The sequence below is a fragment of the Metabacillus malikii genome (assembly GCF_030813355.1).
GTDB lineage: Bacteria > Bacillota > Bacilli > Bacillales > Bacillaceae > Metabacillus > Metabacillus malikii.
Window position 1 is genome coordinate 57672 of sequence record NZ_JAUSUD010000004.1, and the last position, 57671, is coordinate 115342.

Genomic DNA, 57671 nt, shown 5'->3' on the forward strand with positions numbered 1-57671 from the left:
TCAGGAAGTTCATCACCATTTACTATTGACTCAAGTTTTTGACGCCACTGTTCTCGTAATGAAGATTCATTTGATGAAAAAGGTAGATGTAAAAAGTGATATAAATCTGAAACAGACAGCTTGGCTTCAATAATTGTATCCTCCACCATTTCATATAACAGCATTTCTTCTGATAATGATGCCTTTTTCGTACCTTTTGGGCTCCGGAATTTGTCCCATAAATAAAAGAAATACCCAAGTTTATGTGAATATTTTTGGAACTTCTCAAGGACAGTTGGTGTCGGTGCAATTGCAAAACCGTGTAACGGTTCATCCTCTTGTTGTAATAATTTTGCCATATGTTTTAGATGATTTGTAAACGCAACCTTCCCTACGTTATATATCCCCTTTCGACCGGCACGCCCAGCTATTTGTTTCACCTCTTGAGATGTAAGAAATCTTCTTCTAGTTCCGTCGAATTTATCATTTTCTAAAAAAACGATTCTTTGGATCGGTAGATTTAGCCCCATACCAATTGCATCAGTTGAAACAATAATATTTGTTTCTCCATTTATAAATTGCTGCATTTGCTTTTTTCTTGTTTCTGGAGGCATGCTACCATAAATCATACTTACTTTCCGGCCATTACGTTGTATCTCAGACGCGATTTCCAGCACCTTTTTTCGAGAAAAGCAAACGAGAGCATCACCTTTTCTAATATGATTCATGTTAAAAGCTTGAGTTTCAACTTTTAAAGGGATTTCTCTTTCGTATTCATGTATGGATACTTGGGTATCCCCAAGTAATTGTAAAATCATATCTCTTGCATTAATACTGCAAATGATATGGACCTCTTTTGCGTTTGCTTTGGTTATCGCCTTATACCATGAAAAGCCTCTGTCCTTATCAGCTAACATTTGAGCTTCATCAATGACAATCACATCATAATAATCCTTCTCACGAAACATTTCGACAGTACATGAATAATGTGAAGCACCTTGAATAAGCTTCTCTTCTTCCCCTGTTTTCAATGAACAAGGAATGCCGTCCTCATTTAAAGTCTCATAAATTTCTAACGCTAGTAACCGTAAAGGTGCAAAATAAATACCGCTGCTAGCCTTTTTCATTTGTTGAATCGCATGATATGTTTTACCTGTATTTGTCTCCCCTACATGTAAGATATAGCGCATATTTCGACCAGGTGGAGGGTTATACTCCCTTCCAAATATGTCGTCAATTATTTTATTTTCTAGTTCGTGCTGGCGTTTCCGTGCTTCTTTTTCCTCTCTCGCTACTTGTTCTCTCTTCATAATATCGTTATGGTAAATCTCCCGATGCTCGTCGAAATGATATGGAATATCAATTAACTTAATTAAGTCGAAAATAATTTCGTCAAGCAGTTCTTCAAAAATTGACAAAGCAATTTCTATGAATACATTGTAATAGCCTTGTTTAATGAATGAATCAGTAAGTTGATATTTATTTTGTAGTTGAACAGGTATATTCTCTTTTATTAAATTTGGCGCAAAATCATAAACATTATTAATCACTTCGGTTTCATATTTCTCGAATAAATTCTGTTGTTTATGATAATGTCGAGATGAAATCATTTGATTTTCTAAGAACGTTTCTAGTGTTAGATTCTCTCCTTCTAATATGTATCCATATCTGTCTATATCAATTGCAAGACGACTTCCAAGAAGGAAACGAGCATATAAAAACATTTCTTCATATTTTAAATCGATGATATCATCTAGTAGTTTTTCAAATTCTAACTTGAGATTACGTTGTTCCTCTCTTTGTTTATTTAACAATTGTTGTGCATGATATGCTTCTTTGGCATCATTATATTTCTCCTTCCATTCATTTGGATGATGAGCGAATTTTGTCCTAAGCCATTCAAATAAGTCATAAGGTTCTAACTCCCTAAGTTCATTACGAAACATTTGATTAATTAATTTCTTACTAATACCTTCGACCTCATAGCCTTTCTTAATTAAAAATTGCTTCTTATCTGAGTAGGAAACATGACTTACTGTCGAATTTAACCAGCTGTTAAGCCATATTTGTTCTATGTAATGTTTCCTGTCTGTTATATATTGTTGATAGGTTGGAAGAGATTCCGTTGTGATAAAGTATTGATACATATCTTTATAAACCATTTCTTTAGCTCGTTGAACAGCTTTTTCATAAAATAGGGTTAGTTGTTCGTCCATCATTACATCCCTCATCAATTTGTCATCATTTTTTTATAGTATAAAGTTATAATGTGCTAAAGAATGTACGAATCTTCTTTATCACGGTTAGCTTTTGTTTAGTTTCCTTTGATAATAGTCTATTCATACCATTATTAGCGAAAAAAGAAAAGGAACCATAAGGCTCCTTTAATGCTTGCTTTCTTCTGAAATTAATTGAACTGTTCCGATTCCAACTTACCAGCGCCGTATAAACGGTAAGCTCCATGCATAGTTGGGCCAACATATTCGTTAAGCTTCCAACCGTGTCTAATAGCTTCCGTGATAAAGCTTTTTGCAACATCAATGGACTCTATGACTTTTTTACCTTTAGCTAATTCGGCTGTAATCGCTGCAGAGAAAGTACAACCAGCACCATGTATATAGGTCGTATCAATTCTGTCATTCTCATACAATGTAAATTCATGACCATCAAATAATAAATCTACTGCTTTACTATGTTGTAATTTGCTTCCACCTTTAATTAGAACATATTTCGCACCAAGTTCATTTATTTTAACAGCAGCTTCCTTCATTTCATCAATTGTTTTAATAGGAGCTGTTTTAGCGAGTTGACTAGCTTCAAATAAGTTAGGTGTCACTACTGTAGCAATTGGAACAATAACATCTCGTAATGCCTCAGCTGTATCAGGATTTAATACTTCATCCTCGCCTTTACAAACCATAACAGGGTCTATAACAACATTTTTAATTCCCGATTCCTTTATTCGTCTAGCAGCTACTTCAATGATATCAACAGTACCTAGCATACCAGTTTTTACCGCATCTATTCCAACAGAAAGAGCCGTATCTAATTGAGCCTCGAGTGCATCGATAGCAATGGGAAATACATTATGATGCCAGTTGTTTTTAGGGTCCATTGTTGCGATAACAGTTAGTGAGCTCAATCCATATACGCCTAACTCTTGAAATGTTTTAAGATCTGCTTGAATACCAGCACCACCGCTGCTATCGGAACCTGCAATTGTTAAAGCCTTTTTCATAGTCATTTATGCTTCCTCCTTGTTGTTAACACTACTATTATAGCGGTTACTAGATTATTTACATATAATACAGCTTTTTGTTTATATTGTCACTATATCAAGTTTGATTTATTATGTAATCGAGTTAGTAGACGGGATTTGTAATATGGTGTAATTGGGGAATACCACTTCTATCCTATGACGAGTATTATTGTGGTTTTTGTGCTAATTCGACAATTTATTGTAACAAAAAACTCTATCTCAGAATATTTCCGAAGTTAGAGTTTTTAATAACTATTTTAAATACTGTTGCGATTATCTATTTGATGAGTAAAAAAACTCATAAGAAGCGACATATATGGTTTAGCTTTCCAATACGAAGCCATATTTTTTATTGATACGTTTTGCAATTAGTTCAAGGAATTTTGCGACAGTCATTTTTTCAATATCACTTGTATACCAAGCTAACCGTGCACCTTTCTTTTTACCATCAAAATGAACTTCTAGTGGCCAAAATGTCTTTGTTTTAATTGTATAATCAAAGTGAATATAGAGTTGTTTTCCATCAGGAGATTCTAGAACAACACGGTAATTTGGATTTTTCCCTTCCGTATCTAACTTTACTTTTTTAATTCGAGTTAACATTTACAGACCCCCAATGTATTTGATGTAAAATGATACCATCTATTCATTGTACTATAAATATCAGAAAACACCTAATTTTTAATTTTTGAAGGTTTTGGTTGATTCCTCTTTGCCATAATAAATCTCCTCGTAAAACCTACTTACCACTCTTATTTTAGTAGGAATGGTATCACCTCTCACTTTCACTTAGCAAACACAAGGTAATTGTTGTTTACTTACATATTTAAATTAAGTTGATTTATAATTTCACAGGCACTTGAATGATTTGTTGACCCCAAAAATGGTATAGGTTCAAAAATGATATCAATAAAATTCCAACCCGCTAATTGACTAGTCTACTAATAGTTTGGGATTATATTAGTATTATCACTAGAGAGGCGATGTATAAATGGATTTAAGGCAGTTAGCATATTTCTTAGAAGTTGCAAAATTTAAAAGTTTGACAAAAGCAGCAGAATCTTTACATATTTCACAGCCAGCCTTAAGTAAAATGTTAAAAAGTCTTGAAGATGAATTAGATATGAAATTAATCTTGCGGACAAATAAGACAAGTGATTTAACAGATGGTGGGAGAATTGTTATGCAATATGCCCAGAAGATTTTTTCTCAAATTGAAGAAATGGAAACAACTTTAAACGATTTAAAAAGTTTAAAAAGAGGCTCAATTCGCATAGGTTTACCACCGATTATCGGAAGTCTGTATTTCCCTTCAGTGATGGCGGAGTTTCATAAAAAGTATCCAAACATCTCAATTACGATTACAGAATATGGTGCTGCCAAAGTTGTGAAAAGTGTTGAAGAAGGAGAATTCGAACTTGGTGTTGCTGTATTGCCAGTCAATGAAGAAGATTTTCATATCTATCCGATCGTTGAAGATGAGATGAAATTATTAATACATCACGAACATCCTTTGGCAAGTCAATCATCAGTTCAATTAAAAGATTTGCGAAATGAAGAATTTATTTTTTACCATGAGGACTTTGCTCTCCATGATATAATGTGGAAAAAGTTTATTGAAGTAGGTTTTGAACCAAAAATCTTATTTAAGAGTTCACAATGGGACTTTATGGTAGAAATGGTTGGCGCAAATTTAGGTGTGACGATTTTACCAGAATCAATATGTAACCGTGTTGAAAACAAGTATGTAAAAGTATTGAGTATCAAGCCTGTTATTCCATGGAATTTAGCAGTTATTTCAAGAAAGAATAAATATCTTTCTTATGCGGCTAGAACTTTTATTGATTTCTTTTTATAAGGGTTCATTATAACTAATAGTAATAATGAAGATAAATAATATATATTTTACGAATAACCATAACGCGTAGTACGATGAACAATGTTAAATAGGAAGTATGACTATGCTTCTTCCGAAAAGGAAGGTGGTTATGATGAAAAAGGTTTGGATGATAAGCCTGCAATTCGTATTCATTCATTTATTCTTATTATGTGGATATGGAATAAAACAGATTATTGCGCTCCCACTGCCAGCCCCGATGATTGGTTTAGTTTTGCTATTCATTTGTTTACTAATAGGAATTGTTAAATTAGAGTGGGTTGAAAATGTGGGTAACTGGTTATTAGCAGAATTACTATTGTTTTTTATCCCCTCAGCTGTAGGGATTATAAATTATCAAGATATTTTTAGCTTAATGGGCTTGGAATCAATATTTTTAATCGGACTAAGTACGTTTATTGTTATCGCTACGACAGCACTAACAGCTGAGTTCATTGATAAGAAAAAAGGAAGTGTGTAAAATGATTTTTGTATTTTATACATTTGTGACATATATCATTTATAAAGTAGTGAAACTCGGTTATAAAAAATGGTCTCTACCATTATTCAATCCATTACTTATTTGTCCAATTTTGATTATTTCATTAATACAACTATTTCATATTCCGGCAGATCATTATTTAAATGGATCGAAAGCTATTACTCATATGCTAGGTCCAGCAACAGTAGCATTTGCAATCCCGATTTATAAACATTTTCATTTAATAAAAAAATACCTTGGAACTATTATCGTTAGTATAACAACAGGTTCACTAGTAGCTATTGTTTCAACATTTATTTTATCGGTATTATTTAAATTAAATCCAGAGTTTATTACGAGTTTGTTACCTAGGTCGATTACAACCCCAATCGCAATTGAAGTATCCAAAGAAATTGGAGGTTTACCAACGTTAACGACAATATTTGTCATATTGACTGGTGTAATTGGAGGCATTCTAGGTCCATTTGAAATCAAGTGGTTTAAAGTTAAATCTCCTATCGCTAAAGGTTTAGCTCTAGGAATGAGTGCTCATGGTGTCGGAACGTCAAAAGCAATGGAGTACGGAGATAGGGAAGGAACCTTTTCTACGATAGCAATGATTTTTGCTGCTTGGATTACAATGGCTTGGGGTAGTTTGCTTATACCTTCCTTAATTCATTTGGTAGAAATATAATACAATGTAGCCAATTATCAAAATGATTTGATAATTGGACTACCACTTAGAATAAGTAATGGTATTTACAGTTTCTTTTTGTCAACAATTTTTATCGCAAAATGGTTTAATAAAAAACTCAATGACTTCCAAAATAATATTTTTGATTTTGATAAATGATGAATATATATAGCTGTATACTCTGGATAGCCTCTTGCACCTCTATCATATTTAAAGCGACCGACCCCAGCACTTTGATGGTATTTTCGATCGTGCTTAATGGATTCATTAACTGCCAAATAACGGAGCATCCGATAAAGACCTTTTTCCTTAGGTAAGTCTGTATTGTAACCAAGTACTGGATTTGCCATTTTGTTTTGGTATATTTTGGACCCGAATACACCCTCTAAGATACCATTTCTTTTAAGTCCCATATAAATAAGAGCACGTTCTCTATGTGTAGATAAAATGTACTGTTCTGAGAATTGCGGATTGTTATAAGAGTATTTTTCTAAATATAATTTATCATAAAGCTGTTTAGCACGAGACAAGTCTTCTCTAGTGAATTCATCGTGATAGATAATTTCGAATTCTTGATTACAAAAAAGTTTTTTATCACGTTTTAGTGTATTACGTACCTTTTTACGAGCATGCATAATATCAGCTGGTTCAGAAATATATACAAAGCGACTTGGAAGGAACACATATTTCAGTTTCTTCAAGTCTCTTATCATTTCTGGATAAAGGCCATCATTTAAAGAACGATATCCAATTAAATAACTTGGATATTTGTTCAACATTGCATGATGGAGTGCCGATAATTGCTTTTCAGTTAATAGCGGCGATAAGTTAGTTGAAATTAACCAATTATTTATATAGACAACTTTGTTTATTTTTATGAACTTAACAAAGATATCCATTACTGCTAACAGCATACGTAATGGTGCTTCTAAAACCTTATTGTTTAACATGGTGAGTTCTTCTTTTGAATACGTTATGTAATGGTTATAAGGTGAACAAACATATGAATTCTCGTATTCAGATTCATTTACCGTATACGGTAACAGAACATTATCAATAGCGACAAACCTTATCGTCGTATTAACATTATGAATAAGCTCTTTTGTTTCCCCTTTTAATAAAGGAGTAAAGTATTTCTTTATTTTCTCCCCTTCTATATAGCAATCCCAACAAATCTCTTCCCAGTTATTTTTATCAAAAAATATAACATTTTCAGCCATGTTGGACTCCTTCACTTATTTAATTTTCTAGTTACTATTTTCTCGATTAATCTCCAAGGAAGAATCCTTTTTAGTATTGATAATGTTTTTGCACCTTTGCCGATAGTGTATCGGAATTTCGGTTTTCTTTGTTTACTAATCTTGACGATTAGTTTTGCTACTTCGACTGGGTCCGAACCATGATTCGCTGATGCTTGTGCATATTTATATAAATTTTGTTTAAATTGATTCGTTTGATTATTTATTATTTTGACCTTCTCTAGGCCCTTTTCCCAAATTTTTGTTTTGTATGAAGCAGGCTCAACGACAGAGACAAATATACCTTTTGGAAGCAATTCTAACCTTAGACTTTCACTTAGTCCCTCAATTGCAAATTTTGACGTTGTATATGCTGACATACCTGGAAATCCAAAGAATCCGCTCACACTGCTCATATTAATAATTTTTGTGCCCTTAACCTTTTCTAATAAAGGTAAAAATGTTTTCGTAACTTGATAAGTACCAAAAATATTTGTCTCTTGTTGTATGGTCCACTCGTTAATCGTTATATCTTCTAAGAAGCCGCCTTCGCAATATCCGGCATTGTTAATCAGTATATGTAATTGACCAAACTGTTCTTGAACATAAGATTTTATGTATTCAATCTCAGCAAGTTTTGTTACGTCCATCTGTTGTACAGTTAAATAATTAGATAAATCTAATTGCTCTACTTTTTGTATTAATTCTAATTGTTTATTTAGATTACGCATAGTAGCGATGACGGTATATCCACTTTTTAATAGCTCTATTGTCATACTTAAACCGAGACCACTATTAGCACCAGTTATTAATGCAACCTTCATTATAGACTTCCTTTCCTTGTTGCTGGGCTTTCATATTATTATATACGATTTAATTATATTTGCATGAAATACTCATAAAGAGAAATACTAAACGATGAACTATTCATCATGAGTGAAAAGTAGGTGAAAACAATGACTAAAAAAGGTATTCAAAATTCAAGCATTGAACAAATTCAACATGACCATGAGACAGAATCAGCATTTAAAGAAGATAATGTAAAAAAACAAAACAAAAATGCTAAACGTAATAAGTAGTCGATGATTCAAAGGGCAGACGCCTCCAACATCCATTGATATATAGTCACTTTCACTTCATTCTATATATTTTGAGTTGGTGGGTTTGTCCTTATTTATAAGGTTTAATACACGGAATCTATAAACAATTTGTGTCTCAACGATGATTACTTTATAAGAAGTATTTTTTCATTAAAAACTCTACTAGTAGCTATTTGAAGGTGTCTCATCTGAAATGATAATCAAGCAATAGTAATAAGGATAGATAAAATGAAGAAAGGGTTGATATGAAAATGAATCATTTAAAGGCAATCATGATTAAAATGGCTGCAACCTTTTTACTCCTAGCCTTTATTCTTGGATTTGTGTTTAATTATACTTTTGGTAATATATTAACAGTTACCCTCTTACTAGGGGTCATTTCATATGTTCTTGGGGACTTATTATTACTACCACGTACTCGAAATATCACTGCCACAATCTCAGATTTTGCTCTGGCCTTATTATTTACTTGGTTCTACCTATCAAATATTACCCCTAATGGTTATCGACTATTTCTAGTTTCATTATTAGTCGGAATTGGTGTGTCTTTATTTGAAGTTTTTTTTCATCGATATATGAAACGAGATGTCATTACGGAAGGCAAGTCTAATTTTAACGTGAACCACAATCTCCAGTATCAAACTGAAGCATCAGAAGAACTTAATCCAAATGTTCAGAAAAAAAATAACAAGGACTAAATATTAATATACTGTTATTTAGGATTGAAAAAGGGCTGTCATATATGTGGCAGCCCTTTTTTATATGATTATATATCAGTAAATTAGGTAGCACTAGTAAGTTTGTATGAAAAGAGGGTGACTTGGAGACCATTCTGCATAGCAAACATCTTTTGAATTTGATATTCCTTCAGAATTTAATTGGTGTAATAGCCAGTCTTTATCTACACCAGCCTTTTTTAAATTTATCTCTAAAATTTCACCATCACTAATTAGTGTGATTGGGAGATGTCTGGTGCCATTTTTTAAATTTAAATCACTAGTAGTTGGTTTGTCTGCCTCAAACTGTCGGATAACACTAATACTACCATTTGTTTCTAAAATAGCGTATTTTACTTCTTTTAGTGAAAATACATCCTTTGACCTTAATAATTGTTGAAGCTGGTCCACATCTAATTGATTTTTTTTCAATTCCCGCCAATCGAGCTTCCCATCATTAATTATCATTGAAGGCCTTCCTTCAAAGAGATAGCGGAATTTTCTCGATTTTTGAGTAATAAACTCTGTTAAAAAGATTAGTAATCCCCAAATCGCAATCGCAAATATGATTTTTGGTAATCCGATTTTGTCATCAAAAATGGCACTTCCAACAAATTCTCCTACGACAAGAGCGGAAATAAAGTCAAAAGGAGTAATTTGACTAATTTGTGTCTTCCCTAAACACTTAACAAGAATTAATAACACAAAATATCCACCGATTATTTCAACTAATATTTGTAGAAACATACTTTTTGCATCCTCCATACAATTGATAAGTAATTTTTATAAAGTGGCATAAGTATTACCCCTCTCTCCATCCAACGAGTTTCAAAATCTGATCCAATCATCACTGATAAAATTCGAGTAAAAAACACAATCATTTTAATAAGAACCTTTGAAAAAAACACGCGCGAATCTTCACACGTGTTTTTTGAAGTTAATCCATTAATATAGTTTGCTTTATTAGGTAATTTATACAATCGTACATGTTTTCATCTAGTTTTTAGGGACATCAAACTAATTAAAATTCAGGCAATTCATTAAGGTTATTTTCTTTTATTCCGTCTGGTTCACTTCGAAGAATATCTCGACCGTACTTATGAAATACATCTACATGTGCTAATTGGCCTGATTTTGCTTCATGAAGAGCTTGTACATAATCAAGCTCTCGACCGGATTCCGTTTTAAAAGCAATTAAATCTCCACTTTCATTCTTTCTCACTGCTACAATTTGTTCTTTTGTGGAACTCTCGTTTAGTGAGTGATTATCCTGCGTATTTGCTTGTTTATATTGATTGTATATTTGTTCAAAGCGGTCCATGTATTTCACCTCTATTTTTTTGTCTGTGCAATCTGTGGTAAGAAATTATTTCATTTGCACTAGGAAAGATAATATAAAAATTGAACAGCCGACAATTGACATGCCAAATGCTCCTAGCTTATTTTTATCTTTCATTAAAACATATGCATGACCAAAGCTATATAGTGTGCCGATTAAGACAATAGCCCATAAAAGTAATTTCACTAATCCTTCACCTTTTCCATTTCGGATTCTTTTATTTGTTTACCAAACCCAAATACTTCAGCTTTTACCTTAATGTCAATATCTGCATAGGGATAATTTTTTTTTGTCCAATCCCACTCCTCATACTCTTTAACCGTTTTGAACAATGGTCTCACGTACAAAGACCAGTAAAACGGGTCAGATTTAAATTCCTTTTGTGACCTTTCAACAAGCTCTTCAAGGTTTTTCTTTATTTCTCTGCTGATGGTAGCTCTTAGTTTATTTAAATGTTTTTCATTTGATGAGTAATCGACCATACTTGGTGCTGATAAAATTTCTGCAGATATGGGTACTACCACATTAATCTTAGGAGGACCTTTTCTTAATTTGACTTTTACATCAGTTTGATCCTTCTTCTTTAGCCTAACAACGATTTTATATTGGTCATCGATTGGGTCTGTGTAGCTTACATACATATCTTCCATATCTAAGCTATTATCAAGGATCATTGCACTTCTCGTTTCTTCACCAGTGAGCTTACCAATCATTTTTCCTTCCTTAAATACAGCTGACCCGATAAGTTGTGCTTGGTTTCCGCCATCTTTTGGTACATGTCCGGCTATATATTGATCCTCTTCATTAAACTTACTTTCATCTTTTGCTTCTTTAACAGAACCGAACATAGATAGAAAAAGGTCAGCATCACCATCTGTAATCGCTAAAAACCTGTTTAAGCTAGATTCTGGCACTAAGCCAGTTTCGATTGAACGATCAATAACAAATTGGTAATAACGGTGTGGTCTAATTTGCATTTCTGGTTTATTCTTTTTAAGAAAATCAGAAGCTTTTCCATCTGTGACAATTAATTGGGTCTCTCTCCTTATTTCTCTCTCTTTCAAAGCTGTTCCAATAATTCTAAAGAAATAATCAGAGCGAGCTAATTCTTCTGAAACAACAATGACTTTCGATTGAATTAATGAAATTTGCCTTGTTACAAAGGAGTTTGCAGTATTTTTCGCTGTTACAAAGTCAGGAGCGGTTAAGGTGATAATTTCCTTTTCACCTGTTTCACTTGTGGCTCCTTGCATATTCTGTTTTGGATTAGAAAATTGAAATGTTACATCAAAGGCTTGATCCTTTTCAAGGTCAATTCCTTCTGGTATATCTAAACCAATTGCAATCGCATATGATATCTCTTCTAACTCCTTACGATCCCAACAACCTGTAAGGAATGTTAAAACAAAAAAAAGTAAAAGAGGGATTTTAAGACGATTCATTTGTTTTTACCCCCTTAAATTTCGAAAAAATCCAAAGGATAAAAGGCAAAGTTAAAAAGATATATTTGAACTGGTAAACAATATCAGACTTAATGAAAAATATGTTTAGTATATCATTTTCAGGAATCATCCCTAATATTAGGATAAGTATCGTAATTGGGAGTAACGTGTGTTCAAACTCTTCAATATGAAAGACAAATCCGAAAATTTTACTTGTAATATATATATAGACAGTAAATTTGACGAATACAGCTAGTAACCAAAAGGTAATAAAGAATGTTTCAATATTTGTAATCGCCTTTCCGATTGAAACAAAACGAATTGCTTCATTAAAAGGATAAGTGATTTTGTCCAAACTGCGATAATCAAAAATTAACGCATATAGCAGCAATAATAATGACATGAGTATTACGGTAAAAATCGCAGAGCTTACGATACCCTTCGCGTAAGTTTTATGTTTCTTTACAAATGGGTACATGATTGCAAGAAGAAATATATCAGAAAAAACAGAGGTGAATTTAAAGCTAGCCTTTGCCAACTCGGGATAACCTAGTCCGAATAGCGGAAACATTCGATTTATTTGTATTTCCTTAAAAAGCAACAAGTAAAGTAATGATAATGCTAAAAGTATATATGGTACGACCATAAACGCTACGGAACCTATTGTCTCCCAACCTCTTTTTGCGCCCCACAAACAAACAACTAATAACAAGATATATAAAATAAACATAGGTGTTTTCGGTAAGTTAATAGTGATTAATTGGTCTGAATAACTTCTAGTATCAATTGCTGTTTTCGTTACGGCATATAATAGGAAAGCTAAACCAATAACAAAGGCAATTTTTCTCCCTAATAGAAGTTGTGTTATCTCAAAAAGGTTTTTAGATTTGTATTTCTCTAATAGTTGATTCAAAACTAGTAAAGAAGGTAGGATGATTAAGAAAGAAAAGATCACTACCATCCATGCAGCGTTAAGACTATGCTCAAAAAGAAGTGTTGATGTCATATCACTTGCTTTAGTTCCAACAATTATAACAATGATTGAGAACAATTCTTTAAAGCCTATTACATCTTTTTCTTGAGTAACCATTGTCACACCTAATTTCACTAAATTATTATTTTACACCCTTTTTTAAATCCTTCGTTTTTAAATAACCAGGTCTTATTGCTTCACTTTTTAAAACTTTTCTAAACAATGTATCATTAGAAGATTTATACGTTGGTGTTAATGGTGCAAAGTAAGGGACACCAAACGATTTAAAAACAGTTACATAATATAACCCAATTAAAAAACATCCAACCATTCCAAAAATGCCCATAAAGCTTGCAGCAAAGAAAAAGCCAAATCTAGAAATTCGGATAGCGTAATTTAGATTTACATCACTTATCGCAAAGGAAGATAACCCCGTCATTGCAACGACGATAACGACAATGGGACTAACAACATTTGCTTCAACTGCAGCCTGTCCTAATATTAAAGCACCAACGATGCCGATTGTTGGTCCTATCGGTGCAGGTACACGGATACCGGCTTCACGGATTAATTCAAAGGCTAACTCCATTAGGAGTAATTCTAAAATAGCTGGGAAAGGTACCATCTCACGAGCACCGGCTATTGCTAGCAATAGGTCCGCAGGTAACATTTCACGATGATAGTTCGTTATTGATATGTAAATAGATGGCAAAAATAATGTGATAAAAACTGCAATTAATCGTAAAAACCTAGTAAAGTTACCAAAGATAAATCGTAAATAATGGTCATCAGCAGAATGAAGGAAAGTCCAAAAAGTTGCAGGAGTAACTAAAGCAAAGGGTGAGTTATTCATGATTAAAATAATATGGCCATCTTCAATATATGAAACAGCACGGTCAGGTCGCTCTGTTTGCAAGATTGTCGGAAATAGGCTGGTTTTACGGTCTTCAATAAGTTGAACAAGCAATCCTAAGTTTTGGACTGCATCTTTATTTACTTCCGATAATCTCGACTTTACTGTTTTAAGAACTTCTTTATTTGCAAGCTGCTTATTGTACACTAGGAATACATCATTATTTGAGCGTTTCCCAACAGTCATTTTCTCAACTTTGAAATCTTCACTTTTGATTTTTTTACGAATGAGCGAAATGTTTACATCAACTTTCTCGATGAATGATTCTTTAGGACCTAGCAATGTTGTTTCATTTTGCGGCTTTTCAACACTTCTTCCTGCTACTTTACCTGATTTTATTATGTGGACTTTCTTTTCTCCCTCTACTAATAGTACTGTTTCACCTGAATTTAGTTCCTTTAAAATATTCTTTAAACTAGTCTCTTCCTTTAGTGAACTTATACTAATACTTGATGGTATTTCGGTTTCCGTTTCATGTAAAATAAGAGGTTTTATTAATTGCTCCTCTATTAATTTGACATCAGTTAGAGAAGGGATAAAGAAGATTGCTGCCTTCTTGCTATTCATTTTTAATGTGAATTCTCTAACGACAAAGTCTATGTTTTCGGGGACAGAATAAATCTCTTTTATAAGTTCTACATCTTTTTGGATGTCCCAGGATAAATGCTTTTCATCTTGGTTAGTTTTATCAGAAGATTTATTTGTATCATCTTTCTTATGCTCTTTATTATTCTTAAAAAAAGGAAGCTTCTTCATCAATTATTCACTCCTAGAAACGATAGCTATGATGTAAAATCGATCTACCTTTTCATTAGAGTGCATGTAACTTACAATTTTATTCGTAAAATTTTACTTGATAGCTATTAATTATTAAGAGTGAATCGTCGATGAAAAGCACCCTATTAACAAATTGCTAAGACTTGAAACATAGTTACTCACTTCTCGGATTTAAATTATGTTGAATGGTATTTTGTACTTCCTCAATTTCTGCTTGGCTAGCGTCGATCGTTTTATACCAGCCATTTTCAGATAAAATATTGTAAAGGGCGTTATGGTTGCTCAAGGCTCTCTCATAACAGGCCATATAAATTTTTTGTAACTTAACATGACTTGTTTCCATGATTGTAGTTGCTAAACTTCGACATCGCCCTTTTTCTAACTCTAGGCATAATTGCAACATTTCACGGTTTGTTAACCCTCGTCCTTCTATATTATTAGGCATAGACACCATCTCCTTTTTGTTATTGGATATCTTGTGAACGATTAAAATATTTGGACAAATCAAGAATGTTTTCTTGGTGAAATTGTGCTAATTGTTCTAAAGTGTTTTTGAGTTGTTCATCATCACACAAAGTTGCGCACCAATTTATTGTTTTTGCAATAATCTCTTCCGCTCGTAATTCGTCCTCAATAAATGTCAATTCTTTAGTTGTTAGTGAAGCCAAATTTTATCACCTCATATTGTTGATTTAGGATTTAAAATGCGAATATTGTTATACATATCTGTGAAAGCATGCACCTATTCAAGCTAATTAAGTACGATAGGTTCATAATGTATTAATCCTTGGACATCGAAAAAAAACAACTACCTCAAAATTTACGGAAATGCCCTTTAAGCGTTAGTATTCATATTAGTATTTAATTTTATCCCAGATTGCAAGGCAAATCTAAATCCATCTTTTCGAGACAAGTATAAATGTAAAAAAAAGGGTGACTTATAAGTGTCCACCCCTCTAGCAAACATGACTATAAGCTAGTTACGTTTGAGGGGGCCGACCACAATAGAGTCACCCTTTATTATTTAATTATCTATTATTGGAATTAATTGGATTAATAGTATAAATAATGAATCATACTTAGCTTAAATACTTAGAGTAAAGCATCTGCTGAAATTATTTCTAATGTAAGATGCTTTGAATGAGATAAATCAATTTCATATGGTTGCACTTTCTGATTATCTTGATCCTTAATGATACGGATTAAAGGTCTACCTACAGAATGAAAATTATAATGCACGACAATGCCTGTTCTTCCATCATTTAATTTTACAGTTAGTCCAGGTGGATAAATAGCGATACAGTTTCTAAATAGTTCAATTTGTTTTTTCTCAAATTGTGTCCCACTTCCAGAATAAAGTACTTCTAGTCCTTTGTGAGGGAGCATTGCTGGGCGATAAACTCTTTGGGAAGTTACTGCATCAAAAACATCAGCAACACTCAAAATCTTTGCATATGGATGAATGTTGTTGGAAGTTATACCTCGGGGATACCCTTTTCCATCGATTCTTTCATGATGTTGGAGTGCACAATGTGAGATGACTAGAGGTAAACCATGGACCTTCCTAAGAATTTCAAAACCAAGTTTGGTATGCAATTTAATTAAGTTAAATTCTTCATTTGTCAACTTATCTGGTTTGTTTAATACCTCAGGTGGTATAAACATCTTACCTAAATCATGCAATAATGCTCCTAGGCCAATTTCTTCAATCTCTTTACGTGGAAGCCCATTTTCAATTGCAAGCTGGCATGAATAGATGGCGACATTTAAGGAGTGCGTATATAAGTGATTATCAACAATTTTAGTAGTTGCAAGAAGGTTTAGTGCCGTGCGATTTTCTACTAAGCTTGTCGTGATATTTTTAAAGGTTTTTTGTAATTGGTCAATAGACTTACTAGATTGCATCATACCTTGTATGTTTGATGTGTTAGACGTATATTCAGCGATTGTTGTTAATCCACTCGTTACAGCCTCAATAGATTCAACCCTTAGTTCCTCAGGTATAGATTCCACTACTTCTATTCCCTCTGAATCATCGTCTTCTATATAGATTGTAAATACATTGAATTGAGTAAGTCTTTTTATGAGGCTATCAGATAAAATCGTTCCTTTAGCTAACAGAATTTTGCCATTCTCATAATAAATCGATTTTCCTAATCGATAACCAGACTCGCTACGATTTAATGTTATTAAGCGCATCTTTTTAATCTCCTGACGAAAGTAGTCCTTACAAGTTCGTTCTTAATATTTATAAAATAGAATATAATTTAATTTTTTGGTGTGATATATTGTCGATTATAGTAGAAATGATACATTAATTCAATTATTTACATTGGTACATAAGAATTGTTATGTTCATTTTGTTGTTGAATATTAGTGCGAATGGGGGTGAATGCAGAGCTATATACTAGGTATTTAGGTGGTTTTTATTTTAGGTATATCAATTTATAATGAAATATAGTAATAAAGTTTGGATGTTTTCAGATTACTAGTCAAATTTTACTGTCAGGTTGTCAGCTATACTGATGTAATATGAAAAGGCTAGCTGTTTTAATATCGGATAAAATTGCTAGCCATTTTAACTATTGTTTATTTCATTAAATTATCAACTTGCTTAATTTTTGTACCAGGATAATAATAGTCAATAATTTGCTGATAACTATTACCACTTACGCCCATGTAATGTGCACCCCATTGGCTCATCCCTACACCGTGGCCAAAACCTCTACCTTTCATTACATATGCATCATTTTCTACGGTAAGCGAATCAATAAAATAACTCTTAAATAAATTACCTCCAATTAATGGTCTGATTTTATTTAAATTGACTTGATTAAAACTGATTTCATCATAGAGGATAGTACCATCAATTAATCTTTGTAAAAACTCGACTTTTATTGAACCAGTAGTAGAACGTTTTGATTTAAGAGTCTTTGATGAGACTTCAAACATAGGTATTGATAAAATTTTAATTTCACCAGGATATCCATTTGCTTGTAAATATTTCTTCATTGAGTTTGTAATCTCTGTGTCCTTTTCCTTTGCATTCTCCCACCAGTTATCATCTAATTCATCTTGATCATTAAGATTAATCTGTGTTTTGTGAAGTTTGAATTTCCATGGATTTACAGGGTCGTATTGATCTTCTTTAATAGGAAAATACGATTTTGGCTGTGCTCCCCAAACATGAGCATTATTTTCAGTTATTCCTCCATTACTTGCTGAATAAAAAGCATCAATTAGACGGTCGTTATAAGTGATAACTTCCCCTTTTGTATCATTTACTGCCTTAGTTGTACTTTCACTCCACGTAAATCCACCATATACTTGAAATTTAATCGTATCGTCCAGATCATCATTTATGTGGGAAATTGCATACGTTCTAGCCGCTAATGTTTGCGCTTTTAATGTTTCAATGCCCCAAGATGGATAGACTTCAAATGGAACAACACCTTTTAGATAATCTTCGACAGGTAATTGATTTACTGGTCTAATCGTATTGTTTTTTTCTTTAATAAATTCCATTGCGCCTAAGTAGGGGCGGTCATTAATGGAAACTTGATGGGTATAATCATAACGCTTCGGAAGTAATACAAGTGTATCAGACATTAATGCTTCACCTTTACGATTTCCCTCTTTTAGAACAAATTTCCCGCCTTTCATTGTGAGTTTGTAAGTAATATTTTCTTTTAATGGAACTGTTTCACCTAGGATTTGATACTGTCCAGAAACCCGAAAAGTCAGCTGGCTCGATTCGCCTATATGTTGGACTAGTTTTACTCTAACTAAATCTTCTGCACGAGCTTGAAAAGGATAGAGAAACAACAAAGATAAACTTAGTAATATTATTTTTTTCATAAGTTTATCTTTCCAGAAAGTATTCATTTTCATTCAAAAAGGTAAACTTATCTTTATATAGGAAAACTTTTCACTGTTTTTGTTGCTTATAATGAAAGTGCTTTGTAAGCTAGGTTTACGTCATTCTTTAGCATTGCATGTAAGTCATAGGAAGGATAATAACCTCTCTCGTACATATAGTTAAAGATTGTTGCGTTTAAGATAACGTTATTATGTAAACTTATAATAAAAAGTACTGCCCTTAAGTTGTTCTTAAAGACAGTACCGTCTATGTGAGATTATTAATTTTGAAAATATGTCGTCGTATTGAACGGTTATTTCATTTTCAACCATTTAAAAAAGCTTACCTTTCCATTGCCTTCACATGAGGAACATGAAATGATTCCCTCTCCATCACAAGAATCACATTTTAGATTACCATAACTAAAACCTTCTCCTGAACAATTTTGACAGTTCTCAAATCTAGTTCCATTACAGCTTTTACATTTCATGAAGTTCCCTCCTGCTAAAATTATGGAGCGAGCAGCAAGTGAGAGTAACGAAAGTGAATTAGCTTCAATTGATTATTCGATTGCTCCTAATTCATTTTATTTAATTGGTAACACACTTATGAATGAATAATATTACATTTTAATAATAAAATCATTACAATTATAGAGAAAGACAAGTAGAATCTTGCACTTTTAACATATGTAAAAGTTTTGTTTATCGATAACAAACTTATTTTAGCTCACCACGTACTATATTCTTATATGTACAAATTTATGAGGGAAGTTTGTATAAGTTAGGGATATTGTCTATGGTAGTATTGAGAAATGTCAGTTTGTAGAATAATAACGGTATTAAGAAGTTTTTATAGTAATTTTTTAAGCAATCTTTTCAGACCACTTTCCGCTTTCTTTCCCTCTATTTGTGAATTGTTTCCTTTAGAAATTGTAATATTATCTGTATTAATTGCTTCCTGTTCAGCTAACACCAGTCCATATTTTGAATTATATTCTTTATTGGTAGAAATCGTGTATTTTATGTTTAATTTATTCGCTAATTTTATATAATCAGATAAATATTGGTAATTCATATTACCATTTAAATATAATGTCGCATCCTTACTTTCTTTCATTCGCTTTTCTATTTCTATGTATGTACCCTTTTCACGCACTTGTTCTTTTGTTAGGACAACGATAACCCTTTCTCTTAAGGTTCCTAAATATAAACGTCTTTCATCAGGATTAATTTCACGTACACCGTGTATTCCTTGTTGTACATATTCATCTAGTTTGTCGCTCATTTAAGTAGCCTCCATTTCGTAATAGAATAAATAACCAGATTTTTTATACCGATAAAAAATTGCTAGGTCAGACCATTTTCATCTGACCTTGACTAGCATTATCGTTGACCTGCTGCTTTTTCTACCTGTGTTTGATGAGAGGAATCTGCTTTACCATCAACATGTCTTGTACTATTAGCAAAATATACATCAAAATGACCGGTTATTCCGTTATCTTTAATATACTCTCGTTCATGTGGCATAAAGCTCATGCTTGCGGCAATTTTTCGTCCATCAATTTCTAGAATAACTGCTCTAGGTGTCCAGGAAAAGCCGCCCCAAATTGATTTTGCTATCTCCGTATCTTTTGACGTTAGTGTTTCAGAATCTGCATGATTTGCTCCAACCGTTCGCTGGATGTAAAAACTTTTTCCTGTTGAAAAGTCTGTCACTTTTGCTGTTTTACCAATTGTGAAAATATACTGTGCTTCTGTCCACCAATCTAAATATTCACCGTGTTTAGCGCTAACGACTTCTTTTGTTGCGATATTATGAACGGGTATTTGTAGCTTTTGTCCGATTGTTAATCGACTATTTAGTGATAAATTATTTGTTCTCAGTAATTCAGTTTGTGGAATACCGTATTTTATGCTTAAATCCCAAATTGTATCACCCGATGCAACGGTATGTGTAATAAATGTAACCGTGTTAGTACCTAATGTAGAGGGTTTGTTTAGTCCGTCTGGTATAGTCAGTGCTTGACCAACAAATAATTGATCAGATGATAAACGGTTAGCCATACGAATACTATCAATGGTTACATCAAATCGCTTCGCTAATCCACTCAAACTATCACCTGGTTGTATTGAATAAACAAATGTTTCTCTTTCTATTTGTTTATTTTCTATCTTTTGTTCTCCTGATGGAATGATTAATTTTTGTCCTATCTGTAGAGAAGTAGATGTTAGATTATTTACAGTACGTATTTGATCTACAGTTGTACCGTTGTTTTGTGCAATTGACCATAAACTGTCACCAGCAACAACGGTGTAAGTAGAAACATTAGTTTCAGTTTCTTCTTCTCTTATTGGTTCAGTAGTAGGTGAATGAGCTTCAGGTATAGTAAGTACTTGTCCTATTTTAAGAATGTCGCTTGTTAGTTGATTTACTGCCCGTAGCTGGTCAACAGAAACACTATAGCGCTTTGCGATAACGGATAAACTATCACCAGCGACAACGGTGTAAGTAGCAACGGAAACATTAGGTTCAGTCTCTTCTTTTATTGGTTCAGTAGTAGGTGCATGAGCTACAGGTATAGTGAGTACTTGCCCAATTCGCAGAGTGTCACTAGTTAGTTGATTCAAGGTCCGTAGTTGGTCAACAGAGATATTAAAGCGCTTTGCAATAACTGATAAGCTGTCACCGGCAGCTACAGTATATTGATTATCCAATGTATTGCTAGTCGCATTTGTATTTTCATTTGTTATTAGTAGCGGGATAATTAATTGCTGCCCCAAATATGTTTGGTCGTTAGTTAGCTTATTAGCTTGCTTAATGGCGTCTACAGTTGTACTATATTTTTTTGCAAGCACTGTTAAGTAATCGCCTGCTACGACCGTATGGATCGCTTTTGGAATAATAAGTTCTTGATTTACTTTTAAAGTGTCTGAAGATAGATGATTTGCTCTTTTAATATTATCGACGGTTGTATTGAATTTTTGTGAAATCTTCCATAAAGTATCACCACTTGTAACTTCATAATAAATCATTGCAGATTGAATTTCGCTCTTTGGTAGCTCTGCTGCTTTAGCACTATCAGTATGCCCAACTAATGAAAAGGTTGATATAACTATCCCACCAAGGAGAACTTTCGCAAAATTTACTTTTAAATGTGGATATTGTCTATTTATTACATGCTTGGCTGTTTGCAGCAAGTCCATTTTTCGTTCAGGTGATTCGCCTAATTCTGCTGCAAATTCAGTATATAATTCATCAAGATGGATCTCTAGAAAGTATTGATTCGGGTCGGATGTATCTTTTTTTAATACAATCTTTTTAAAATACTCCAATGTTCATTCTCCTTTTTACCTGTCATACACTACATATAGCATTTAACAAAATAATAAAAACAATGCTAGTTATTTTCTAGGTAAAGTCTAAATCAAACTACGGTTTACCAATATTATAAGATTATGTAAAGGAGAAGGAAAAAAGCTGCAATACCCGTCTTTTTGGGTGTTGCAGCTAAAAATATTATTTGTTTGCAAGTCGCTCGATTAGAGTTGCTAGTAGGAGTGTACGTTCGACAAGACTAGGTACTTCTAAATATTCTTTTTCACTGTGAGCATTTCCGCCAATAGGACCTAACCCGTCGATAGTCGCTATTCCTAATGAAGATGTAAAAGACGCGTCAGAACCACCACCTGTTTCTGTGTCTTCAATGATAATGCCAATTTCATCCCCTACATCTTGGATAATACGTAAAAGTGCACGAGTTTGTTTGTTTTTTACCATAGGTGGACGATTAATTTCACCTTCTATAGAAACTTTTGTACCGATTACATCGGAAGTTGAACATATTTCTTCTAATTTACCCTCTACAATGTTAATTTGCTCTTCTTTTTTTATGCGTACATCGATGTGAGCTTCTGCATGATCTGATATCGTATTAATACTAGAACCGCCTTCAATTAGTCCTACATTTACACTTATTCCAGTTTTATAATCATTTAATTCATGTAGCTGTATAATTTTATGAGCAAGTTCTTCGATTGCACTACGTCCTTTTTCAGGCTCAATACCTGAATGTGCCGCTTTGCCTTCGACAATTAATGTGTAATTTCCTTTACCTCTTCTTGCGGTTACAACTGAACCATCTTTTCTAGCTGGCTCCATAACAAGAGCGAATTTGCATCCCTGCGCTTCTCTTTCTATAATCTTTCTTGATGAAGGTGAGCCGATTTCTTCATCACTATTTAGAATGATTTTTAGATGTTTGTAACTATCAAAGTTCTCATAAATTAAAGCTTTTATCGCATATAAAACTGAAACAAGGCTTGATTTCATATCAATGACGCCAGGCCCGTATGCACGGTTACCTTCAATTCGGAAGGGTCTTTCTTTTGCTGTTCCTATTGGAAAAACCGTATCGAGATGGGCAAGTATTATAATTTCAGGTTTCTCTATATCTTTGTGCTGTATAATCAGATGATTACCAAGTTCCATTTCTTTTGCCACAGAAACAGTAAAACCTAAATCTTGAAAACATGTTTCTAGAAAAGTACCAATCTTATCAACACCATGCTTATTAGTTGAACCACTGTCGATATTAACGAGTTTTTCAACTAATTGTAGCATTTCCCCTTGATGCTTGTGTAAAAAGGTTTCCATGTAGCTTGTTCCTACTTTCTATCTTCATTCAAACAGGGTTTGCATCCTTGTCATAACAAAGGATTTGAAAGCCATAGATAACCTTAATTGTTTTCTTCCTCGATTATTACGGCTAAATTAAATAAAAATTCGTAAATGAATAAGTAAGCTTCACCTATTGTAAAGTCTGATTTAAAATTGTAAATATCATTTAAAGTAAGGTTTATTTCCCAAATACCTTCATTTTGATTAAAGAGCAAATCGAAGGTCGTAGGTGATACTGACATTTGTTCATTTAAATATTGTTTTATTTGCTTTTCCTTTTTCTTTGGTTGTTTTAATCCTAACATGACATCATATGTTTTAAACACATCATCTAACTCAAGTGAAATTGCGTCAATACCTAGATTTTTAAACCATATTGTTTCTATATAGATAAACTCTTCAATATTGATTATTAAAAACTCTAACGGTTTATCTAAAAACTCAATTGTTTCTTGTCCGATTTCCTCTTCTGTTTCTTTATGTCCACGTTCAATATAAGCATCCATAAAGCGATGCTGAACGCTATTCTCAATCGTAATATTATCTATTGGTATGATTTCATACTTTTGAATATAATCTATTTCACTTTGTGAAAGTGGAAGCTTAATATTTACGGTAGCTGATTTTTGTTGATTAAAAGTGGTTTTAATATAGGTCTCAAATTCCTTTAATGACAATGTCTATGTCCTCCAATAGTAACTTTTATTAATTAGTATACCAATTTATCGAATGAACACACAAAATAGTGTCTTCTTATTCGAAGGTGTAAGTCAAACTTATACTTTACTGTTATTGATACTGTTGCTATTTTCAATACTCACTTTCATCGGGAAATTAATACTTTTAAAACTTAACACTTCTTATTTAATCTATTCCGTTTCAAGCTCTAATTCTAATATTACAGGACAATGGTCACTACCCATGATTTTTGTGTGTATAGAAGCTTCTGATATTCTTGGTGCTAATTCTTCTGAAACTAGAAAATAGTCTATACGCCACCCTATATTTCTTTCCCTTACTTTACTCATGTAACTCCACCAAGTGAACATATCCTCTTTTTCAGGATAAAGGTAACGGAAACTATCAACAAACCCTGACTTTAATAGAGTTGTCATTTTCTCACGCTCTTCGTCTGTAAAACCCGAATTCCCTCTATTTGATCGTGCATTTTTCAAGTCGATTTCTTGATGGGCAACATTTAAATCACCACAATAAATGACAGATTTTTTAGCCTTTAAATCTAGCAAATATTTTTGGATAGTATCTTCCCATTGAAGTCTTTCAGATAATCTTGTTAAATCCCTTTTCGAGTTAGGAGTATATACTGTCACAACATAATAATTTTTATATTCTAATGTAATGATTCGCCCTTCCTCTTCACTGTCATTGTCACCGATACCATAGGAGACTGTTAAAGGTTTATGTTTAGTGAAAATCGCCGTACCTGAATAACCTTTACGCAAAGCATAATTCCAATATTGGTCATAACCATCTAAATCTAATTCAATTTGGCCTTCTTGCAGTTTTGACTCTTGAATACAGAAGAAATCTGCATCGACCTCATAAAAATAATCTAAAAAACCCTTTTTTACACATGCTCTAATCCCATTCACATTCCACGAAACGAACTTCATTTTTGTATCTCCTTGCTATGAAAAAATCTATTAATCTAAAAATCTATTTTAGTCATACTAATTAGAATACCATAAATAAAAAATCGAAGTGATAAAACTCCTCAATTATTGTTCTTTGTTATCATAAAATGGTTATACATGATAATATATATAATCTTTGGTAAACTATGAATGAATATATACGTTAGGAGTTAAAACATCATGTTACTGCAACCAAATACATTTATTTTTAATCTCGGAATGGCAACTATACTATCCATCATTATCGGGATTGAAAGACAATTAAAGAAAAAACCGTTAGGCTTAAAAACGTGTTTAGTCATTGGGATTGTAAGTTGCTTACTGACAACTGTTTCGATTGAAGCATCTGAAAAATTTGCAGAAGCATACATCCGACCTATGGATCCGCTTAGACTGGCAGCCCAAATTGTATCAGGGATCGGCTTCCTTGGGGCAGGCGTTATCCTCAGAAGAAATAATGACATGATATCTGGCCTCACAACCGCAGCTATGGTCTGGGGGGCAGGTGGAATAGGCATAGCTTGTGGGGCTGGATTTTGGTTTGAAGCAACGGTTGCTACTTTCCTCCTTATATTCAGTGTTGAATTAATTCCATTTATATTTAAATATATTGGACCAAAGTCATTACGTGAACGGGAATTAAAGGTGAAAGTTATCGTAAATGCAGAGGATAAACTAACTAATATTTTAAAGGAATTAAAAAATCATAAGATGAAAGCGAGAAAAGTTAGAGTTAAAGACATTAAAAATGGAGAATTACAGCAATTAGATTTAATTTTATTAGTTAATGAAAATATTTATGTTACAGATGTTTACTATACGTTAAAACAAATTGACCATGTTATTAATGTTGAAATGGAATCTTTATAATGAGATTCCATTTATGCCTATTTCTTTGATTTTGTTGACCTCATGAAATTGACTATTTATATGTGCTTTAGTTAAATTAACTGATAAGGATCCCCTATCAATAAAGTGAATAAGAGTCGCACCGCGAGGCCTTATATTTCTGAAGATTATCTAATTTGAAAAACATTTCTTTAGAAGATTGTACGAAAGCATATGTTAGAAATCTGCATTCCATAATGATGAGCCAATATGATATAATGAATGAGTATTCATTCATGTTTGTAACTTTTGGGGTGGTAAAATGAAGAAAATTGGTCCATTGACTATTATTGAAGGTAAACATAATAGCAAAGTACCTTATTCAAGGAGTATATTTATTGAGACTGACCACTTGTTAATTGATGCTGGGGCAGAACGAGAACTACTAATCGATGTAGATAGGCAATATGGCATTAATACCATTTGTAACACTCATTATCACCCGGATCATACGAGATATAATTTTCTTTTTCCAAATGCTAAGAAATTAATGAATCCAGTAGAGTACGAGTTTTGTCAAACGGTTGAGGGCATAGCAAAACAAAATGGTGTATATGAAGAATGGGGAGAAAAAGGTATCGAGCGTTGGAAAAAGAGTATACCTTTAGATTGGTTACATGGCCTACAAGAGATCAATGGTACGTACGAATACAACAATGTTCATTCTTATGGAAATGTACAAATTACATTTATCCATACGCCAGGACATACGAAAGGTTTTTGTTGCCCATTTTTCCCTGATTTAGGGGTTGTCTATACAGGTGATTATGATATGACGTCATTTGGACCTTGGTATAATGGGTCGGACGGTAATATTAATGACTTTATAAAATCTGGTGAGCAATTATTATTGCTTGATGCTGAAATGTATATTACAGGACATCAGAAAGGGATTTTTAAAAGAGATGAATTTGCAAAGGAAATGAAAAAGTTCTTATCAATTATTTATGAACGTGACGAACGAATACGTGCTTATATAAAACAAGGTCTAACTTTTGATGAAATCGCAGAAATTGGTATCTTTTACCCTAAAAAGGCACTTGAGAATCATATATATCAGACATGGGAAAGAATTGGTATACGTAAACATGTTGAACGATTAAAGTGCTGATAAAACTAAAAGAGGCTGAGACAAAAGGTTTTAAAGACAAGAAAAATACGAACTATTAGATGAGATTTCAATACAACCTTCGTGTTGTTTTTGCAGGGTTGACGTTCTGGTTGATTGCAGCATGAGTACTCGCTTTCCGCTTAGTGGGTGGTGAGCCTGTCTAGCTTCGGCGGCTACCTGTTAACAAACTTCAGGTCACCTCCCTACGATAAGTCATCATCGATTCGTCTAAGGACTCACCGTGATTCCTAAATCTTTAGTCGATGCCCCTCCAGTTTGTACGTCGATGGGCAAGCCGCCTACACTTTTCGAACTCCTCGGAGTAAACTCATGTGGGGTCTCGCCTCTCCCACGCATCCCGCAGGAGTCTCTCAGGTCAGCTCCAATCAACCTTTACAGAATTTGAACATTGAACCCCTAAAAACTATGTTCGTATTTAACTAGGTTATTTTTGTTATGTCCCAGCCTTCATTTCAAAATGATAACTATATAACCATTCCTCGTAAATAGTCTTACGACATATATACGATTTAATCTTCTTCTGCTTCCATTATATCTTCAAAAGCATTTGATACTTTTTCGAATTCTTCGTCACTCTCGATTGGAGAGAAATCTCCGTCATCGTCAACTTTTAGAAAGAATACATCTATTTCTTCTTCAGATTCTTCGAGTATGTCATCTACAAAGCCGACAGCAACATAATCATTTGCTTCTAATGTTATAACAGCTAAAACCTCAACATCATTTTCTTCATTATCTTCTCCGGTAATTGTGAATACTTCACCGACTTCAATCTTTTCCATGTAAAAACACTCCTTCCGTTATGTATCGGACAAACATAATTAGTTTGTCAATAATTGCATAAATCATACAGCATGAACAAATAGATGATAACTTTATCTTAAAGGTGCAAATCCTTTTACGCTGTCAAGAATTTGTTCAATTTCTTCAATTACTTCCTGAGATAACACAACATCAACTGCACGAATGTTTTCTTCAATTTGTTCTGGTTTACTTGCACCGATGAGGGCAGAACTAACATTTGGTAATCGTAATACCCATGCTAACGAAAGTTGAGCCAATGATAAGTCGAGTTTATTCGCTAAATCATTTAATTGTTGTACACATTTTAATACATCCTCTTTGAGATAGCTATTTATTATACCATTTACTTCTTGATTGGCTGCACGACTCCCTTGTGGTAACTGTGCACCTGGCTTATATTTACCTGTTAAGATACCTTGAGCAAGTGGAGAAAAGACAATTTGTCCAATCCCTGCTTGTTCACTAACCGGCACGACTTCATCTTCAATATATCGTTCAAACATATTATAGATTGGTTGATTTGAGATTATCTTATGTAAGTTATATTTTTCTTGAGTTGCTGCAGCTTCATTGATTTGCGCTGCGCTCCATTCGCTAATACCTCCATATAAAATTTTCCCTTGCGTTATTAAATCATCAAATGCTCTTAATGTTTCTTCTGTTGGTGTTTCTTCATCATAGCGATGGCAATAATAAAGGTCGATATAATCTACACCTAATCTTCTTAAGCTTGCCTCACATTGTTCCATAATATGTTTCCTCGATAGTCCGCGGTCATTTGGACCATCTCCCATCGGAAAAAACACTTTAGTAGAAAGTACATAACTTGTTCGATCATATGGCTTTAATGCGAGCCCGATTGCTTCTTCTCCAGCACCTCTGTTATAGGCATTTGCTGTATCGAAAAAATTAATACCGCTTTCAAAAGCTTTCTGTATACATGCATTTGCTGCCTTTTGTTCTTGTGCTGTACCATATGTCAACCAACTACCTAATCCAATAGCACTAACCTTTAATCCGCTGCTCCCAACTCGACGGTATTGCATCTTTATCACCTAACCTTTTTATATTGTGGCTATACATCTTTCTATTCTATACTAATAATCAATATGTAGCACGTAAGAAGTTAGAAAAGTGACTGGTCATTAAAAAGCCTGCCAGTCACTCTTCTTTTCTCCTTTATTTTACAAGATCCTCTATTTCTTGAATAATTAATTGTTGAATTTCTTCCACCTTTGAAAAATCCATTGCATCGATATAATATGCCTCCAACTGGTCTCTTAACTCTTTCGCTTCTGCTAAATAGGATATCGCTTCTTTCATTTTATCCTTATATGCTTTTGTGGTTCGCTTAATTTCATCTTGATATTTTTCATCAGTGTTTGGGGCGATACATCTTTCATACATATCAACTATTTCATCTGACTCCCGATCTGGAAAATACTCATGTGGAGCTGTACTATCGAAAATTGCTATACCTAGCTCACGAATAATGACCATATCTAAACTATTTGGGTCGAAACCACAATGGTAAACCTCCACATCAAATCCTCTGGATTCACCATCTGAAACGATTTTTTTTAGCATTGTTGATTTACCAGAACCGGCTCTTCCTTTAATGAAGTATCTTTTAGGGACATCAGCTGTTAAGTTTTGGATAAAGTCAACTGCTCCATTAGGTGTAGCTGCACCCAGGAAACGATGTTTAATTGTTGGTTGTTTATTTTGATAACCGTTTTTAAAAATCTTATCTATTAACTCATCAGTAAGTTTATTAGCCTCAGTAAAGTTCATGTTTGATATATAAATTTCTTCAATTTCGTCGTGTGCACGTAATGCACTTGCAAACGTATCGTAAGCTTTATTAAAAGTAGCAGAAATTTTTTCGTTTAATAAAAGAATTTCTTGCTTATACTCACGTAATTTAGCTGAATTCCATGCAACACCTAAATTAATATACTCTTCGATGACACCAGGAGCCTTTGGTTCTATTACATGCGGTGCAGTACCGTCAACAATTCCTATTTTATATGAAGGCAAAATGATTCCATCGATTGAATTATTGTCAGAAGAACAATGTAAATATTCAAGGTCAATCCCTTTTGACTCCATGATTTGACCTATTTTATTCATTAAGGATGATTTTCCTGTACCTGGACCACCCTTTAATATATAAACACGCTCTAAACCTTCTAACGCACAATCATATAAACTATAAAACCCTTTTGCTGTGTTCCCACCTGCATAATAGTGGCGGATTGTTGTTGACATCTTTTTCACCCTTTCAGAGCTTTTCTCTTTCATATAATATGTTTCGACCTATTTAAGGGTGAATGCCTATTCAAGCTCAATTTAGAAATTGATACTTTTTTATCTTAATAGTTGTAGGAGGAGATTGAGTACCAAATCAATTAATAAAAAAGGAGGCATTTGAGCCTCCGAAAATCTTATGTATATTTTTTGAAAATGAGCGTTGCATTATGGCCACCAAATCCTAACGAGTTTGATAACACAACTTGGACTTCCGCAGGTCTTGCCACATTTGGTACATAATCTAAATCTAGTTCTTCGTCTGGAGATTCATAATTGGTTGTTGGAGGTACGATGCTGTCTTTAATTGTTAACAGTGAGAAGATTGCTTCGACAGCCCCTGTTGCACCTAAGAGATGACCAGTCATCGACTTGGTAGAACTAATTAACAGTTGTTGTGAATGCTTGCCAAATACCTCTTTAATCGCTATTGTTTCATATAAATCATTATAGTGTGTACTCGTTCCATGGGCATTAATATATTGAATGTCTTCAGGTTGAATACTAGCATCTTTTAATGCTTGCTTCATCGCTCTTTGCGCACCTTCTCCATCTGGAGCTGGTGTTGTAATATGGAATGCATCGCCTGTTGCACCATAACCAATCAATTCACCATATATCTTTGCACCACGTGCAATTGCATGGTCTAATTCCTCAAGGATAAGAACGCCAGCTCCCTCTGCAATGACAAAGCCATCACGATTTCTATCAAATGGACGGCTGGCTGTTTTTGGGTCAGGATTTGTACTTAAAGCTGTCATATTTGAAAAACCTGCAATCGTCATTTCAGTAATTGAGGCTTCAGCACCACCTGTTACCATCATATCAGCATCACCATTTTGAATCACTCGGAATGCATCACCGATTGAATTTGCACCTGATGCGCATGCTGTTACAGAACAATTGTTTATACCTTTTGCACCAATTTCAATTGATACGCGACCTGATGCCATATCTGGTATAAACATTGGGATGATAAATGGACTTACTCTTCTAGGTCCTTTATCTAAATAACGTTTATGTTGCTCTTCAAAAGCATCAAGGCCACCGATGCCTGAGCCAATCCAGACACCCACTCGTTCTGGATTCACATTCTCTCCGATGTTAATCTTTCCATCTTGAATAGCCATTTTACTTGCTGCAATTGCAAAATGAGTAAACCTTGCCATTCTTCGGGCTTCTTTGCTATCTATATAATCATCAGGTTTAAAGTCCTTTACTTCTCCAGCCACTTTGACATTGAACTTTTCTGCATCTACCCTTGTAAGTGGTGCTATACCACTTTCACCCTTTTTTATCCGTTTCCAAGTAGTTGAAATATCATTTCCTAACGGTGTAACAGCACCAATTCCAGTAACAACGACTCTTTTTTTCATGTTTGTTCCTCCTATTACTTAGTAGAAATTAATCATAAAACATTTTTATGACGATTAGAAAGAGCTTGCGAAATACTCCCAGGTAATATGGGGATCTATTAAGCTATGTTCTGCTTTTGTAAGAATTTCAACTCAACTTGTTGTTTTCAACAGTACCAGGTTGATTTTTTATTTGGATTGGTTAAAATAACGACATGACTAGATTTTACCAAAATTAAAAATGAAATATAAGCAATTGGCTCATAAAATTATATTATTTTTATTATTGGATGATGCTCTCCTATTAATATTTACTATTAAACAAAGTGACTAATTTAAGCATCGTAACTTTGGTTGGTGTGATGGAGAGTAACCGCATTATATTTCCTGCGAAATTTTGACTTGCCCTCAAATCAACGAATGACATATAATACACAATTACCAACAAATTTCTAGATAAGTTTTAAAAAAAGAGCCACATATAGTAGCTCTTTTATTGATTCAGGTTTTCTACACTATTTAATAAGGAAGATACTTCATTTACAGTATTTAATAATTCACTATTTTCTATTTGTTCTAATGAATATTCACCTGTTTCTAACATATTATTTACCTCTTCTAGTAATACTTCATTTGTATTTAATATCTCTTGGTGAACTTCTTCAGCTATTGCAGGGGCATTTATCTCATTAAATTGTGCAATTTCTTCTTTTAAAGTTATTAATTGTTCTTCTAGTTGCTCTAAAGAAACGCTATTATTTTTTAAATCTTCAACCATTTGTGGTAGTTCTTCAGAAAATTCACTTAGTTCTGTAAGGTATGATTGTGCTTCTTGAACATAATCAATTGATTGATTCACCTCATCCAAAAAAGAACAGGCTGACAACAACATTATCATTGAAACGATTGAACTGATTAATATTAGTTTTTTCATGTATAGCTCCTCTTAAGTATTTTTTATTCTTGTTGTTATGTAATACGTTTATAAACTAAAAAGGTTTCCTTTTTCTATTTCAAATATGATATGGCCTAACAATTCAACATATATTGGCTTACTATGGAGGAAAATGACCTTTTTATAAGTCAGGACATAATCCAACAATCGTTTTATATACTAACTTAAATGAATATTTCACCTATAATACTATTTCTTAGAAACTGTTTCTTTCCATCTATCCCTTAACCATTGTTTCAAAATACCTTTGCCCCACCCATCTTTATTCGTTTGCAATGTTTGGACTCTCCAATACATGGGCGGATGTGGCATAAACTGAAAGGAAATAATTCTAAGTATCCACGATTCTCTCTCCAATGATGATGATACATTTTCATCTTTGTCATTTAACATTTGATATTCCAACGATTTGTTTAAAGCGTTATCCTGAGCTATTGTTAGTGTCCGCAGGCTATTTGCCATCTGGATATGGCCACCTTTTAACAATTCTCCCCCTAAATGGTCAGCACGTACTTCCATCCATTGTGAAACAAAAGACAAATAGGTTGGAAATATCATCATCAATAGCCAAATGAGGAGAAATAATGGAGTCTTTAATGATTCAATATTATCTATGTTCTGAATGATAGGTATTAAAGTTACTAATAAAATGAGTAAAAAACATATTCTCCAGATTTGTGTCCACATAATATCACGTTTCTTCAAATGGATCGATTCATGCGCGATGATTCCTTCAATTGTATCAAGTGGGAGCTTTAATGTTTGACTAGTTAATGTTATCATCCCCCGACCAATATTCATTCCGGTGGCTAACCCATTATAATCGGATGATTCCGTTTCATATAATTTGACATTCGATAAGCCAGCTTTTTTAAAAATAGGATCTGCTACAGAGATAATTTCTTGATTAGTTATTGCCTTTGCATCCATCGCTACTTTTAACACTACATCTGAAATCATGATATTTAGTATCCAGTAGCTTATCCCAGCTAACACTAATCCCCAAGTCGGTACTTGTAAGAAATATAAAATTAAGAGTAATGCACTGTAAGCAGATACTCCTTTCACAGTAGTGGCAAAATATAGTTTGCCAATTAGTCTCTTTATATTCTTTTTATGATAAAATGGCAAAACGTTCATTGTTTCTGCAGGCTGGTTTTTCATATACAAACTAAATATGTCTACCCACTTTTTCGAATCATTGAGTGTCAGATATAAAGTCTCGCCAGGCATTTCAATTTTCAATACATCGCGATTACTTGTTGTAAAGTCAACATTTGATGTAAATAGTGTAAATAATGGATGAAGCTTTAAAATATCTACTGATGTTTCTAGCTGGAGATTTATACATTCAATAACAGGTATTTTCCTAGATTCATATTTAGACAGAATAAAAATTTCAGCATTATCATGGTCGTAATAACATTTTACATTTTTAGCAATATGAATTCTCTTTACTAATTCTGTAAAGAAGGTAATAAATCCTAAAGTAATGATATATTTAAGAATGCTACTCTCTTTAGGTCCGTAGATTAGGAATAAAATCGCAAAGGCAAATGTCACAAAAAAGATTAATACATCAATAACTACTCTTTTTTTGTCACGGAATAATTGCATCTCCTCTACCTGTGCAGCTATAAGTTGTTCTTTTACTTTATTGTATGAAGTTTTGTGAGGACGTAACTCAATAGCACTAGCATAACAATAAGCTAATAAACCAAAATAAGTAAAGCCGTCTGGAAAAGAATGCACGTAAAAAATATAACAAATAGTTAATAACCCACATAGGATTTCGACAAAGTAACCTAGTTTTTTATTTATTCGCCCCGATAGCATCCCAATATAATGAAGCATCACACCTAGTATCATAACGATTAAATAATTGAGAAATGTTTCAAACATAGGCTCACCTCTTAGGATAATTTCATTTAATGTAACAATTAGGTATTTTTTGAAATAAAGTTGAATAGTAAAAAGGTTAACTACAATGGGTTAACCTTTTTTGTGCAATATGTAATTGGCTAATTTCTACTATTGTTCTTCCATTGCATTCACTAAGTTAAGTACATTGAATGATTTAAAATGTATTATTGAAATTAATTATTCCTTAATCACTAACCACTTCAAGAAATCTTGTTCTTTTTTAGTCAGGAATCTTCCTAAATCTTCTGAAAAATAAACATATAGTTCAATATATCTTTTTGCCCTTTCGTCCATAACGTACCCCCAGCAATTATATTAATCATTCTATAATCGTAAATTTAAATAAGCATCTTAAATAGACTATTATATTTTAACATGAAATGGTAACAGAATATATGAGAATTCCCTAATTTTTTGCATTTTTAAATTCTCCACAAAATGAAATAATTTATTGGAAACTACACATAATATTAGAAGTTTCATCAGACATAAATTGATTACTCTTTTCGTTTCAATACGTAAAAAGTAAAAATGTTAGGTGGTGAACAAAATTGAGGAAACTACTTATCCTATTATTAGCTTCATTTTTGGCAACAGCATTTGTAGGCTGTGATGATGAGCCTGGCGAAGACGAGATTGGAGACGGTGAGATTAACGACGAAGAATAAATATGATGAGGGTGACTTCAAATGCTTCAACTCTTTAAACATCCGAGATAAATGAAATTTAACATTTTATTTATCAATATGAGAGATTACCATTGTCACCCTCTATATATAGGACTTACTGTAAAGTTATTCTTTAAGATGGACCATATAAAACAACTAAGTAAGATAATAAATTGCTTCAAAATCAGCTATGTTTAATAACTTGATTCTGGAGCGATTTCAGTAAGATTTTACTCTCGAAAGTATATACGCGCCAATGGCTTGAATAATTGTTTTGACGATTACTTGACCTATTATTGCAGCAGGAACAGCTTCCCATGATAAAAAGTTTGCCCCAATTGGACTAAGACCGATAATCACAAAAATAGCTGAGTCCAGTAGACCCCCTACTATGCCACTGTAAAATACGCGCCAGCTCATCGGTAAATTCAATCTTGTATAAATTTCTGTATCTGTTGTTTCTGATATTAAAAAAGAAACAGCTGAAGCAAGTACAATTACCATTGTATCACCTAATAAAAAAGAAACTATTGCAGACAAGATTAGAGCTAGCCCGATAAATCCGTACGTTTTCTTTCTCCCAAATTTATTTTGAACAAGGTCTCGAAGAATGAAAGTTGCTCCAATTAATAATGTACCCATTGGTATGATAAATATTGATAGTGTTAATGGTTGAAACGCAGCAGTAATAACATTAGCTAATACAATTGATGTTAGGTAAAAAATAATTCTCATTTCATAATCACCTTTACTGTAAATGAATTAAATCTGTCACTGTTTATTAAATTGACTGTTTTGCATTGTTTTATTACTAATTGTCATCTAATGTTGATTGTAGCAAGTAACATTCGAATTCCATATCACGAAAAAGCTTAGGCTATATCCTACATAAGGAATCATAATCCCCGCCACCAATGAAATAGCTGCCTCCGCTGGTTGATTATCAAAGCCTAGAACACTGTATGCGTAGCTTTGATAATTAACAATTAACAAATTGCTTTAATAAGTGCTTATCAAATTGAGGTAAGTATTTTAAAGCATGACTAACAGTTTAATGAATAAGTTAATAAGACAACAGTCAATGCAAGAAAAATTAATTATACCGAAGCATCATAAGAATTTAAACTAAAAAGGTTAAATTTCATGAACTTTTCACGATTTAAGCAAAGCTTGACTAAGTTGTTAAATAAAGTAATAAATCATTTTTATAGTTAGCTAAGAAATGTTGTTCTTTTTTAAGGTGTGTTATAATAAATCAACTGATGTTATAAATTCTTACATCAAGTTTATTAGTTGATTCCACTAGATAACTAATCAATAAGAGTGGGAGTGATAGGAATGACACAAAACTATACAGTCCAAGATTATTTTAACCGTCCCCTACGAGATTTACGAATTTCTGTAACTGATAAGTGTAATTTTCGTTGTACATACTGTATGCCAGCAGAAATATTTGGCCCTGATTTCCCCTTTTTGAAGAAATCGGAATTGTTAACATATGAAGAAATTGAACGTTTAAGCAAGATTTTTATACAATCACTAGGTGTTCGTAAAATAAGAATAACTGGTGGAGAGCCTTTGATGAGAAAAGATCTAGCGACGTTGATTCATCATTTGAGCCAGATTGAAGGTGGGGTCGATATTGCGATGACAACAAACGGAGTGCTATTACCTCAATATGCGAAGGAGCTAAAGGAAGCCGGCTTACAAAGAGTTTCAATAAGTCTCGATTCATTAGAAGATGAAACATTTGGAAAAATCAACGGTCGAGGAGTTTCGGTAAGTGCTGTCTTAGATGGAATCGATGCAGCTGAAAAAGCTGGACTGGGGATAAAAATAAATATGGTCGTAAAGCGAGGAATGAACGAACATGAAGTTTTACCTATGGCGCAATACTTCCGTAAGCGTGGACATATCATTCGATTTATAGAGTTTATGGATGTAGGAAATTCGAATAATTGGAATTTAGATGACGTATATTCAAAAAAGCAGATTATTGATACAATCCATAAACGCATGCCCCTTGAGCCTATTAAACCTAATTATGTAGGGGAAGTTGCAACTAGATATCGTTATGTTGGGTCAGATAAAGAAATTGGCGTTATTTCTTCTGTATCGGATGCATTTTGTTCATCGTGTAATCGCGCACGACTAGCAGCAAATGGTACACTGTACACCTGCTTATTTGCTTCAAAAGGGCATGATTTGCGGGAATTACTGAGAACTAATAAGTCAGACATTGACTTAGAACATGCAATCATCGAGATATGGAATGGAAGAAAAGATAAATATTCTGTCGATAGAAATAATCAAACTCAATCCGTACGTAAGAAAATTGAAATGTCACACATCGGGGGTTAAGGGATAATTGATAGGATAAAAATTAAAATAATTAACATAGAGAACTTAAAACAACGCCAATCATTGTAGATATATTAATAGATTGGCGTTGTTTTTAGATTAGGCTCTTTTCTAAAAGATTGTGGCTTTTTGCACTAACCTTTTTAAGGGTTTGTTGGAGCGGAAGTGCGAGACTCCTGCGGGATGCGTGGGAGAGGTGAGACCCCGCAGGCGTTTACGCTGAGGAGGCTCACCACCCACCCCGCGGAAAGCGAGTACTGTAGCGGAGACAAACCCTAAACGACAACTCAGTTAAAAGCAACAATGTTTACGAAAACAGCCTTAGATTAATCAGTGAGCAGGCATTTCTGTATGCTCTTTTGTCATTTTTTTATTTTTATAATTTGTCAGTTGTTGCTTTAATAAAGGAAGCAATAATCCATCTCCACCATAGTAATAGCTAGCTGTGCCAGCTGCCAAGAGTAATATAGCAGCAGTATAAAGGATTGGGTTTGTACTAACTGTTCCCGCTAATAAGAAATTTAAATTCATAAACGCACCTGCTAATAAAGCGGGAATAGTTGCAACACCTAGTAATAATCCTACACCAACTAAAACCTCACCCCAAGGTATTAAAATGTTGAATAACTCAATATTCGGTAATGCAAAGGTTTCTAAAAATGTTGCATACCACCCTGCAACTGCTGGATGTTCTCCTCCTGCTTGAGCAATAGCACCGTTAATAAATCCTGTTGCATCGAAGCCGTCAGCAACCTTATGAATTCCAGCTTCAAGCCACTTAAATCCTAACCAAACTCTTAAAATAGTCCAAATAATTGCGATTTTCGGTCCTCTTAGCCACATCATATAAAACAACTCCCTATATAGTAATAAAAATCAATTATGTTAAGATATTCGCTAGCTAGCATTAGCAGTTAAAGGAAGTTAGTTTGTGAAGTGTTTCACTAACTTTCTATGTATATAATTTACACTTTTTTAAACAGCTTTTCAATGGTATTCACTGAGTGTTCATATCTTTTTATTTATTTAGCTTTTTGTGACATGAATCACAGCAATGATAGGCTCTTTATTTATTATTTATTTATTACAAAGTAATATATAATTACTTACACCTGTTAACTGGCATTTAATGTAGTTCGTTTAGCTATAGATATTAAAGATGAATTTTCATCCTTAGTATGTATCGGTGTCTTTACCATGATTACGTTTCATACATTTAAGAACATAGGGATGACAATTGGACTTTTGCCTATCATTGGCATCCCCTCCCTCCCTTTCATTAGCTTCTTATGTTTAAAGCATAAATACGATACGAAACCAGGATTCGCCCAATCAACTCCAACCAAACGCTTAATGAGGCTTAGTGCAAAAACCATAATCTATTAGAATCGAGCTTTTATTTCATACCTGTCTAAAGAAGAAAGGGAGACGAAGAAAATAATCTAGACTCATCAACTACAATATATAGATAAAAATTGCATCCTATATAGTTGTGCTAATTAGGGAGTCTGACTTTTCTTGTCACCCTTTATATTTACATCAATTTATATTTTTTCCATAAAAGATTTCGTCCATCTCTTTTGTTAATTGATCTGTAATCTCTTCTTGTTCCTCTACTGTTAATTTATCTTTCGTATAGCCAAATAAATAGTTATTTAAATCAAATTCCTTAAGTTTGCATTTCGTATGGAAAATGTTTTCCTGATAAATGTTAACATCGATCATATCGAACTGTTCTTTTACCTCATCGGGGATGTAATTTTGAATAGAACTTATTTCATGGTCAATAAAAAGCTTTTGTCCTTTAATATCCCGGGTAAACCCTCTAACACGATAATCCATTGTCATAATATCTGTGTCAAAAGAATGAATTAAAAAATTGAGCGCTTTTAAAGGTGAGATTTCCCCACACGTTGATACATCAATATCGGCTCTAAATGTACTTATCCCTTCATTAGGGTGGTATTCTGGATATGTATGTACAGTAATATGACTTTTATCAAGACCAATAACGACCGATTCAGGAAGAGGACCTGGTGATTCATCATAAGATTCGGTTGGAACTTCAACAACTGGTCCTTCTGAAACTAAAAGTGTGACACTTGCACCCTGTGGTACATAATCCTGTTTTGCAATATTTAATACATGTGCTCCAATAATGTCAGTGACAGACTTTAGAATATTTGTTAAGCGATCAGCGTTATATTGTTCATCAATATATTCTATATAAGCCTCACGTTCTTCTTTTGTTTTCGTATAACAAATATCATACATATTGAAGCTTAATGTTTTCGTCAAATTATTAAAACCATGTAATTGGATGCGTTGTTCTGGAGTTAGTTGCATTTTTCTTCCTCCTCCAATATTTACTTCAGCTAGTATCAAAAAATAGCCTACCCTATATTTTAATAAAGCATACAAAAAATAGGACAGAAAGTACGAGGAGATAAGTAATTTCTCTGTAACCGTGTTAAGGTATTGTTAACTTAAAAAAGCAAAGTATCAGTACAAAACATATTGATACCTTGCCACTATGAAGAATATAAGAACTGACATTAATTTTCTTTTATTTCAAGTCTTATTTTTTAAGGAGGTCTACAATTTCTCGAACTGGAACTGGCTTAACTTGATTTTTACCATTTTGTTTAGCAAAGAACATTGCTATATCAGAATTTTTATAATTATTGGTAATGGCTTAGCTATCTCTACATTTGTTGCGTCCGTTCATTGACAGCTGAAGCAGAAAAACGTAATCTAAGGTGAAATAGAAGGTTTTCATTGACCAGTGTGGCTGTTAAAATGTGACTAAGGTAAAATAGAAGGTTCTCCATTGACCTGTACAGCAGAAAAACGCATATAATTGAAATTACTTTGTATTATTGGAAATAGGTGTATTCTAAACTTAACTTTCTTCAGTAAATCTTGTATGAGTAAGTTAGGGATTCATTAATTATATAAAGGGATTATTTCGTGATATGTGGAGCATTTAATTAAGTGAGAGCAACTTTTTTAAAAGTAGTTAAACTTGGTTTAAAAAAAGAAAAGGAAGACTCATATCATCGAGCCAACCTATTACTAGAAAACGTTGATTATAGGCTTTTCTTTTACAAAGTGAACAGGTAATCTGTTGAATTTTTCTTTTAATAGTTCTACGAGATATTCCATCCCTGGTTCTTCACTTGCTGCATGACCTATTAGAATGAGTGCTTTGTTTCTACCTTGTTCGTTTGCATCACGTACATACTCGGGTGTTTCCCATTCAGGTCCTTCTCCTGCAATGATTAATTCTACTCCCTCATTTTCGAAAAGTGGGATAGCTAAGTTACTCCCACCTCGATATCCAACGAGGAAGCCTATTTTTGAGCAAGTCATCTCTATGTCGCCAATAATTCGGACATATGGAATTTCGAGTTTCTGCTTTATTTGGTTAGCCATTTGCCCTACTGTTGTAGTTGGAACCGTTACAATTGCTGACGTATCAAAGTGTTTTGTATTGTTTTTATCTAGTTCTAATGATTTTAAAAGACCAAGCATGATAATATCTGGTTGGTAATGATGAATATAATCATGTAAGCGGTATATAGCAATATTTGAGTCTTTAATAAATCGTTGTTTTTCTATGAAACTCTTATAATCTTGTAACGGATTGTGCGCATGGTGACTGTAAAATATCCCTTCATGAGTAATAATAAGGTTTGCATCTAGTTCAGTTGACTTTTTTAATACATACTGTGAGGCAACAAATGTAACAATAATTCCTGTTATGCTTTCGTTTACTTCTCCATAAAGCAAGCCATCGACTGTATTTACAATTTTCTTTACCGGTTTAGTTATTTCATCGATTACATCTTGTATTGAAATCATCGTAACACCTCTAAACAAGTTGATTTCCTTGCACTATTCGCTAGTTGCGAATGGTCCTCCTTGATCCCCATATAATCACACAAGGCTTAGAAAATAGCCGATTTTCTAAATAAGAAATGTTCATGAGAGTCATATTCGAACTCAAGTATTATGAACTTACACTTTGTTCATTTGTCATATTTGAATCTTTTTCTAGGAAGTTTGTTTCAAGGTCATTTAAAATTTCCTTCGTATTTAGCATGATGAAATAAGCAATGGTACTAGCTGTAAATAAGATAAGAAAATTTGTTGTGACATATGAAAGGTAGAAAGTAATGAATAAAATCAATAAATTTCCAATAGAATGCTTAGCCTTTATAAATGCATAATATATTGACAGTTTTATAGCATCCCTTAACCTGAACTTATAACGAGCATTTATTATCAGTAGATTAATTGATAGTATTGTCCATACTAAGGTTAACATGAAGACAACTAGTGAGAGTATTTGATTTATATCAGAAGTGGACTGGCGAAGATATTGTAGATCCACTATTAATATGAAATAAACAAATAGTATCGGGAGCCAAACTTTAAATGTGTCTTTCAAGTTCTTTTTGTAACCGTCAAAAAAATCCCGTGTTGGTGATAGTTCTTTAGTTCTAGTTAATTTTTCTATTGAATAGATAAGTGCAGCAATGGCAGGTCCAGATGGAAGTAGTGCCAAAAAATAAATTAAAATATTAGAAAATGAAGGTGTCAGCGTCATAAAGAAAAAGATAAAGATACAGTTTGTCAAAATAAAATATAAATTTGTTAATGCCAACCAGTATATGTAATTTGTTAATGAATAGAGTATTCCGTCTCCAAAATCTCTTTTGTTGTTCATCCTTTTCACCATCTTTCTTTGTTGGTTTTAGTAGACATTTTCAGGCTGTCTTCTCAATTAATTTTTCAAATGAGAAGACAGCCTCGTTTAACCTGTAAGTTATTTTGATTCTTTATACTTCTTGTACGTATCATTCGCCAAGTCTAAATATTTTTGTAAGCCTTGCCCTTCTAATTCTTTAATAAAGGCATCAAACTCACTTAAGTCTCTCTCACCAAAAATGAATTTTAATGTATTTTGGTCAGTATAATCTTTTAATGGTGTGCTTAATAATGTAACTTGTTCACGGTCTTCAATTGTGAATGGTAATGGTGGTTCTGCCGGAATAGTCGTTTTCGTTTTAGCCATATCTTCTTGGAATTTTACTTCTTCCTCACTCATCATCGAACGAAGAAGGTCCGTTGTACCGCCATAAGCAAATACACCACCAGAGAATCCATAATCTACACGTAAGTCCTTCGATCCCGCTGGATTTAATCCATTATAGTTTACATCTTCAACTAATTTTCTTACACCATCCGTTTTAGTATAAGTTGTGCCTTCTACTCCCCACTTAGCAAATTCCTGTCCTTCATCACTATAATATAACCAATCGATAAATTGAAGAATTGCCTCGAAGTTTTCACTTTCTTTAGCTTTAGATGAAATCATTACCCCATTTTCTAAGCGGGAACCAGACATAAGTTGGCCAGCTGGACCACCAGGAACCGTGATTTTAGCAATCTTGTAATTGTCTTTCCCTAATGTTTTATCCATATCAGTACGATGTAAAATAACAGTTTGAGAGTTACCATTTATTATAAATGATTTACCAGTTACAAATTTCTGAGTTGCTTGGTCATCTTCTTGAGTGAAGCTCTCTTTATCGAGAAGACCTTCTTCTACCAATTTATTAAAGTACGTAAGCATGTCTTTATATTCGTTTGTTGTAGCTGTATAAACAAATTTATCTGCATCTTTATCATATGTTAACCCGTTACCAAAGCCCCAGCCTGCTTTTGTTCCAAATCCTGTTGCTGCAATGTTGAGTGTACTATTAAACTCAAAGCGATCTGAGAATGGTGTAACATCTGGATATAGTTCTTTTAATTGTTTCATTGCTTCATATAATTCTTCCCACGTTGCAGGGATAGCAATATTGTGTTTTTCAAAAATATCAGTTCGAACAATTAATGTATAATCAGGCCATACATTTTCATGTAGTCCAGGTAATAAATAATATTTACCATCATTTTGTTTTAAACCTTCTAATTCATCTTCAAGCTGCCATTTTTCAACTTTGTCTTTAAAATGTGGCATTTTGTCAATATAATCACTTATTGGTAAAATCGCACCTGAGGATACGAATGCAGATTCTTCGCCTGGATATGTTTTTGGAATAACTAATGGTGCATCTCCTGAACTGATTAATAGACTACGTTTTTGTGTGTAATCACTCATTGGGACGATTGTCGGTTTTAATGTGACATTAGTCATTTCCTTGATTTTTTCCCATAGTAACCAATCTTCTTTATAAGGATATGTTGGCTGGTCCATATATAATATTGGTAATTCAAATTCTTCAGTTGCTTTAAAAGTATCTCCAACTGAGTAGGATTCCATTGCACCCTTTTTTGTGTCTTCACTTTCTTTGTTAGCAGATTCTTTACTTGAACAACCAGCAATGACTAGAACCACTAAAATGAACAAGTAAAGCAATGACTTAAAACTTTTTCTCCCATTCTTCATTTTTTTGCCTCCCCTTTGTTTTTTACAATTCACAAGCGTATTTCTTACCTTTGGCAATAAGACGCTCATTAATAGAACGTTTCGGCACTTTCTATTAATGAGTGCCTTATTGCCAAGGAATTCTAATTAGCAGATTGTTTACTTTACAGATCCAAGCATTACGCCAGAAACAAAATATTTTTGGACGAAAGGATAGATTGTTAAGATAGGTAAAATTGTTAACACCATTGTCACTGATTTAATGTTTGAAGAAATTTGCGTTAAATTATCTGCACTAGTTGCACCAGCAGAAGTACCACCTGTTACGCCAGCGATTAAATTTCTTAAATATATAGTGACTGGAAATAGTTCTTTCTGGTCTAAGTATAAAAATGCCGGAAACCATGAATTCCAATGTGCGACTGCGTAGAACAAGATCATTGTTGCGATAACGGCCTTACTTAATGGGAGAACAATTTTTAATAAAATCCCATATGTGTTTAACCCATCCATTGATGCGGCCTCTTCTAATTCCTCAGGCATATTTTCAAAGAAGGATTTCATAATGAGCATGTTATAGATACTAATTGCACCTGGGATAACAATCGCCCACATTGTGTTACCAAACCCTATACCGTTTATAAGGACATAGTTTGGGATTAGCCCCCCATTGAAGAACATTGTAAAAACAGCGAATAATGTAAGAAATCTTCTACCAACTAATCTTCGCTTAGATAATGCATAAGCAAAAATTGTGGTTAAAAACATCGAGATTGCAGTACCTACTACTGTATAAATCACTGTGTTTTTATAATTCGTCCAAAACATATTGTCCGATACGACAGTTTTGTAAGTATCAAGATTGAACCCTTTCGGTATGAGGCTTACTTTTCCTGCGTTTATATTTGCTTCACTACTAAATGATTGCGCGATAACATTTAAGAAAGGATAAAGCGTACAAAATACTATGGCTATTAAAATGACTGCATTTACTACTTTAAATACTTTGTACTGTACAGATTCTTGCATCAATATCTCCCCCTACCACAAACTTCTTTCTGTTAATTTTCTCGATATTCCATTTGCGGTTAAAACTAGCACTAACCCAATTAGTGATTCGAATAAACCGATTGCTGTTGCATAACTAAAATTACTAGATTCTAGTCCAACTCGATATAAATAAGTTGAAATAACGTCTGAAGTTTCATAGTTTAGTGGATTATATAAAAGTAAAATCTTTTCAAATCCAACAGCCATAAAACTACCAATATTTAATATTAACAATGTGACAATTGTCGGTAGGATTCCAGGTATTGTAATATGTAGTGTTTGTTTCCAACGATTCGCTCCATCTATTTTGGCAGCTTCGTATAAGGAATCATCTATTGTTGTCAAAGCGGCTAAATAAAGGATAGCGCCCCAACCCATTCCTTGCCAAATTTCAGACGTGATATAGATGGTTCGAAACCATTCTGCTTGTTGAATGAAGTTTATCTTTTCACCAGTAAAGAATTCAACAATTGCATTAATAGATCCGTTTACAGCTGTAAGTTGTAATATCATTCCTGCTACGATAACGATCGATAAGAAATGCGGTAAGTATGATGCAGTTTGCACAAATTTCTTAAATCGTTTAGACTTTACTTCATTAAGTAATAGTGCGAAAATAATTGGCATTGGGAAACAAAAGAGTAAAGTTAGCCCGCCAAGTAGTAGCGTATTAGTAAAGACATTCCAAAATGTTGGGTCATTAATAAACATTTTAAAGTAATGGAAACCTACCCATGATTCTCCGAAAATATTTCCACCTGGTATAAAACGTCTAAACGCAATTACGTTCCCTATCATTGGGCCGTATTTAAAAATTAATAAGTAGATTATCGGTAATACTAATAATGAGTATAGCTGCCAGTCCTTTTTTAATATTGTGCCTAATGTTGATAGTTTACTTCTTTTCACCATTTTTACTTCATGTACTGTCTCGACCTTCACATTCCCCATATTTACCCCCACTTTCTACTATCATGCTTAAAGACTATAGCATGATACTTAATTAACTTTCTTAAAAACATACATTTTTTAATTTTATATTTCTTGTTTTACTTCTCCGCTATATAATGAGCGGTAATACACTTTTAAAACGCTTACATTAGAAAGAAAATAATAAGACAATTTCTTTTAGAGCTAAAGTCAGTTATGGCAAAGAGATAAGTTTTGCTTTCAAATCTGCTGTTTACCTAGTTTGTTACAACTATAAATCATTTTAATACTTTGTTTGTTTGACGATCATACTAAGTTTTGTGTAACATTGACATACTAGTATGGTAGTAAGTTCATTGTAAGCGATATCTTTTAAAGGATCAATATATTTTTTTTAGATTTTGTAAAATATTTAGAATATACTCCAAAAAAAGGATGACTCAATTAATGCTTTCACCTATGAGGAGGCTGAAAGTTTGTTTTGAGTCATCCTTTTTATATAGACTGTTTACTTTTGTGAATATTTTAACACACACGCTTTTTATTTATAGCATAAATTTAGTGATATAGCTTTAAGATGAAATTTGATTTAGTGCCTCATTTATCGGTTTGTCACCTGCTACAAGATCAAACGATTGTTTGTACGTTTTTTTATTGGATAGGCATGCATAAATTGTACGTGCAACGTCTTCACGTGGAATTGTTGTGCGCGATAAATTCCCTCCGACATCTATATGTCCTGTTCCCTGTTCATTTATTAAACCACCAGGTCGAATAATTGTATAATTTAAGCTAGATTGTATAAGCATTTTGTCTGCATAGTGTTTTGCAACATAATATGGTTTCAATTGCTCATTCCAATTCTCACGGTTATTTGCTTGAAGCGCACTAACCATCATATAGCGTGTTATATTCTCTCTTTCTGCTGCTTCTATTGTTTTTACAGCACCATCCAAATCAATTAATAGTGTTTTATCTGCTCCAGTATGTCCCCCTGAACCTGCTGTAAAGACAATTGCATCACAACCACGTACAGCCTCAACAAGTTCTTCTACGGTGCCTTCTAAGTTCGCCATAACAGCGTCAATACCTGAATTATGGAGTTCTTTCACTTGTTCTTGCGTCCTAACCATTGCTTTAACAGAGTATTCACTACTTGAGTGAAGTAATTGGACTAAGTGCTTCCCTATTTGACCATTTGCACCAACTACTAATACCTTCACATTACCACTTCCTTAGTTTTGTCTTGTATTTTTTATTATTTCAAATAGGAAGTATTGAAACAAGTATCTTGCCTCACTGATTGAGTTTCGAAACAAACAGTTTAAGTAATTCATCTTCGACTAATTTTCCATTATCACTAATTTTTAAGTGATTTAAGAGAATTGAAAAAATAAATGGTCCTTCATTGGTTTTTACATATCCTGACAATGTACTCACATTTGTTAATGTCCCAGTCTTAGCATACACTTTTTCCTTTAGCAAAGTAATGGACATGCGATTTCTCAGAGTCCCTCCCTGCATTTTATCATTCACACCAGATATAGGCAGTGATTTATAAAATACAGGGAACCATTCCTTCTGTTTCGCATGATAGAGAAGTGTTGTTAAATCATTTGCTCTCACTAAATTTTGATGAGAGATGCCAGAGCCATCCCTCATGACAACCTCGTTAGCATCAACGCCTAAGCTTGTTAATGTATTTTTTGCAGTGTCAATTCCATTTTCCCATGTTCCATTTTGTTTATACAGTTTCCCCATCTCTTTAATAAAGACATCTCCAAAACTATTTTTACTTAATTTCATAAAAGGAATTAATAATTGTTGCAATGGTTCCGATTTATGTTTATAAATGAGCTGGCTATTTTCAGGTGTTTTGTTATATTTCACAACGCCTTCAAGCTCAATTCCATTACGATATAACGCTTCCTTAAATAATGTAATGGCATATTTCGCAGGTTCCCATACTGCAATTGTATGTCTTTCGGCCTTGGTTCCTAGAGGAATTGTTCCTTCAATGATAATTGTGTTTGTTCCGTGTTGACGAGTAATGCTAACTTCTTTTTTTATATCATCTGTTACCGTCACCGTATGATTCAGGATATGTACATATTCTGTATGTGGATGTAACGTTATCGTAGCTTTTTTGCCCAACTCTGCGTTTGGTGACATTTCTAGGAGAATGGTTCCTGTGTCATAGTCTTCGTTTGGTGAAATCGTTAATGCTGAAACTGCAGCACCGTAGTATGCTTCTTCATCACTCCAAGGAACATCAACTGCATATGAGATATCATCAAAATGTGTAGCGTCACAAACAAGATTACCTGTTATTTTTTTAATACCTTTCTTCTTCAGTACTTTGGCAAAATGATCAATGTCTTCAGGTAATAACGTTGGATCTCCCTTTCCGACTAAATAGAGATTGCCATATACACTTGATGTTTTAATTTTACCATCTGTTCGTATTTCTGTACTGAATGTGTAATTTTCCCCTAATGTCGCTAATGCTGTAGTTGCGGTAATTAACTTTAAGTTCGATGCAGGTGTTAACCGCTTATCCCCGTTATATTCATACATTAATTCACCTGTGTCTGCAGATCTAATACTTATTCCTACAAGCGAACCTTTTAGAAGTGGGTGGTTTTCGATAAACGGAGTTAAATCATTGTCAACGCGGTTTATATCGTTTTTAGCGAAAGCTGTATGCTGGTCCCAGAGAAGGATATGAATGATGATGAGGAGTGAACATACAATTAGTTGTTTCATACTAGTTTACCTCTTTCTCAATCTCTTTCATTTATCATGTCAATTTAATGAATTTAATATGCTATAAAATTAACAAGTATATACGTTATATGTCTTATTAAGGATCTAGCGGAAATATTGGTGACAGTAAGAGGAATTTGTCTAGTGATATGCTAAAGAGGATGTTTTCGTATACATTATTGTACAAAGGCACAATTTTTAAAAAATATAAAAAAGAAGCTGTTCGAACAGTTCTGCTCGAGACAGCTACTTGATAAAATTATCAGAACTTGCATAATGCTTTAGTAAATTCGGATACAAGACTCACTAACTTTGATACACAGCTATTTTCTTCACAGATAAGGAATATAACTTATGTTTAGTAACGATTCATATCATCTGGGTCAGGACCAACACGGTGGTTTTCGTTAAGTGAGTTGATTTTTTCCATATCTTCAGAGTTTAACTCAAAATCAAAAATATTAGCATTTTCTTTAATGCGATGAGGTTTAACCGACTTCGGAATGGTTACTACTTCATTTTGGATATCCCATCGTAAAATGACTTGTGCAGTAGATTTATTATACTTATCAGCAATTTCCTGTAATGTTGGATGGTCAATTAATTGTCCTTGCATTAATGGAGACCATGCTTCTAATTGAATTTGGTTCTCTTTACAAAAGCTATGTAAGCTTGACTGTGTTAACCTTGGATGATATTCAACCTGGTTAACCATCGGCTTAATTTCACAATCTGCCATTAAATCTTTCAGATGATGTTCCTTAAAGTTGCTTACACCAATTGCACGAACACGCCCATCTTTATATAATTTCTCTAGGGCTTTCCATGATTCTTTATATTTATTTAGTTCTGGTACTGGCCAATGGATTAAATATAAATCTAAATAATCTAGCTTTAGTTTATTCATACTTTCTTCAAAAGCTTGTAATGTCGACTCATAACCTTGATTGGAATTCCATAATTTAGTCGTAATAAATAGCTCTTCCCTAGGTACATTAGATTCTGCAATTGCTTTGCCAACGCCATCTTCATTACCGTATACTGCAGCAGTATCAATTGATTTATAGCCTAATTCAATTGCTGTTTTGACTGAATTGATGACTTCATTGCCTTCCTCTACCTTAAAAACACCTAAGCCAAACCATGGCATTTTCACACCATTATGTAAGGTTGTTGTACTTTGTAAGTTATCCATTCACATTACCCCTTTCAAAAGTTCATTTCTATTTTGCCTTATATTTGAATCAACTAAAAGAAATTTGCTCATCATACTTATTTTTACATGTAACATTGAGTCATTAACTTTTAGATAGACTTTATCTACATAGACTTTGCCACTACATCATTCCCTATTAGTCAATGTCTTAGACTAATCCACACTCACCCTATACACTTTCCAAATTTGTACTTGAGCATTCGTTTTAATAAGTTTTATCACTTAAGGGTTAAATATAAGAAAAAGCCCTAAGAAAAGGGCTTTTATGAATCACACGATTACTTAGTATACATATGACGCTCCAATGATGATTAACAAAATAAATAATACGACAATTAAAGCAAATCCAGCTCCTAATCCGTAGCCTGCTTCTCCACCCATGTAAACACCTCCTAATACCTTTTGCTTTACTATATGATTTATTAGTGCAGCTTGATATAGGCATTTGTAAATAGTTTTTATATCATTTATATTGGTTTTATCAGTTTAAAAGAGTGGAAAAAAAGTTACTGGAAAGGTGCTGTTTTTTTGGTATGTGTGGACGCTTTTCTCTAGCAAGTGATTTGAATATGCTTCAGGAACAATTTGATTTTCTAATGAACGAAGATTTTCCAATTCGCTATAATATTGCTCCATCACAGGATGTGTTAGTTATCGGTTCAAATGGACACGAGAGAATTGGAAAAAAAATGAAATGGGGATTAATTCCCCCGTGGGCAAAGGATAAGAAGATTGGATATAAGATGATTAATGCTCGAGGCGAGACAATTGACGAAAAAGTAAGTTTTAAAAAACCATTTCAAACAAAGCGTTGTTTAATATTAAGTGATGGATTTTATGAGTGGAAAAGGACAGGTAAGGAAAAGCAACCATATCGGTTTATAATGAAGGATAACCGGCCATTTGCCTTTGCTGGATTATGGGAACAATGGGTACAAGAGAATGAAAATGTGTCCTTATATACTTGTACAATCATAACTACAGAAGCTAACGAGCTCACAAAAGATGTTCATGACCGTATGCCTGTGATTCTCCAAGAAAATAAATATGATGAATGGCTTGATAGACATAATAATGATACATTAAAACTAAAAAAACTTCTTACTCCTTACGATGCAAACTTAATGGAAGCATATCCAGTTTCTCAAATTGTTAATTCACCAAAAAACGATATACAGGAATGTATGACGAATCTAAATAGCCTATAAATAAGTATAAGGTCTCAACCTATTATTAAGTGACTGTTCACATAAATCATGTTTTTAACATTGTTGTAGTTAGGGGTAGTTGGCAGCACGCGTACTTGCTTTCCTACGCATACCGCTGAAGTCTGGAAACCAACCCATTGAAGAGTTAGCGAAAATCCTATCTTTTAGAAATGTGCCTATCAAATTTAATTAGACAACTGAACTCAATATTTCTGTACTCTCAAAACAGAAAATAGAAACATCTTTATCTGTTTTGAGAGGTGGTAATCCTTTTGACTAGCCGAATTATTTTTAATGATTTTGGATAAATGGTCTATGCATAGCTGACGATTGGTAATTTGGCATTGTCATTTGATTTGGTATTGTTTGAGAAAAGTTCTGTTGGAAACCGGCTGACAAATCTTGTTGCATGCGGTTACAAATATTTAAAACATTTTGGCATTGTTGTATAGCTTGATGATGTTTTTGAAGGCTCTGTTGAATTACATGTACTGCCTGTTGTTCACGGTTTATCATTTGCTGCAACATCTGAATATTTTGTTGCTCTTGCTGAAGCATTTGCTTGTATTGCTGGTTACTTTGCTCGGTTTGTTGAATTAATTGTTGAACAATTTGACGACATTCATTAATTTGTTGGAAAGCTTGTTGGTTTGTTTGCATGATCATGATTCCTCCTGATTACATATTGTTTAAGTTTTGATTTGTTTGTTGAGCATTATACATACTACTAGGTTGGTAACTATTCATTAATGTATTTGAAGTCATTTGGTCGAATGTTGGTACTTGGTAATACCCTTGTTTATTCATGTAACTCCAAATTTCATATGCTTGGTCTGCACAGTTTTTTGCACTTTGAATCAACATTTCTCGAATATGTACATCTGTACATTCAAGTGCTGCATGCATTTTCATTATTCCAGAAGATTTATGAAACCCTAACATACTTGCTGATACATCACGATCATTCATCTGATTGACAGATGCATTAGGTATTTCGGCAACGGCCTGTGCGTTTAACCCATATTGTGGTGTAAAGTTTGAGTTTGTTTTAACTTCAGGTAAAGTTCCGATGTTCATTCTTTGCTTCAGTGCATTTACCAACGTGTTATACTCATTCGTAATAAATGATAATTGGTTTTGTAATATGTTTTTTAGTTCCTCGTCCTGACAATATGGTTGATATAGTTGAAATTGATTAATACCATTAATTGCACACATCAAGACTTCATGGCACTCTAACATTTCATGTGCACCAAGTTGTTTATTGTTCATTTATATCCCTCCTATGTTTTATTGAGCTCTGAATTGATTGTTAATTCCAGCATAATAAAGTTCGGTTTTTACTACTCATTGAGTAATAGGTCCCTTATTTTATACAAAAACCAACTAAACAAAATTTCCTTTAACATAGTTCAATTATAGAGCCAAAGTTAAATTCCCACGGTCAAGGTTAAATTATTCAACCTTTTATATATACATCATTTAATAATCCCTATAGTTTTAGGTTATTATAGGAATTTCGACTGTTTAGCAGTGTCCACCACTTTACTTTTTTATATCAAATGTTCAAATAAAAAGCTCCCAAATTATCTTAAATTTATTTACTATGTCTATAAATAATGAGACATCTTATAACTAGTGTATCTAGTTAGTAAGATGTCTCATTTTTAATGAAATCTATAATCGATATGCCCTGAATCTTTTATCTTTAAGGTCAATAAGCTTTGATTCATAATTTTCTTTGATAACGAAAAGAATTGTCCATCCCAATGTAACTGCCAGTTAATAGGTGCAACTGACTGAATAAATAGCAGTTGTTGTTTAAAAGTAAAGTAATCGTTGGATAAAATAAAAATCTCCTCAGCCTTCGCATACCATAACTCTTTGAGAAAGTTGCTTGCATTCTTTGTATCAGCGTTAGTTAAAATATCGTTTACAGAAACATATTTCATTTTGACGAGCTCCTTTCTATTCATGTGCATTAGTTGTAATTACTGCTGTTATCTGTGTGTAACTATTTATTATAGAAATGAGCCTTTTTAATAGAGTAAATGATTATGAAGACAAGTTCTATGATTAATTGTTTCCAACTGTAATTGGATAACATTTTTCAATTATTGTGATATCTATCACAATAAAAAATATTTGAATCTATTATTCTAGATGTAGGAGGTGTTGGAAGTGATAAATCATTCAATATTTAATCTTAATCATACAGTCGGGGACGTTGTTGCGGTGTTTCCACAGTCAAGTGATTTCTTTAAAAGGAAAAAAGTAGACTTTTGTTGCGGAGGTACACGAACACTTGCACAAGCTATTGAAGAACGTAATTTAAATGAAGCTGAATTTATCGAACAGTTACATCAATATTATGAGGAACATGCTCGGTCAGAGGATACAACAGACTGGAGAGAAGTTCATGCTGATAAGTTAGTCAAACATATTGTTGATGTGCATCATCATTATGCACGGACAGAGGTAGAACAATTAACACCGTATGTAAAAAAAGTTGCTCTAGTACATGGCGACAAGCATACGCACCTTAACAAAGTGCTCTCTCTTTTCAATGATTTAAAATTAGAAATTGCAGAACATTTTAGTAAAGAAGAGAACGAAGCATTCCCGAAAATTTTGAAATACGAAGAAACTAAATCAATCCAAACACTTAAAGAACTTAAGCCAATTGTAAGCTGTCTAGTTGACGAGCACGATGCTGCTGGTGAAATTTTAAAACAAATTAGAGAAGTTACACATGATTATGAATTACCAGAAGATGCATGTGGAACATTTCGCTTAGTTTATCAACGTTTGGAATTGTTAGAAAATGATATGTTTCAACATATTCATCTTGAAAATAACATATTATTTCCAAGATATATTTGACACTAACATAAAACTACCTTCCTAGTGCGCGGAGGTAGTTTTATGTTTGATTTGGAAACACTTTGATGTAATCCTCTTAGATAGAACTACTATTCTAGTTTTTTGTTAATGGGCTCTGAATATGATGGTAATTAACTTGCTTAAAGCGGTCCATGTTACTCTTCTGAAAATTTAAATTTATTGAAATAACTTTATTAAAAACCCTTCTTCTTCAAGACTTGGAGCAAAGAACGTAACGCCATAGCTTGCAGCAATAGCAGATACGGATGTCCATATTACTAAACTGACAATCATCCAAATTGTTACTAACTTCCTAGAAGTACCAAAACTCATACCCATAAATGCAGCAATATGTGAGCCGACTAACAATGGGCCTAGTATTGTTAAGCCTGGCAATCCGTATTTATCAAATAAGTTACGTGCGCGCTTTTGTTTCTTATCTTCACTTTGCTCATCTACTTGAATAGTAGAAGGTTCATCTGATACTGGTTCATTTGTGCCTTCTTGGACTTTTACCTTTTTCCGTCTCCTTAACCAGCCTTTTACATTGTCTACAAAAACTACTAATAAGAAAATGGTTAATAGGTTTCCTAAAAAGCCAACTATTGCTACAGGAATAGCCGGTAGCCCCCCAATAATTGCTATTGGTACAACTGTAAATACTTCAAAAAGCGGTATTGCGGCTAATATAAATACAAGTAAATATGGAATTATCAAAGAGATATCTCTCCTTCTATTAAAAATTTTAATAAATATGTAAATTATCCTTTGTTTGCGTATATATTTGAAAACTACATTACATTAACATAAAAGCTCTTTTGAAAACTTTTTGATAAAGCTTATATGAAACTATAATTTTAGATAACTTTTTAATTTTACCACATTTTACAGTAATTAGGTAGAATAATTGTAAAAAGAGGGTGAACTAAGTATAATAAGTCACCCTCTAATTTTTATTATTCTGTTGTTTTATTAGTAACCTCATCTAAACTCTTGTTCGTCGTATATTGGTAATCTGAAGGATTAATAGGTGTAAATCCTTCAGGAGTGTAAAAACGCAACAAGTCCTGATTTACAATTTTATCTGACATTTGTAGTTTCATTCTTGCAATCTCTTCGAATTTTTTTATCTCTTCTGTTGTTTCGAGTTTCTCTCCAGTATTTGTATCATAATACTTACCATTTAAACCAGTAACAGTCTCAGTAATAAAATCTCCATTTCGGAATGGTACAACTGTTTGATGGTCTGGTGAAAATAAGTCGGTACCAACCTGCACATAACCTTTTGTATCAATACCTAGTAGATGCATAACTGTAGGCATTAAGTCAATTTGTCCACCATACTGATGCATAGTACCGCCTTTTTCTCCAGGAATATGGATAAATAGTGGAACCCTTTGGAGCTGAGCATTTTCGAATTTACCAACATCAGTATTTAATACTTTTGACATCGCCTTATTATGGTTCTCAGATATACCATAATGATCTCCATACATAATGATCATCGAATTTTCATACAGACCCGCACTTTTTAATTGCTCAAAAAATGTCTTTAACGCTTCATCTAAATAGCGTACTGTCTGAAAATAATTGTCAACAGAAGCATCTCCCGTTGTATGCGGCTCAATTGTAGCTAAACTCTGATCGAGCGGATAAGGGAAATGATTTGTTACAGTAATAAACTTTGAATAAAAAGGTTGTTTTAACGATTGTAGCATTGGTATTGATTGTTCAAAAAATGGTTTATCTAATAAACCGTAGTTTACAACTTCATCACTTTCTGCATTGTAATAGCTTAAATCAAAGAATTTATCAATACCTAATGACCTATATATCTCATTACGATTCCAGAATGTTTTTGTATTGCCATGGAAGACTGCAGATGTATAGCCTTGTTGGCCTAATATCGCAGGTGCTGCTTGGTACGTATTTCTACCTTTAGTTGAAAATGCAGCTCCTTGAGGTAATCCAAATAGTGAGTTTTCTAACATAAACTCAGCATCAGCTGTCTTACCCTGTCCTGTTTGATGAAAGAAGTTATCAAAGTAAAATGTGTTGCTATCTCTAGTTAATGAATTAAGGAATGGTGTTACTTCCTGACCATGCAATTGATAATCTATAATAAAATTTTGAACTGATTCTAAATGGACATATATAACGTTCTTACCTTTTGCAATACCAAATAAATTTGGGTCTGGTTCTGCATATATCGCATTCGTATAGTTCGTTACCTCTGTAATATCATTTGAATCCGCCATTGCTCTTTGTGCAGATGCATTTGTACTTTTGATTGCATCATAAATTGTAAAGTTATACATTCCTAAATACTTTACAATATAATTTCGGTCAAACGTTCTTGTTAATAATTGCGGTCGATCTGTTTCAGCTAAGCTTAAGTTAACTGCAAAGATTGCTATTGCAGCACTAAATGTGGCTAATAATGTACGTTTTCTAACTTTTATAGAAATTGGTTTTACGACTTTTGTTACAACAAGTAGGAATAAAATTATTGTATCTAGGAAATATAAAATATCATATGGTTTTAATAAAGCTAAGATACTTTGCCCTAAATCACCTGCGTTTCCAGTTTGCGTTAGCGTCGGTAATGTAATAAAGTCTGAAAAGAAACGGTAATATACAATATTTGCATACAATAAGAACGATAGAAGAAAACTAATGACTATCATGAACTGATATGCCTTTTTACCTTTTAAGAATAGTGCGAATGCCACGAAAAAGATAATAGAACTAATCGGATTTATAAATAAGAGAAATTCCTGTATGTTATTGTCGATACCTAATGTAAATTCAACTCTATATGCTGCGTAGGTTTTTATCCATAATAATGCGACTGTAAATAGGAAAAAATAGATGAGATTATTTTTCCATGTTATTTTCTCGGTTGTCATGTAATACACCTCTTAAATAAAAAATGTTAATTACTAATCATCTAACGAACATTTTACAATTCTATCGTAAGCAAAAATGTTCGTCAATAACGCAATTTGGAAAAATCCATTGTAAGCGCAACCGTTAGTATTAACATCTTCTATGTATGAAAGTCCTTTCATCCCCTTTATATTAATGTTTTTACTTAAGTATTAAAAAAATATTTGACTATTATTTAACATTTGTTCCGAAAGTTTGTTTATCTCGTTTTCAAGCTGAAATGTTCGTTTCGCATTCCCTTCAGCAAAGTTGGTAAGACGGTGTTTTAATTCCTTCTCATTGTGTAATTTTTCAGATACTACGATGTATTTTCTAAGTAATGCTGTTTCAAGGTTTAACGTTTCTTTTAACTCGCTCAATAACGCTTCTCTTGTCAATGCATCCTCACGGTCATGGTCGCGGTCATAGTCTACATCATGATTTGTGTTCAACGGTATCCCTCCTTCGGCTATATTTTCATTATGTTCATTTTATTTCTTATCAATTCATAATGGGTAAGTAACAAAATTTCCAATTTTTTAGTATTTGATTTTATTAATGATAGAAGTAATTTGATATAATTTTTATTTGTGTATCTGATAAGCTGTTTCAACACATCAAGTTTCTATAGAAATTGTCAGTTGCAGAACTTTGCTGTGTAATGAATTACTCAATGATAAATTTTGTTGCATAAAAAAAGGAACTGATTTTTCAGCTCCTTTTTACTATCATTTAGTTGTCATAAACTGGCCTTCTTTGAAGGTAAGTTTAGCGCTAGAGGTAAATTTGTTTACTGCACTAAATAAAGCTTTTACAGACGATGTCATAATATCAACATCAATGCCACATCCCCAATGGACTGTTCCGTCCTGTG

Annotated in this window: 56 protein-coding genes and 1 pseudogene (2 of these 57 cut by a window edge); 11 read left to right on the plus strand and 46 right to left on the minus strand. The window is 33.3% G+C overall.

What is annotated here, in order from left to right:
* The 3 genes from J2S19_RS05750 to J2S19_RS05760 form a co-directional block, all read right to left on the minus strand.
* Positions 1 to 2195, minus strand: partial view of a DEAD/DEAH box helicase gene (locus J2S19_RS05750; RefSeq protein WP_307338567.1) — the 5' portion only. 280 nt of this gene lie to the left of the window's left edge; 2195 of the gene's 2475 nt are visible here — the first part of the coding sequence; its start codon is at positions 2193 to 2195; its stop codon lies beyond the left edge, outside the window.
* A gap of 191 nt (positions 2196 to 2386) precedes the next feature.
* Positions 2387 to 3223, minus strand: a complete 837-nt coding sequence (gene pdxK, locus J2S19_RS05755; protein ID WP_307338570.1) for a pyridoxine/pyridoxal/pyridoxamine kinase — start codon at positions 3221 to 3223, stop codon at positions 2387 to 2389.
* Between the two features lie 336 nt (positions 3224 to 3559).
* Positions 3560 to 3841, minus strand: a complete 282-nt coding sequence (locus tag J2S19_RS05760; protein ID WP_307338573.1) for a hypothetical protein — start codon at positions 3839 to 3841, stop codon at positions 3560 to 3562.
* Positions 3842 to 4229: 388 nt separating this feature from the next.
* On the opposite strand from J2S19_RS05760, the gene J2S19_RS05765 reads away from it, so the two are divergent.
* The 3 genes from J2S19_RS05765 to J2S19_RS05775 all read left to right on the plus strand — a co-directional run bounded on the left by J2S19_RS05765 (position 4230) and on the right by J2S19_RS05775 (position 6289).
* Positions 4230 to 5096: a LysR family transcriptional regulator gene (locus J2S19_RS05765; RefSeq protein WP_307338575.1), complete on the plus strand. Its 867-nt coding sequence runs from the start codon at positions 4230 to 4232 to the stop codon at positions 5094 to 5096.
* A gap of 133 nt (positions 5097 to 5229) precedes the next feature.
* On the plus strand, positions 5230 to 5595 hold the full coding sequence (locus J2S19_RS05770) for a CidA/LrgA family protein (protein WP_307338578.1): 366 nt from the start codon (positions 5230 to 5232) through the stop codon (positions 5593 to 5595).
* A gap of 1 nt (position 5596) precedes the next feature.
* Positions 5597 to 6289 (plus strand): LrgB family protein, encoded by a 693-nt coding sequence (locus J2S19_RS05775; protein WP_307338581.1) that lies wholly within the window; start codon positions 5597 to 5599, stop codon positions 6287 to 6289.
* Positions 6290 to 6354: 65 nt separating this feature from the next.
* Here the strand turns inward: J2S19_RS05775 and J2S19_RS05780 are convergent, their stop codons facing one another.
* Positions 6355 to 7509, minus strand: coding sequence for a GNAT family N-acetyltransferase (locus tag J2S19_RS05780; RefSeq protein WP_307338585.1), 1155 nt, complete (start codon positions 7507 to 7509; stop codon positions 6355 to 6357).
* Positions 7510 to 7520: 11 nt separating this feature from the next.
* Positions 7521 to 8351, minus strand: coding sequence for an SDR family oxidoreductase (locus J2S19_RS05785; protein WP_307338588.1), 831 nt, complete (start codon positions 8349 to 8351; stop codon positions 7521 to 7523).
* Between the two features lie 132 nt (positions 8352 to 8483).
* Here J2S19_RS05785 and J2S19_RS05790 point away from each other — a divergent pair, with 132 nt between their 5' ends.
* Entirely contained in the window at positions 8484 to 8606 is a 123-nt protein-coding gene (locus J2S19_RS05790; RefSeq protein ID WP_307339147.1) for a biofilm-forming protein, read from the plus strand.
* Between the two features lie 272 nt (positions 8607 to 8878).
* Positions 8879 to 9325, plus strand: coding sequence for a YndM family protein (locus J2S19_RS05795; protein ID WP_307338592.1), 447 nt, complete (start codon positions 8879 to 8881; stop codon positions 9323 to 9325).
* Positions 9326 to 9418: 93 nt separating this feature from the next.
* Here J2S19_RS05795 and J2S19_RS05800 read toward each other — a convergent pair whose 3' ends face one another.
* From J2S19_RS05800 to J2S19_RS05870, 15 genes are all read right to left on the minus strand, one after another.
* The gene (locus J2S19_RS05800; RefSeq protein WP_307338595.1) at positions 9419 to 10090 is read right to left on the minus strand and encodes a YetF domain-containing protein; all 672 of its coding nucleotides are present in this window, start codon (positions 10088 to 10090) and stop codon (positions 9419 to 9421) included.
* A 274-nt stretch (positions 10091 to 10364) separates the two neighbouring features.
* Positions 10365 to 10664: a DUF3892 domain-containing protein gene (locus J2S19_RS05805; RefSeq protein ID WP_307338597.1), complete on the minus strand. Its 300-nt coding sequence runs from the start codon at positions 10662 to 10664 to the stop codon at positions 10365 to 10367.
* A 45-nt stretch (positions 10665 to 10709) separates the two neighbouring features.
* Positions 10710 to 10868 (minus strand): hypothetical protein, encoded by a 159-nt coding sequence (locus J2S19_RS05810; protein ID WP_307338600.1) that lies wholly within the window; start codon positions 10866 to 10868, stop codon positions 10710 to 10712.
* A complete protein-coding gene (locus J2S19_RS05815) occupies positions 10868 to 12124 on the minus strand; it encodes a Ger(x)C family spore germination protein (RefSeq protein ID WP_307338604.1) in 1257 nt (418 codons plus the stop codon). Before J2S19_RS05815 ends, J2S19_RS05810 begins: the two co-directional genes overlap by 1 nt.
* On the minus strand, positions 12111 to 13214 hold the full coding sequence (locus tag J2S19_RS05820) for a GerAB/ArcD/ProY family transporter (protein ID WP_307338607.1): 1104 nt from the start codon (positions 13212 to 13214) through the stop codon (positions 12111 to 12113). The genes J2S19_RS05815 and J2S19_RS05820 overlap by 14 nt, the downstream gene beginning before the upstream one ends.
* Before the next feature lie 25 nt (positions 13215 to 13239).
* Positions 13240 to 14766, minus strand: a complete 1527-nt coding sequence (locus J2S19_RS05825; protein WP_307338609.1) for a spore germination protein — start codon at positions 14764 to 14766, stop codon at positions 13240 to 13242.
* Between the two features lie 175 nt (positions 14767 to 14941).
* Entirely contained in the window at positions 14942 to 15232 is a 291-nt protein-coding gene (locus J2S19_RS05830; protein WP_307338612.1) for a spore coat protein, read from the minus strand.
* Between the two features lie 19 nt (positions 15233 to 15251).
* On the minus strand, positions 15252 to 15455 hold the full coding sequence (locus tag J2S19_RS05835; RefSeq protein WP_307338615.1) for a hypothetical protein: 204 nt from the start codon (positions 15453 to 15455) through the stop codon (positions 15252 to 15254).
* 424 nt (positions 15456 to 15879) lie between these two features.
* Entirely contained in the window at positions 15880 to 16986 is a 1107-nt protein-coding gene (locus J2S19_RS05840) for an HD-GYP domain-containing protein (RefSeq protein WP_307338617.1), read from the minus strand.
* A 390-nt stretch (positions 16987 to 17376) separates the two neighbouring features.
* Positions 17377 to 18645, minus strand: coding sequence for a SpoIID/LytB domain-containing protein (locus J2S19_RS05845; protein WP_307338620.1), 1269 nt, complete (start codon positions 18643 to 18645; stop codon positions 17377 to 17379).
* 853 nt (positions 18646 to 19498) lie between these two features.
* Complete coding sequence (locus J2S19_RS05850; RefSeq protein ID WP_307338623.1) at positions 19499 to 19933, minus strand: YueI family protein; 435 nt, start codon at positions 19931 to 19933, stop codon at positions 19499 to 19501.
* Positions 19934 to 20031: 98 nt separating this feature from the next.
* Positions 20032 to 21981 carry a LysM peptidoglycan-binding domain-containing protein gene (locus tag J2S19_RS05855; protein WP_307338626.1) on the minus strand — a complete coding sequence of 650 codons (1950 nt, stop codon included), beginning with the start codon at positions 21979 to 21981 and terminating at the stop codon, positions 20032 to 20034.
* A 184-nt stretch (positions 21982 to 22165) separates the two neighbouring features.
* The gene (locus tag J2S19_RS05860) at positions 22166 to 23302 is read right to left on the minus strand and encodes a M20 family metallopeptidase (protein WP_307338630.1); all 1137 of its coding nucleotides are present in this window, start codon (positions 23300 to 23302) and stop codon (positions 22166 to 22168) included.
* Positions 23303 to 23385: 83 nt separating this feature from the next.
* The gene (locus J2S19_RS05865) at positions 23386 to 24003 is read right to left on the minus strand and encodes a branched-chain amino acid aminotransferase (protein ID WP_307338633.1); all 618 of its coding nucleotides are present in this window, start codon (positions 24001 to 24003) and stop codon (positions 23386 to 23388) included.
* Between the two features lie 192 nt (positions 24004 to 24195).
* A complete protein-coding gene (locus J2S19_RS05870; protein WP_307338636.1) occupies positions 24196 to 24960 on the minus strand; it encodes an exodeoxyribonuclease III in 765 nt (254 codons plus the stop codon).
* Positions 24961 to 25161: 201 nt separating this feature from the next.
* Between J2S19_RS05870 and J2S19_RS05875 the strand changes: the two genes are divergently transcribed.
* Both J2S19_RS05875 and J2S19_RS05880 read left to right on the plus strand, forming a co-directional pair.
* Positions 25162 to 25851, plus strand: a complete 690-nt coding sequence (locus tag J2S19_RS05875; protein WP_307338639.1) for an MgtC/SapB family protein — start codon at positions 25162 to 25164, stop codon at positions 25849 to 25851.
* Positions 25852 to 26131: 280 nt separating this feature from the next.
* Positions 26132 to 26980 carry an MBL fold metallo-hydrolase gene (locus tag J2S19_RS05880; protein WP_307338642.1) on the plus strand — a complete coding sequence of 283 codons (849 nt, stop codon included), beginning with the start codon at positions 26132 to 26134 and terminating at the stop codon, positions 26978 to 26980.
* A 228-nt stretch (positions 26981 to 27208) separates the two neighbouring features.
* On the opposite strand, the gene J2S19_RS05885 is transcribed toward J2S19_RS05880, so the two are convergent.
* The 8 genes from J2S19_RS05885 to J2S19_RS05920 form a co-directional block, all read right to left on the minus strand.
* Positions 27209 to 27337: a hypothetical protein gene (locus J2S19_RS05885; protein ID WP_307338645.1), complete on the minus strand. Its 129-nt coding sequence runs from the start codon at positions 27335 to 27337 to the stop codon at positions 27209 to 27211.
* Positions 27338 to 27510: 173 nt separating this feature from the next.
* Positions 27511 to 27783 (minus strand): DUF1292 domain-containing protein, encoded by a 273-nt coding sequence (locus tag J2S19_RS05890; protein WP_307338647.1) that lies wholly within the window; start codon positions 27781 to 27783, stop codon positions 27511 to 27513.
* Positions 27784 to 27876: 93 nt separating this feature from the next.
* Positions 27877 to 28851 carry an aldo/keto reductase family protein gene (locus J2S19_RS05895; protein WP_307338650.1) on the minus strand — a complete coding sequence of 325 codons (975 nt, stop codon included), beginning with the start codon at positions 28849 to 28851 and terminating at the stop codon, positions 27877 to 27879.
* Between the two features lie 133 nt (positions 28852 to 28984).
* Entirely contained in the window at positions 28985 to 30076 is a 1092-nt protein-coding gene (locus tag J2S19_RS05900; RefSeq protein WP_307338653.1) for a PRK06851 family protein, read from the minus strand.
* A gap of 176 nt (positions 30077 to 30252) precedes the next feature.
* Positions 30253 to 31491: a beta-ketoacyl-ACP synthase II gene (gene fabF / locus J2S19_RS05905; protein ID WP_307338655.1), complete on the minus strand. Its 1239-nt coding sequence runs from the start codon at positions 31489 to 31491 to the stop codon at positions 30253 to 30255.
* A gap of 472 nt (positions 31492 to 31963) precedes the next feature.
* Positions 31964 to 32404 (minus strand): DUF6376 family protein, encoded by a 441-nt coding sequence (locus tag J2S19_RS05910; RefSeq protein WP_307338658.1) that lies wholly within the window; start codon positions 32402 to 32404, stop codon positions 31964 to 31966.
* A gap of 210 nt (positions 32405 to 32614) precedes the next feature.
* The gene (locus J2S19_RS05915) at positions 32615 to 34327 is read right to left on the minus strand and encodes a M56 family metallopeptidase (RefSeq protein WP_307338661.1); all 1713 of its coding nucleotides are present in this window, start codon (positions 34325 to 34327) and stop codon (positions 32615 to 32617) included.
* Between the two features lie 908 nt (positions 34328 to 35235).
* The gene (locus J2S19_RS05920) at positions 35236 to 35751 is read right to left on the minus strand and encodes a VUT family protein (protein WP_307338664.1); all 516 of its coding nucleotides are present in this window, start codon (positions 35749 to 35751) and stop codon (positions 35236 to 35238) included.
* A gap of 603 nt (positions 35752 to 36354) precedes the next feature.
* Between J2S19_RS05920 and moaA the strand changes: the two genes are divergently transcribed.
* A complete protein-coding gene (moaA, locus tag J2S19_RS05925; protein ID WP_307338667.1) occupies positions 36355 to 37377 on the plus strand; it encodes a GTP 3',8-cyclase MoaA in 1023 nt (340 codons plus the stop codon).
* Between the two features lie 330 nt (positions 37378 to 37707).
* On the opposite strand, the gene J2S19_RS05930 is transcribed toward moaA, so the two are convergent.
* The gene (locus J2S19_RS05930; RefSeq protein WP_307338670.1) at positions 37708 to 38223 is read right to left on the minus strand and encodes a DoxX family membrane protein; all 516 of its coding nucleotides are present in this window, start codon (positions 38221 to 38223) and stop codon (positions 37708 to 37710) included.
* A 273-nt stretch (positions 38224 to 38496) separates the two neighbouring features.
* Between J2S19_RS05930 and J2S19_RS23665 the strand changes: the two are divergent.
* Positions 38497 to 38664: pseudogene (locus J2S19_RS23665) on the plus strand (FtsW/RodA/SpoVE family cell cycle protein); the annotation flags it as partial.
* 252 nt (positions 38665 to 38916) lie between these two features.
* Here J2S19_RS23665 and speD read toward each other — a convergent pair.
* From speD to J2S19_RS05985, 10 genes are all read right to left on the minus strand, one after another.
* Positions 38917 to 39723, minus strand: coding sequence for an adenosylmethionine decarboxylase (speD, locus tag J2S19_RS05940; protein WP_307338674.1), 807 nt, complete (start codon positions 39721 to 39723; stop codon positions 38917 to 38919).
* Positions 39724 to 40452: 729 nt separating this feature from the next.
* Positions 40453 to 41241, minus strand: coding sequence for a Nif3-like dinuclear metal center hexameric protein (locus J2S19_RS05945; RefSeq protein WP_307338677.1), 789 nt, complete (start codon positions 41239 to 41241; stop codon positions 40453 to 40455).
* Positions 41242 to 41389: 148 nt separating this feature from the next.
* Positions 41390 to 42109 (minus strand): YesL family protein, encoded by a 720-nt coding sequence (locus J2S19_RS05950; RefSeq protein WP_307338680.1) that lies wholly within the window; start codon positions 42107 to 42109, stop codon positions 41390 to 41392.
* A gap of 99 nt (positions 42110 to 42208) precedes the next feature.
* Positions 42209 to 43837 (minus strand): ABC transporter substrate-binding protein, encoded by a 1629-nt coding sequence (locus tag J2S19_RS05955; protein WP_307338683.1) that lies wholly within the window; start codon positions 43835 to 43837, stop codon positions 42209 to 42211.
* A 138-nt stretch (positions 43838 to 43975) separates the two neighbouring features.
* On the minus strand, positions 43976 to 44845 hold the full coding sequence (locus J2S19_RS05960; RefSeq protein WP_307338686.1) for a carbohydrate ABC transporter permease: 870 nt from the start codon (positions 44843 to 44845) through the stop codon (positions 43976 to 43978).
* Between the two features lie 12 nt (positions 44846 to 44857).
* Complete coding sequence (locus J2S19_RS05965) at positions 44858 to 45817, minus strand: ABC transporter permease (RefSeq protein ID WP_370875066.1); 960 nt, start codon at positions 45815 to 45817, stop codon at positions 44858 to 44860.
* Between the two features lie 551 nt (positions 45818 to 46368).
* Entirely contained in the window at positions 46369 to 47019 is a 651-nt protein-coding gene (locus J2S19_RS05970; RefSeq protein WP_307338689.1) for an SDR family oxidoreductase, read from the minus strand.
* Positions 47020 to 47092: 73 nt separating this feature from the next.
* Positions 47093 to 48562, minus strand: a complete 1470-nt coding sequence (dacB, locus tag J2S19_RS05975; RefSeq protein ID WP_307338691.1) for a D-alanyl-D-alanine carboxypeptidase/D-alanyl-D-alanine endopeptidase — start codon at positions 48560 to 48562, stop codon at positions 47093 to 47095.
* Between the two features lie 358 nt (positions 48563 to 48920).
* Complete coding sequence (locus J2S19_RS05980; protein ID WP_307338694.1) at positions 48921 to 49757, minus strand: aldo/keto reductase; 837 nt, start codon at positions 49755 to 49757, stop codon at positions 48921 to 48923.
* A gap of 303 nt (positions 49758 to 50060) precedes the next feature.
* On the minus strand, positions 50061 to 50159 hold the full coding sequence (locus J2S19_RS05985; RefSeq protein ID WP_307338696.1) for a YjcZ family sporulation protein: 99 nt from the start codon (positions 50157 to 50159) through the stop codon (positions 50061 to 50063).
* A 152-nt stretch (positions 50160 to 50311) separates the two neighbouring features.
* Here J2S19_RS05985 and J2S19_RS05990 point away from each other — a divergent pair, with 152 nt between their 5' ends.
* Positions 50312 to 50986, plus strand: a complete 675-nt coding sequence (locus tag J2S19_RS05990; protein ID WP_307338700.1) for an SOS response-associated peptidase — start codon at positions 50312 to 50314, stop codon at positions 50984 to 50986.
* Between the two features lie 291 nt (positions 50987 to 51277).
* On the opposite strand, the gene J2S19_RS05995 is transcribed toward J2S19_RS05990, so the two are convergent.
* The 3 genes from J2S19_RS05995 to J2S19_RS06005 all read right to left on the minus strand — a co-directional run bounded on the left by J2S19_RS05995 (position 51278) and on the right by J2S19_RS06005 (position 52938).
* Positions 51278 to 51646 carry a hypothetical protein gene (locus tag J2S19_RS05995; protein ID WP_307338703.1) on the minus strand — a complete coding sequence of 123 codons (369 nt, stop codon included), beginning with the start codon at positions 51644 to 51646 and terminating at the stop codon, positions 51278 to 51280.
* An 18-nt stretch (positions 51647 to 51664) separates the two neighbouring features.
* On the minus strand, positions 51665 to 52258 hold the full coding sequence (locus J2S19_RS06000) for a spore coat protein (RefSeq protein WP_307338706.1): 594 nt from the start codon (positions 52256 to 52258) through the stop codon (positions 51665 to 51667).
* Positions 52259 to 52653: 395 nt separating this feature from the next.
* Complete coding sequence (locus J2S19_RS06005) at positions 52654 to 52938, minus strand: hypothetical protein (protein ID WP_307338709.1); 285 nt, start codon at positions 52936 to 52938, stop codon at positions 52654 to 52656.
* Positions 52939 to 53167: 229 nt separating this feature from the next.
* On the opposite strand from J2S19_RS06005, the gene ric reads away from it, so the two are divergent.
* Positions 53168 to 53869 carry an iron-sulfur cluster repair di-iron protein gene (ric, locus tag J2S19_RS06010; RefSeq protein ID WP_307338712.1) on the plus strand — a complete coding sequence of 234 codons (702 nt, stop codon included), beginning with the start codon at positions 53168 to 53170 and terminating at the stop codon, positions 53867 to 53869.
* 177 nt (positions 53870 to 54046) lie between these two features.
* On the opposite strand, the gene J2S19_RS06015 is transcribed toward ric, so the two are convergent.
* The 4 genes from J2S19_RS06015 to J2S19_RS06030 all read right to left on the minus strand — a co-directional run.
* Positions 54047 to 54586, minus strand: coding sequence for a small multi-drug export protein (locus J2S19_RS06015; RefSeq protein ID WP_307338714.1), 540 nt, complete (start codon positions 54584 to 54586; stop codon positions 54047 to 54049).
* Positions 54587 to 54825: 239 nt separating this feature from the next.
* Complete coding sequence (ltaS, locus tag J2S19_RS06020) at positions 54826 to 56778, minus strand: lipoteichoic acid synthase (RefSeq protein WP_307338717.1); 1953 nt, start codon at positions 56776 to 56778, stop codon at positions 54826 to 54828.
* Between the two features lie 192 nt (positions 56779 to 56970).
* Positions 56971 to 57249 carry a hypothetical protein gene (locus J2S19_RS06025; protein WP_307338720.1) on the minus strand — a complete coding sequence of 93 codons (279 nt, stop codon included), beginning with the start codon at positions 57247 to 57249 and terminating at the stop codon, positions 56971 to 56973.
* Between the two features lie 276 nt (positions 57250 to 57525).
* On the minus strand, positions 57526 to 57671 hold the 3' portion of the coding sequence (locus J2S19_RS06030; protein ID WP_307338723.1) for a 2-isopropylmalate synthase. Its footprint extends 1558 nt past the window's final position; the window shows 146 of its 1704 coding nt (coding positions 1559-1704); its start codon lies off the right edge, out of view; it ends in the stop codon at positions 57526 to 57528.

Excerpts from the sequence above, each read along its gene's own strand:
- fabF (WP_307338655.1), bottom strand. The coding sequence starts at position 31,491 with ATGAAAAAAAGAGTCGTTGTTACTGGAATTGGTGCTGTTACACCGTTA.
- J2S19_RS05860 (WP_307338630.1), bottom strand. The coding sequence starts at position 23,302 with ATGGAAACCTTTTTACACAAGCATCAAGGGGAAATGCTACAATTAGTT.
- J2S19_RS05795 (WP_307338592.1), top strand. The coding sequence starts at position 8,879 with ATGAATCATTTAAAGGCAATCATGATTAAAATGGCTGCAACCTTTTTA.
- J2S19_RS05910 (WP_307338658.1), bottom strand. The coding sequence starts at position 32,404 with ATGAAAAAACTAATATTAATCAGTTCAATCGTTTCAATGATAATGTTG.
- J2S19_RS05770 (WP_307338578.1), top strand. The coding sequence starts at position 5,230 with ATGAAAAAGGTTTGGATGATAAGCCTGCAATTCGTATTCATTCATTTA.
- J2S19_RS05785 (WP_307338588.1), bottom strand. The coding sequence starts at position 8,351 with ATGAAGGTTGCATTAATAACTGGTGCTAATAGTGGTCTCGGTTTAAGT.
- J2S19_RS05800 (WP_307338595.1), bottom strand. The coding sequence starts at position 10,090 with ATGTTTCTACAAATATTAGTTGAAATAATCGGTGGATATTTTGTGTTA.
- J2S19_RS05870 (WP_307338636.1), bottom strand. The coding sequence starts at position 24,960 with ATGAAGTTCGTTTCGTGGAATGTGAATGGGATTAGAGCATGTGTAAAA.
- speD (WP_307338674.1), bottom strand. The coding sequence starts at position 39,723 with ATGCAACTAACTCCAGAACAACGCATCCAATTACATGGTTTTAATAAT.
- J2S19_RS05830 (WP_307338612.1), bottom strand. The coding sequence starts at position 15,232 with ATGCCTAATAATATAGAAGGACGAGGGTTAACAAACCGTGAAATGTTG.
- J2S19_RS05775 (WP_307338581.1), top strand. The coding sequence starts at position 5,597 with ATGATTTTTGTATTTTATACATTTGTGACATATATCATTTATAAAGTA.
- J2S19_RS06005 (WP_307338709.1), bottom strand. The coding sequence starts at position 52,938 with ATGAAATATGTTTCTGTAAACGATATTTTAACTAACGCTGATACAAAG.
- J2S19_RS05790 (WP_307339147.1), top strand. The coding sequence starts at position 8,484 with ATGACTAAAAAAGGTATTCAAAATTCAAGCATTGAACAAATTCAACAT.
- pdxK (WP_307338570.1), bottom strand. The coding sequence starts at position 3,223 with ATGACTATGAAAAAGGCTTTAACAATTGCAGGTTCCGATAGCAGCGGT.
- J2S19_RS05960 (WP_307338686.1), bottom strand. The coding sequence starts at position 44,845 with ATGCAAGAATCTGTACAGTACAAAGTATTTAAAGTAGTAAATGCAGTC.
- J2S19_RS05895 (WP_307338650.1), bottom strand. The coding sequence starts at position 28,851 with ATGCAATACCGTCGAGTTGGGAGCAGCGGATTAAAGGTTAGTGCTATT.
- J2S19_RS05955 (WP_307338683.1), bottom strand. The coding sequence starts at position 43,837 with ATGAAGAATGGGAGAAAAAGTTTTAAGTCATTGCTTTACTTGTTCATT.
- J2S19_RS05985 (WP_307338696.1), bottom strand. The coding sequence starts at position 50,159 with ATGGGTGGAGAAGCAGGCTACGGATTAGGAGCTGGATTTGCTTTAATT.
- J2S19_RS05965 (WP_370875066.1), bottom strand. The coding sequence starts at position 45,817 with ATGGGGAATGTGAAGGTCGAGACAGTACATGAAGTAAAAATGGTGAAA.
- J2S19_RS05825 (WP_307338609.1), bottom strand. The coding sequence starts at position 14,766 with ATGAAGAAGCTTCCTTTTTTTAAGAATAATAAAGAGCATAAGAAAGAT.
- J2S19_RS05805 (WP_307338597.1), bottom strand. The coding sequence starts at position 10,664 with ATGGACCGCTTTGAACAAATATACAATCAATATAAACAAGCAAATACG.
- J2S19_RS05765 (WP_307338575.1), top strand. The coding sequence starts at position 4,230 with ATGGATTTAAGGCAGTTAGCATATTTCTTAGAAGTTGCAAAATTTAAA.
- J2S19_RS05840 (WP_307338617.1), bottom strand. The coding sequence starts at position 16,986 with ATGCGCTTAATAACATTAAATCGTAGCGAGTCTGGTTATCGATTAGGA.
- J2S19_RS05915 (WP_307338661.1), bottom strand. The coding sequence starts at position 34,327 with ATGTTTGAAACATTTCTCAATTATTTAATCGTTATGATACTAGGTGTG.
- J2S19_RS05815 (WP_307338604.1), bottom strand. The coding sequence starts at position 12,124 with ATGAATCGTCTTAAAATCCCTCTTTTACTTTTTTTTGTTTTAACATTC.
- J2S19_RS05850 (WP_307338623.1), bottom strand. The coding sequence starts at position 19,933 with ATGAGCGACAAACTAGATGAATATGTACAACAAGGAATACACGGTGTA.
- J2S19_RS05845 (WP_307338620.1), bottom strand. The coding sequence starts at position 18,645 with ATGAAAAAAATAATATTACTAAGTTTATCTTTGTTGTTTCTCTATCCT.
- J2S19_RS05995 (WP_307338703.1), bottom strand. The coding sequence starts at position 51,646 with ATGCAAACAAACCAACAAGCTTTCCAACAAATTAATGAATGTCGTCAA.
- J2S19_RS05930 (WP_307338670.1), bottom strand. The coding sequence starts at position 38,223 with ATGATGTGGCTAAGAGGACCGAAAATCGCAATTATTTGGACTATTTTA.
- J2S19_RS05760 (WP_307338573.1), bottom strand. The coding sequence starts at position 3,841 with ATGTTAACTCGAATTAAAAAAGTAAAGTTAGATACGGAAGGGAAAAAT.
- J2S19_RS05890 (WP_307338647.1), bottom strand. The coding sequence starts at position 27,783 with ATGGAAAAGATTGAAGTCGGTGAAGTATTCACAATTACCGGAGAAGAT.
- J2S19_RS05980 (WP_307338694.1), bottom strand. The coding sequence starts at position 49,757 with ATGGATAACTTACAAAGTACAACAACCTTACATAATGGTGTGAAAATG.
- J2S19_RS05885 (WP_307338645.1), bottom strand. The coding sequence starts at position 27,337 with ATGCGTGGGAGAGGCGAGACCCCACATGAGTTTACTCCGAGGAGTTCG.
- J2S19_RS05950 (WP_307338680.1), bottom strand. The coding sequence starts at position 42,109 with ATGAACAACAAAAGAGATTTTGGAGACGGAATACTCTATTCATTAACA.
- J2S19_RS05875 (WP_307338639.1), top strand. The coding sequence starts at position 25,162 with ATGTTACTGCAACCAAATACATTTATTTTTAATCTCGGAATGGCAACT.
- dacB (WP_307338691.1), bottom strand. The coding sequence starts at position 48,562 with ATGAAACAACTAATTGTATGTTCACTCCTCATCATCATTCATATCCTT.
- ltaS (WP_307338717.1), bottom strand. The coding sequence starts at position 56,778 with ATGACAACCGAGAAAATAACATGGAAAAATAATCTCATCTATTTTTTC.
- J2S19_RS05900 (WP_307338653.1), bottom strand. The coding sequence starts at position 30,076 with ATGTCAACAACAATCCGCCACTATTATGCAGGTGGGAACACAGCAAAA.
- moaA (WP_307338667.1), top strand. The coding sequence starts at position 36,355 with ATGACACAAAACTATACAGTCCAAGATTATTTTAACCGTCCCCTACGA.
- J2S19_RS05945 (WP_307338677.1), bottom strand. The coding sequence starts at position 41,241 with ATGATTTCAATACAAGATGTAATCGATGAAATAACTAAACCGGTAAAG.
- J2S19_RS05820 (WP_307338607.1), bottom strand. The coding sequence starts at position 13,214 with ATGGTTACTCAAGAAAAAGATGTAATAGGCTTTAAAGAATTGTTCTCA.
- J2S19_RS05780 (WP_307338585.1), bottom strand. The coding sequence starts at position 7,509 with ATGGCTGAAAATGTTATATTTTTTGATAAAAATAACTGGGAAGAGATT.
- J2S19_RS05920 (WP_307338664.1), bottom strand. The coding sequence starts at position 35,751 with ATGAGAATTATTTTTTACCTAACATCAATTGTATTAGCTAATGTTATT.
- J2S19_RS06000 (WP_307338706.1), bottom strand. The coding sequence starts at position 52,258 with ATGAACAATAAACAACTTGGTGCACATGAAATGTTAGAGTGCCATGAA.
- J2S19_RS05880 (WP_307338642.1), top strand. The coding sequence starts at position 26,132 with ATGAAGAAAATTGGTCCATTGACTATTATTGAAGGTAAACATAATAGC.
- J2S19_RS05990 (WP_307338700.1), top strand. The coding sequence starts at position 50,312 with ATGTGTGGACGCTTTTCTCTAGCAAGTGATTTGAATATGCTTCAGGAA.